Genomic DNA, 57,288 nt, shown 5'->3' with positions numbered 1-57,288 from the left:
CACCACGGCCGGCCCACCGACCGGTCACGAAGTTCGAGCGGCGGGCCACCCGGGTCGACCGGCCCGCCTTCGACCTGATCTTCCGCCGCCGCTGACCGTCCGGGCCGCCACTGACCGTCCGCGCCGACGCCCCGGGAGTGGGACGATGCCAGACGGGGCGGAAGAATTCGGGACGGGGGCGGATTGGCGTTGGCAGAGTCGGCCAGGCACCATGGACCGGCCATGACGCTCACTGACCAGCTGCCGGGCAGCGCCGAACCCGACACCCTCTTCGACGCGTTCGCCGGTTGGGCACAGGAGCGCGGACTCGCCCTCTATCCCCACCAGGAAGAGGCGCTGATCGAGATCGTCTCGGGCGCCAACCTGATCCTGAGCACCCCGACCGGGTCCGGTAAGAGCCTGGTCGCCACCGGGGCCCACTTCGCCGCCCTCGCCGACGACCGGGTGAGCTTCTACACCGCGCCGATCAAGGCGCTGGTGTCGGAGAAGTTCTTCGCGCTCTGCGAGATCTTCGGCGCGAACAACGTCGGCATGCTGACCGGGGACGCCAGCGTCAACGAGGACGCCCCGATCATCTGCTGCACCGCCGAGATCCTGGCCAACATCGCGCTGCGGGACGGCGCCCGGGCCGACGTCGGCCTGGTGATCATGGATGAGTTCCACTTCTACTCCGAGCCGGACCGCGGCTGGGCCTGGCAGGTGCCGCTGATCGAGCTGCCCCAGGCGCAGTTCCTGCTGATGTCCGCCACGCTGGGCGACGTGACCCGGTTCGTCGACGACCTGACCCGACGGACCGGGCGGCCGACCGCGGTGGTGAAGAACGCGGAACGACCGGTGCCGCTGATGTTCTCGTACGCCATGACGCCGTTGCACGAGACGCTGGAGGAGCTGCTCGGCACCAAGCAGGCGCCGATCTACGTGGTGCACTTCACCCAGGCCGCCGCGCTGGAACGGGCCCAGGCGCTGATGAGCGTCAACGTCGCGACCCGGGCCGAGAAGGACATGATCGCCGAGGCGATCGGCAACTTCCGGTTCACCTCCGGGTTCGGCAAGACACTGTCCCGGCTGGTCCGGCACGGCATCGGGGTGCACCACGCCGGGATGCTGCCGAAGTACCGGCGACTCGTCGAGACCCTCGCCCAGGCCGGACTGCTCAAGGTCATCTGCGGCACCGACACCCTCGGCGTCGGGATCAACGTACCGATCCGGACCGTGCTCTTCACCGGACTGTCCAAGTACGACGGGGTGAAGACCCGGCTGCTCAAGGCACGGGAGTTCCACCAGATCGCCGGCCGGGCCGGCCGCGCCGGCTTCGACACCCTCGGCCGGGTGGTGGTGCAGGCGCCGGAGCACGTGATCGAGAACGAGAAGGCCCTGGCGAAGGCGGGCGACGACCCGAAGAAGCGCCGCAAGGTGGTCCGGAAGAAGCCGCCGGAGGGGTCGATCGGCTGGGGCCAGCCCACCTTCGACCGCCTCGTCGAGGCCGAGCCGGAGCCGCTCACCTCCAGTTTCCACGTCAGCCACGCGATGCTGCTCAACGTCATCGCCCGGCCCGGTGACGCGTTCGCCGCGATGCGGCACCTGCTCACCGACAACCACGAGGATCCGGCGGCGCAGCGCCGGCACATCCGACGGGCCATCGCGATCTACCGGGCGCTGCTGGCCGGCGGGGTGGTCGAGCAACTGCCGGAGCCGGACGAGACCGGCCGACGCGTACGCCTCACCGTCGACCTGCAGCTCGACTTCGCGCTCAACCAGCCGCTGTCGCCGTTCGCGCTGGCCGCGATCGAACTGCTGGACGTGGAGTCACCCACCTACGCCCTGGACGTCCTGTCGGTGATCGAGTCCACCCTGGACGATCCCCGGCAGATCCTGTCGGCGCAGCAGTTCAAGGCCCGGGGCGAGGCCGTCGCCGCGATGAAGGCCGAGGGGATCGAGTACGAGGCCCGACTCGAACTGCTCGACGAGGTCACCCACCCGAAGCCGCTGGCCGAGCTGCTGGACGCCGCGTACGAGATGTACCGGCGGGGCCACCCGTGGGTCGCCGACTACGAACTCCGGCCGAAGGCCGTGGTCCGGGACATGTACGAGCGGGCGATGACCTTCACCGAGTACGTCAGCTTCTACGGGCTGTCCCGCTCGGAAGGGCTGGTGCTGCGCTACCTCGCCGACGCGTACCGGACGCTGCGGCAGACCGTCCCCGAGAACGCCAAGACCGAGGAACTCGTCGACCTGATCGAGTGGCTCGGTGAACTGGTCCGCCAGGTCGACTCCAGCCTGATCGACGAGTGGGAGCGGTTGCGCAACCCCACCGAGGGGGCGGCCGAGAAGGTCCTCGACGAGCGTCCCCCGGCGGTCACCGGCAACGTGCGGGCGTTCCGGGTGCTGGTCCGCAACGCACTGTTCCGCCGGGTCGAGTTGGCGGCGCTGCGCCGCTTCGACGAACTCGGCGAACTCGACGGTGCCGACGGTTGGGACGCCGACGCGTGGGCGGACGCGCTGGAGCCGTACTTCGAGGCGTACGACGAGATCGGCACCGGGCCGGCGGCCCGGGGACCGGCGCTGCTGATGATCGACCAGGGCCGGGAACGTTGGACGGTCCGGCAGATCTTCGACGACCCGGACGACGACCACGACTGGGGCATCAGCGCCGAGATCGACCTGGCGGCCTCCGACGCGGCCGGTGCGGCGGTCGTCCGGATCACCGACGTCGGACAGCTCTGACCTCCGGGTCCGGCCCAGGCTGCACCGGGGCGGCGTGACCCGGCGGGCAGGGAACACGGTCGGGCGGACTACGTCGTGTGCCCTCGGGCCGTCGCCTCCGCCGGGATCTACCTGATCGCGGGGCCGGGTAGGCCCGGTGGAAGTCAGTCAGCACACGACACCGGCCGCGGCACCCCCGCGGGCCACCGCGTGCGGTCATCGGTCTTGGCACACCTCAGGTTCGCGTCGGTCAGGTCGGCGCCGCTCAGGTTCGCGCCGCTCAGGTTCGCGCCGGTCAACGTCGCGACCGCATTCGCGACCGCATCCGCGGTTCTCGCGTCGACCCGGCCTTCCAGCTTCGTGCCGTTCAGAAATGCTTGGGTCAGGTTCGCGCCGTTCAGGTTCGCGTAAGCCAGGTTTGCGCGGACCAGATTGATGTCGGAGAGGTCGAGACGGCGGATAGGCAGTGTCTCGTTTCCGATGGTGCCGTCGCGGGTGATATCGCGGCGGCCCAGCACGGTGACGACGGCTTGGATATCGACCGGTGGGTGAGGAGCTGAAGAAGGCGGAGTTGTGCTCCGCTTGGTTGCGGGGGCGTGAACCCGGATGAACGCGGCGAGGATGTCGATGACGGCAGGCTGGTCCACGGCGGAGTCGCGCATGATGCGCTCCAGGGCGTAGATCGCGCCCAGACGCACGTCCACCTTTTCCGCGCCGGGCTGACCGAGCTGCTCCACCGCCTTGGCGAACCGATCGGTGATCTGCCCCTGAGCGGTGAGGCGATGCTGCTCGCGGTTGGCCGCGCTGGTCTCACGGTTGGCCTCATTGGTGATGTACAGGCCGATGGCCACGATCAACACCGACAGGATGCTGCCGATGGCCACCAAACGCTGCCACGGGTCAGGCTTGACGTCGATCGGCCCCACCTCCAGCCGAGCCGCCGCCGGTCGCGAGGAACGAGGCATCCGCAGCCCGTCCGGGTATTGGTCCGCAGCTCTCAAACGCCGCCTCGAAGCGGACACACGTTGGCGGTTTCCAGTACCCGGCTGACCACGAAACGGCATACGTCCATTGAAACCGACCACGACCAATAAAAGAGCCCGCAGTCAGACTCAGGTCCGCCGGTCGTTGGCCCTGCCGGAAACCACGGTGAGGCCTACCCGAGGCGCAGGATGCCGGCGAGCCAGGGTAGCTCTGGCAGGGGATGTCGCGCGAAGAGGATCCCCGCCGAGCGCGCTCTCCGACGGACCGTGCCTCAGGCCAGCCCCATGCCCCGACCGGGACCCCGGCCGCCGCGCGCCGGGATCGGTCCGGGCGATTCGCGGCTACCCCGGACGGTCGCCGGGCGTGCTCGCCACGACGATCCCCCGGGCGTCCCGGGCGCGCTTCTCGTCGTACGGCCGGCCCAGCTCACCCGCCACCTCGATGACCCGGTCGAGCAGCGCCAGCGCCTCGTCGTAGCGACCCGCCAGACGGGCCGTCTCGGCGTGGGCGTGCCGACAGTCGATCTCCAGCTGCACCTCGGTCAACGGCTCCAGCAACTCCAGGGCGCGCCGATGGTGTTCGAGCGCCTCGTCGAGTGATCCGATGACCCGCAGCGCGACACCCAGATGGAGGTGGCACCACGCCTGGTTGTGCGGGAGACGGTTCTCCTCAGCCAGCCGCAACGCCTCGTGCAGCGTCCGCAACGACGTCGCCGGATCCTCCGCCGCCAGGGCGAGACCGAGGATCCCCAGTCCGGTGATCTGCCCGGGTCCGTCGGCCAGGGCGGCGGAGGCCCGGGCGAGTTCGACGGCTTCGTCGCGCCGCCCGAGGTGCAGGGTCACCCATCCGTCGAAGGCCAGCGCCTGGGCCTGTCCGGCCCGGCTCCCGATCTTCTCGAACAGCTCGCGTGCCCGCCGGAAGTGCAGCTGCGCCGCTTCGAGTTCGCCGCGGTCCCGACGTACGAAGCCGATGCGCAACGCCAGCCCGGCCGCGACGTCGTCGTCCGGGTTGGACTGCTCGGCCAGTTGGTAGGCGGCGAGCGCCTCGGTGAGGCGTCCGGCGGCGGCCCGGGCGAAGCCGAGGTCGGCGAGCAGCATGGCCCGCTGCCGGTCGCGGCCGAGACGCCCTGCGGCGGCCGCGGCGGCGTCGAGCAGCCGCGCCTGGTCGTCGGTCCCCCGGTGCCGGAAGAACCACACCCGCATGGCCTGCGGCAGTTCGGCCACCACCTCGTCCACACCGAGCCGCACCGCGGCGTCGAGACAGGCGACCAGGTTGACGTACTCGAGGTCGAACCAGGCCATGGCCTGCGCCGGATCGCCCGGTGCCGGTTCCCGGCGGTACGGCGAGGGCAGCGTCCGCTCGTGGGCGACCGCCTGCGCCAAGTAGTGGTTCAGGACCCGGCGCAGGGCGGCCTCGCCCTGCGGCTCCTCGGCGGCGGCGAGGTCCGCCGCGTACCGCCGGATCAGGTCGTGCATCCGGTACCGCCCGGGCGAGGGCTCCTGGACCAGGTGGACGTCGACAAGTTCCTCCAGCACCGCGGCGACCCGCTCGGGCGGCAGGTCGGCGACCGCGCCCGCCACCGCCGGGTCGAAATCCGCGCCCGGCAGCACGCCGAGCAGCCGGAACACCCGACGCTGACCCGGGTCCAGCTGGTGCAGCGACATGCCGAACACGGAGTCGAATCGGCTGGGGCTGGTGCGCAGCCGGTCGGCCAGCACCGCCACGGTCCAGCCTGGACGGTGGCGGAGCCGCGCCCCCGCCATCCGCAGCGCCAGCGGAAGCCCGCCACACTCGCGCAGCACCTGGTCGACCGCCTCCTCCCCACTGAGCGCGACGCCGGCCGCCTGACCGAACAGGCGGGCCGCGTCGGCTTCGGCGAGTGGCTCCAGGGACACCGGCGGCACCGTGTCCAGGTCGACCAACCGGTGGCGGCTGGTGACCAGGACCGCGGACTTCCCCGCGCCGGGAAGCAGCGGGCGCACCTGTTCCGCGTCGACGGCGTTGTCGAGCACCACAAGCACCCGTCGCCGGGACAGCTCGGACCGCCAGAGCGCACCGCGTTCGGCGGTGCCGGCCGGCGGGTGTGTGACGCCCAACGCGTCCAGCAGCCGCCCCAACCCGACATGCGGCTCCACCGGCTCGTGGCCCGGGGTGAAGCCGTGCAGATCGAGGTAGAGCCCGCCGTCCGGGTAGCTCGGGGCGAGCCGGTGCGCCACGTGCACAGCCAGGCTGGTCTTGCCGACGCCCGCCATGCCGTCGATCGCCACCGCGCCGGCGGTGCCCAGCAGTTCCTCGACCAGACCGGCTTCCGCCGCCCGGCCGGTGAAGTCGAACAGGTCGGCCGGCAGGTCGTTGCGGCGCGGCGCGGGGACCGGGCCGGCCTTGGCCGCCTCGCCCCACACCGCGCGCAGCGGTCGAGGGTCACGGCCCACGGCACGGCACAACGCCACGACCGCCTCCCACGGTGGTACGAGTTGACCGGTCAGATACCGGGAGAGCGAAGAACTGCTCAGGCCCGCCTCACGGGCAAGGGCACGCAGGCTGAGCCCGCTCAGCTCCTTCAGCCGGGCGAGCTGAGCCACCAGTTGCTCCTGGGGGCTGGACACCCGCACCACCGTACCCGTCCCGTCCCGTACCACCGAACCGGATCAGCCGCGCGTTTGCGCTGGTCAGCCCGATTCACCGTGTCCCACGGTGTCCCACGGACCGCGCGGGTGCCACCGCTTCGATGATCCGATGTTCTCCGTCAGCGACGCACACGACAGAGGAGAAACGATGCGGACCGAGCGCATGCCGAACCCGGCGATGCTGGTGCCCGAGGCGATGCCGGCCCTGATGGCACTCAACAGCGCCATCACGGCCACCGGGGTGGACGGCAGGGTGCTGGCGCTGAGCCACCTGCGCGCCAGCCAGATCAACGGCTGCGGCCCGTGCGTGGCCGGCGGCGCCCAGCAGGCGCGTCGGCACGGCGCGACCGACGACCAGGTGCACGCCGTCGCCGCGTGGCGGGACACGCCCTGGTTCAGCGACGAGGAACGCGCGGCGCTGGCCCTGACCGAGGCCGTCACCCGCCTCGCCGACCAGGCGGACCCGGTGCCGGACCAGGTGTGGGACGTGGCCGCCACGTACTTCGACCAGAAGGAGCTGGCCGCGCTGCTGCTCAACATCGCGATGACCAACGCCTTCAACCGGCTCAACGCGCCGACCCGCCAGCAGGCGGGCAACTGGTGACCTGGTTCTGACAAGCGTCGAGGAAACCGGACAACCCGCCAGCGACAAACGGGATCCGTCCAGGACGAAACAACCGGCAATCCCCACGAACAAGCCCTGACCGAGAGGAACACTGCCATGTCGACCACGACGAAGACGACCACCACCGCCAAGACCGGCAAGCACGACGGTTTCACCGACGAGGAGCGCGCCGCGATGAAGGAGCGCGCCAAGGAACTGAAGACCAGGCCCCGGCGGGGCGCCACGGCCGACACGGAGCAGGAGGTGCTCGCGAAGATCGCCGAGATGTCCGACTCCGACCGTCTGCTCGCCGAGCGGCTGCACGCCGTGATCAAGGCCAACGCGCCGGCGCTCAAGCCGAAGCTGTGGTACGGGATGCCGGCCTACGCCCGGGACGGCAAGGTGGTCTGCTTCTTCCAGGGCGCGGCGAAGTTCAAGACACGGTACGCGACGCTCGGTTTCAGCGACGTGGCACACCTCGACGAGGGTGCGATGTGGCCGGCCTCGTACGCCCTGACCGAACTGACCGCCGACGACGAGGCGAGGATCGGCGCGCTCGTCAGGCGGGCGGTGAACTGAGCCACGGGCGGTGAACTGAACCCTGGGCGGTGAACTGAGCCGCAGGCGCTGCGCCAGCGGGATGTCAGACAGGGCCACGTCGACATCCCGCTGGCGCAGCCGCGTGGTTGACGGTCCGACGGTGGGGTGACGTCGGCGGTCGGGGTCACCGGTCCAGGATGATCCAGTAGCGCCGTACCCGGCCGTTCGGGGTGTCGCGGATGCCGTCGAGGACGCCGCCGTTACGTTCGATGGTGCGGGCGGAGGCGACGTTGTCCGCGAGGCAGGGGACGAGGACGCGGTCCAGCCCGAGGGCGGCGCGGGCCTCCTTGAGCATCTCGCCCAGCGCCCAGCTCGCCAGGCCCCGGTGGCGCGCGGACGGGCGTACGCCGTAACCGATCTGACCGATGTTGTCGTCGTACCAGTGCCGCAGGGCGATGCCCCCGAGTACCTGGCCGTCCTCGACGATCCAGCGGGGTGAGGCGTGTCTTTCGGCCGGGCAGGGGGTTCCGGCCGGATGGGTCAGTCGGAGCCGCTGCCGCACCCAGGTGGCGAAGCCTTCGGGCGAGTCCACGTCGTCGTCGGTCCCGAGGCCGAAGCCGTCCTCGTGGAGCCCGGGCCCCCAGTCGTCCCGGCACTCCAGAAAGGCGGCATGCAGGTGGGTGGTCGGCAGGATCAGTTCAGGCATGCGGCCACGGTATTGCGGGGCCGACCACCGGACGAGTCACCGCTTCCTCACGTCGACCAGGCTCAGATGCCGATCCGGCGCCACGGGGCCGCATCCGTTCAGGAGAGTACCCGGGCGGTCCGTGAGGCGCGCTCTGTCGACGTCAGCACCCCACGAGGGATGGTCCAGGGGTGGGAGAGCCGGACTGACGGCTGGCAATACCTGTGATTCGGGTCACGTGCCGCCCCAAAGCCGCCGTCGGCGCGCAATGGCCGGGGTCCGGCGGCCGGGCGGCGTAGCCGATCGACTCGTCATCGAGGCCCGGGGCCGCTTACGCGGCGCCCGGCACGGCGCGGGTTATCCGGTTGCCCGCCCCGCCGGCGCCGCATACGGTCCCGGCCATGCTCCTCCGGAACGAAGGCGTCCACGACCACCAGACGGTGCGCGCGATCCACCGACGCGCCTTCGGCGGCGAACACGGCGAGTCTGTGGCGGATCTGGTGGATGCCCTACGTCGCGACGATCCGACCGTCGCATCGTTCGTGGCGGAGGACGCCGACAGGGTCGTGGGGCACGTCATGTTCAGCCGATGCCTGCTCGACGCGCCCCGACAACTTGTCGAGGTCGCGTCTCTGAGTCCGCTCGCCGTCGCCCCGGAGTGGCAGCACCGGGGGGTCGGTTCCGCACTGGTCCGCCATGGGTTGCAGGCACTCGACGATCGCGGGGTGCCGCTGGTGTTCCTGGAGGGAGACCCGCGGTACTACTCCCGCCTTGGCTTCGCTCCCGCAGGCGAACGCGGCTTCCGTAAGCCTTCGCTGCGCGTCCCCGACGAGGCCTTCCAGGTGGTCACGCTGACCGCGTACGAGCCGTGGATGACGGGGACTTTTGTCTATTCGGACGCCTTCTGGAGGCACGACTGCGTCGGTCTCCGTGACGAGAACGCCCGCTGACCTTGACGTTGGCGCCGGGCGCCACCGGGGCCGCTTCGAGATCATCGAGGTCGCGTCGTAGGCCGGTTTCACGCGTCTGCGCGGGAAGCCCGTCGAGGGCGTTCGGGATCAGGGCGGTGCGCCGGCCGTCGGCGGACCGTGGCATGCCGGCCGCCTTGCCCAAATCATCTTAGTCATTAAGATATTCACATGGGCATATCGACTGACTTCTCCGTGGCAATCGCCGGTGCCGGCCTCTCCGGCCTCTGCCTCGCCCAGTACCTGATGCGCGCCGGCGTCGACGTGCACGTCTACGAGCGGGACCCGGGCCCCTTCGTCCGGCGGCAGGGCTACCGGATCATTCTCGACCGGTACGGGCTGAAGGCGCTGCGCGAGAGCCTGCCCCGCTCGCTGTACCACCTGGCGCTGACCACCGGCGACGAGCCCGGCGGGCGCCTGCGCTTCACCGACAGCCGGCTCCGGGACGCATTCACCATCACCTTCAAGGACGAGCCGCACGCGACCCGTCAGGTCGACCGGCTGACCCTGCGGTCGATCCTGCAGTACGGGCTGGACGGGCGCATCCACTACGGCAAGAACGCCGTCGCGGTGGACAGCGGCGGCCCGGCCGGGCTGCGGCTGCGGTTCTCCGACGGCGGGGCCGCCGCGGCAACCGTCGTCGTGGGCGCGGACGGCGTCGGCTCGGCGCTACGCGCGCAGCTCATGCCGGACGCGGAACCGGCGAACACCCCGATGGCGGGCGTCTACGGCCGGTCGCCCCTGCGGCCGGGCGGCGCGAGCGTCATCCCGGACGCGCTGCGTACCAGCGGGGTCCTGGCCATCGCCAACCAGCCGGGCCGCGCCTTCTTCTTCACCTCCATGCGGTTCGGCGAAAGCCCGCGGGAGGCGTTCGCACGCCTGGCCCCGGGCAGCTATGCGCCCACCGGCGACGACTACGTCATGTGGGGACTGCTGCTCCGACAGGAGGAGGTGCCCACCGGCGTCCGCGGGGACCTGTTGGCGCTGCGGAACCTGGCCGTCCGGATGAGTGCGGACTTCCATCCGCTCATCCGGCGGCTGGTCGACACGGCCGAGCTGGACGCCACGGTCCTCAACCTCTTCGCCACCGGCCGGCGCCCGCGCCGGTGGGCGGTACCCCGGGCGACGATGATGGGCGACGCCGTGCACGTCATGCCGCCGTTCGGCGCTCACGGCGGCAACACCGCGCTCCGCGACGCCGCCCTGCTCGGCAACAGGCTCGTCGAGGCCCGGGCGAACGGCACGCCGGTGGAGGAGGCGATCGCCAGCTACCAGGACGAGATGGTGCCCTACGCCTTCGGTGCCGTCGACACCGCCGCCGGACTGATGCGCCGCCTCACCGGGGGCGCGGCCGCACCACACTGGGTGCTGACCCGCGTGTTACCTCGGCTGCACCGGGTCACCGTACCGGAGGCATGATTGCGGCATGTCCCACGAGCCGGCCCGTACGTCCGCGATCGCCGACCTGATGCGCGCCGGGCGGGAGATGTCACGGCTGTCCATGGTGTTCCGGTACGCCATCGCGGAGCGGCTGGGCCTCACGGTGAGCGACCTGGAGTGCCTGGACTACCTGGCGGACGTCGAATCCGCCACCGCGGGGCAGGTCGCCGAGCGGACCAACCTCACCACCGGGGCGGTGACCAGCATGCTCCGCCGACTCCAGCAGGCCGGCTACGTGACGGCCGAGCGCGATCCGGCGGACCGGCGGCGGGTGATCGTCACCCTGCGGCCGGAGCGGGTCGCCGAGTTGGAGCGACCGTACGAGCGGTTCGCCGAGCGGACGGGACGGCTCATCGAGGGCTACAGCGTCGAGGAGATCATGCTGCTGGCCCGCCACTATGACCGCATGCAGGCGATGTACCTCGCCGAGCTGGACCGCCTCCGCAGCGGCGACACCGCGCAGCTGTCCGCCTGAGGTGCCGTCGCGCGACTGACCGCGCTCCCGGTGCCCACCGGATGCCGCCAGGTTCGCCGTCGGTGGGGGTGAATGCGGCTGCCGCGTCGCGGCACCCAGGCCAGGAATGCGGGGTCCTTCTCGGCCAACGACGAGAAGTTTCGCCGGCCAGGACGTGATCACGATTGACGGTGACGTGCCGACGTGGGCCGGGCCGGCACCCACCCTCGTCATCCCGGTCGACCTTAAGCCTGAGCGCCCGGAACAACCTTGGAAACGGCGCCGCGGCCCGGCCCACCGGTCCGCGGTGTCGCGTCCGTTCCAAGGTTGCGGATGATCAAGACGCTGACCAGCGGCTCGCAAGGTAGGTCCGGACGGTGCGAGATGCGATCGTCCGGAACTATCTTGCGGTTTCCTGGCTCAGCTGGCTCAGGGCCGATGGTCCCCACCCGGTCGGGTCGTCGCCGGGCGGCACCATCGCCAGGGCCTGCCAGAGCAGGACGATGTTCAACCAGCCCGCCTCGGCTGGGGTCAGCGGTCGCTCGGACTGGTAGCCGGTAAGGAACTCTGTGCGAACTTCGGCCGACACCGGCCCCCAGTTGTGGTAGCGGGTGCCGAGCAGGACCGCCGCGCGGGCCAGCTCGACGATTCGGTGATCATGCTGGGCCTCCTCGAAGTCGAGGATCGCGGCGACCCCGCCGCAAGCCCACAAGATGTTGGCGGACCGGATATCGAAATGGACGAGCTGGCGGGGAAGTCGGTCGGGCGGCGCGCTGGCGACCAGCCCGCGCAGCGTGTCACGAGCAGCCATCGGCAGATGGTCGGCGCGGGAGTCGAGCCAGTCGGTGACCCGGACCGTCAACGGCTTGGACGAGACGGCGGGGGCGAGAAACTGATCGGCGTCCGGGTATGCGGCCAGCGCGTCCTGCAATTGGGCGAATATGACTCCGGCCGCCCGCACCTGGTTGAGATCGGCGGTGTCGAGGAGGTCGCCCACGATCTCGCGCTGCAGACCCATCGAGACACGGTCGACCTCGACCTGAAGGCGGCCGTCTCGTGCGGGGACCGGCACTGAGACCGGCAGCCCTCGGCCGTGGAGCCAGCTCGTGAGACGCGCCGTCTCCATCAGACGCGGAAAACGGTCGAGGACTACCGACCATTTCGCGAGCAGTCGGCCGGACGGCGTGCCGACCCAAGCTAGCGCGTTGCCGCCGCTCATGACGATCCGCTCGCAGGAGTCGATGCGAACGCCCCAGTGCTTGTCCAGCATCGCGGCAACCCAGCGGCTGGCCGACTCTGAATCGCTGAAGCCGAACCGTTCGTCGAGCGCGTGGCGAGGGTCGTGCGGCTCCCACAGCATCTCCAACATCGGCGCCTGCGATTCGATCACGCGTCGTATCCCATCACAGGACCGCCGGACGCCGCTCGCCCCGGATCCGCGCCCGACGCTGCTCACCTCACCGGCAACGGGCCGCAGCGTCGACTCAGCCTTGCCCGGCCCCTGCCTCGATCGGGGACGGCCTGCCGGCCCGCAACCCCAGCAGACCCTCAAGTTCACGAGCCACCGACTGGCAGCGGCGGTAGTCGTTGCGAGGCCACACGGTCGGGCCGTCCTGACGCACCAGTGTCGCCACCAGATGAACGTGATCATCGGCGTGGTGCACCGCTACCCACCGCGCCGACGCCCGATCACCAGCCGGCGCCAGCCCGACCCCCGTCGGCGAACGCGACGGCGATCTGCGCCCACTGCTGGTCCGGCAGCAGCGGATCGTCGCGGTGATTGTGGATCGAGCAATGCCACACAGGCTTGTCCGGCGGGTTGTTGGCAGCGAGGACCGGCTGTTCCAGGAGCGTGGCAACCCGGGCGACCAAGAGACTGCCACCGGCCGTCGGCGGCTGAAGCTCGGCAACCCCGCCGATCGCTGCGGTCTCCCACGCGGCGACCAGCCGCTGGTCGTGATGCTCGCCGTTCTCACCCGGGCCAAACAAGTAGCGCAACACCTCGCGGACACTCGCGCTGCGCGGCCGCACCCGCGGAATCACGCCGAGACCCGTCTCAGCAGGCCATGCAGCCGCTCAGCGACCCCGTCAAGGCGCTCGACTACCTCCCGCAGCGACCCGTCGGAGCCGCCTGCGATCGACCGCGCCGCGCTGACCAGCGCAGCCCGAACGGCGAACACCTCCCGCTGCACCCGTGCCAGCTCGGCCCGCGTGGCTCTGGCGGCGCCGCCCTGGGCATCCGCCCGGGCCGCCGCGACCGCTACCTCTTCCGCGTACCCGGTCGGAGTCAAACCCGCCCGGCGGGCCGCCGCAGAGACTTCACGCATCTCCTCGTCCGCCAGCCGGACGTTCAGGCAGTTCAACCGCCCGGCAGGCATCCGCGCCCGGTTCCAGGTCACCGGCACCACCGCCCGGGAGCCCGTCGGAGAATCGACGCTCATACCCACGGCATCCTGCTCTCCATTGACGCCCTGTTCCGGCGACCAACTCGGCGCGTACGGGTGACTCGCAACCTGTTCCGGACGGCTCGCAAGATCACTCGCAGACTTCCCCGGACACTCGCAGGGTTCAGACGGACGCGACAGCAGCAACCTGGGATCAGGGTGGGCGCAGCGGCGAAAATCGATTAGAATGTGTGTACTAAAACGGCTTCTGAACTGGGAGGACAGCCGTGCAGACGTCCGCCTCCACCGCTCCCACCCCCACCCCCGCGCCGCTGCCGTACGCCACCCTGCTCGCCTTCACCCGCTACGTCGACCGGACCGGGCCGGCCAAGGCGACCTTCGTCGGCGGGCTGCGCAAGCAGCGGGCGAGCAGGTCCGGCTTCAACCCGCACGGCCAGCTGGTCAAGGCCCTCAAGGCGGACATCGCCTTCCGCACCGGTGGCCGGCACCTGTCGGAGATCGCCGGCACCGTCAAGCCACGCTGGCGTCCGCTCTACGAGGCACTGGTGCCCGGCGCGGTGAGCTACCTGCACTCGCTCGGCGACCTGTCGACGGTGCAGCTCGCCCAGACCCACGACGCCCTCGGCATGATCGGCGACCTGCCGGTGAAGATCAATCCACATCTCGGCCTGCGTCACGACGACGGCCGGCGGGAGGCCGTCCGACTGCACTTCGACGAGCAGCCACCGAGCCAGGAGGCGCTGCTCGCCACCCTGCACCTGATGGGTCGCCAGATGGCGCAGGTGCTGCCCGGTGCCGAGCCGGTGCTGGTCGACGTACGTCGGGGGGTGGTGCACCGGCCCGACCCGGCGGTCCGGGGCGACCAGGTCGAGCGTTGGCTGGCCGGTGAGGCCGCGGCGTTCACCGCCATCTGGTCCACCGCCGCCTGACACGATCGCGCACGACCGCATCCCGGGGACCGCGCCACGTCGGCGCGGTCCCCGTCCAGCTGAGTGGCGGGGCCCGTCCGCCTGAGCAGCGGCGTGAGCTGGTTATCCACAGGGGTCCCCCGGACGCGTCCCGCTTCCCCCACCCTGTACGGCATGCCCCGAGCAGCCCGACGTCCGCCGCGCCTACGTGGCACGGTCTTCCGTGGTTCCCAGGCCATCGCCGACGGTTTGTTGACCAGGAATGAACTCCGCAGCTCCACCTGGCGTCCGCTCTTCCGGGACATCTACGCGGACGCGGACCTGCCCGTCTCGCACCGCACCCGATGCGCCCTCGTCGCACGTTGGTTGATCCCGGAGGGCGCGGCCATCGCCGGACGCTCGGCCGCCTGCCTCTACGGTGCCACCAACCTGGACGAGCAGGCTCCGGTCGAGGTCGTCGTGCCGGCCGGAACCCGGTTCGGCCCGGTCGCCGGGCTGCGGATCCACACCACCACGCTGACCGACCAGGATGTCCGTCGTCGCGACGGCGTTCCGCTGACGACGGCACACCGCACCTGTTGGGATCTGGCCCGGTGGCTCGATCCGGTCGAAGCGGTAACCATGATCGACCAATTCCTCGCCCGCCGGATCGTCACCGCGCCAGGGCTGCGGGACTACGCGCTCGCCCGGGCCGGTGACCGAGGCTGGCGCCTTGCGCTGCGCGCCGTCGACCTCGCCGATCCGGGCGCGGAGTCACCGCAGGAGTCCCGGCTCCGGGTCCGGCTCGTGCTGGCCGGTCTCCCCCGCCCCGAGACCCAGTACGTCGTCTCCGATCGTGGCCGCTTCGTGGCCCGACTCGACCTGGCCTGGCCCGAGGTGAAGGTGGCCGTCGAGTACGACGGCCTCTGGCACAGCGATCCCCGACAGTTCCACCTCGATCGCCGCCGACTCAACCGGCTCCTCGGCAACAACTGGATCGTGCTGCACGTGACCGCCCAGCGCCTCCGGGACGACTTCGACGGATTTGTCGCGGAACTACAGGCGCGCTCCACCGACGCGGCCAAGATCACACTACTTCCGGGAAATAGTGGTCTCGATTCGTGCCGGTAGCCACTGTTTCCCTGAAGTTGCGCGATCTCGATGAGGCTGCGCGATCTCGATGAGGCTGCGCGATTTTGCTGGCGTCGGCGGCGGGCGAACGCCGGTCCGGCGAGCCGACGGCTGGCAGGCTGGGGAGATGGCGGTCGACATCGTCTACGAGACACCCGGGGCGACCACCGACGACGAGGCCGGAATCGCCGGTGGCTGGCTGCCCGGGCAGCTCTCGGAACGCGGCCGCCAGGACGCCCGCGAGCTGGGCGAACGTCGTCGGACCGACGGGCTGAACGCGATCTTCTGCTCCGACCTGCCGCAGGTGGTGGAAACCGTGGAGATCGCTTTCCCGCTGCGCGAGCTTCCGGTGCACTTCGACACCCGGCTGCGGGAGTGCGACCACGGCCGGTTCAACGGCGCCCCGGTTGCCGAGATCGCCGAACTGCGGCTCCGACACCTCGACGAGCCGTTCCCGCACGGACAGAGCTACCGGCAGGTGGTCGAACAGTTCGCCGGTTTCCTCCGGGACATCTCCGCCGCCTGGAACGGCACCCGGGTGCTGGTCGTGGCGCACGCCAGCAACCGGTGGGCGCTGGAGCACCTGCTCAACGGCCGGGACCTCGCCGAACTGCTCACCGCCCCCGACGGGTGGCGGCCGGGCTGGTCGTACCGGCTGCCGTCCGACTGGTCACGGCGGGATTTCCAACCGGCCCGGAAGCAGCCGGGGCGTCCGGCCCGGGGTGACCGGTAACTCGCGGGCGGCGGGCACCCGGGCCTGCCTATTCTTGGCGACGACATGCAGACTCCATCGCCCGCCCCAGTCGTACCCGCCCCCGCCGACCTCGCACACCTGCGGGCCCGGCTACCGGAGCTGATCTTCCGCGACCAGCGTCGGATCCAACGCCGGATCGACGGCCTGGCCAAGGTCCGCGACCCGCAGCGCCGCCAGGCCGGGCTCACCGAGATCGCCGCCGAGCTGACCCGTGCCGAGGAGCGGCTGGCCCGCCGGCTGGCGGCGGTGCCGGTGATCACGTACCCGGCCGGCCTGCCGGTGAGCGAGAAGAAGGACGACCTGCTGGCCGCGATCCGGGACCACCAGGTGGTGATCGTGGCCGGCGAGACCGGTTCCGGGAAGACCACCCAGCTGCCCAAGATCTGTCTTGAGCTGGGCCGGGGCGTCCGCGGGCTGATCGGGCACACCCAGCCCCGACGGCTGGCGGCCCGGACCGTCGCCGACCGGATCGCCGAGGAACTCGGCACCGAGCTGGGTGGCGTGGTCGGCTACAAGGTCCGCTTCACCGACCAGGTCAGCGACGACACGCTGGTCAAGCTGATGACCGACGGCATCCTGCTCGCCGAACTGCAGCACGACCGGATGCTCCGGCAGTACGACACGCTGATCATCGACGAGGCCCACGAGCGGAGCCTCAACATCGACTTCATCCTCGGATACCTGAAACAGCTCCTTCCCCGCCGCCCCGACCTGAAGGTGATCATCACCTCGGCGACCATCGACCCGGAACGCTTCGCCCGGCACTTCGCGCAGCCGGCCGACACCCCCGGTGGTGAGCCCCGGCCGGCGCCGGTGCTGGAGGTCTCCGGTCGGACGTATCCGGTGGAGGTCCGGTACCGGCCGCTGATCGAGGTGACCGAGGCCGAGGAGGACGGTGACGAGGACGGGGAGAACGTCCGGGACCAGATCCAGGCGATCGGCGACGCGGTGCAGGAACTCGCCGCCGAGGGGCCCGGCGACGTTCTCGTCTTCCTCAGCGGCGAGCGGGAGATCCGGGACACCGCCGACGCGCTCAACCGGCTGGTGCAGAACCGGCCCGCGCTGCGGGACACCGAGATCCTGCCGCTCTACGCCCGGCTCTCCACCGCCGAACAGCACCGGGTGTTCCAGCCGCACCGGGGCCGACGGGTCGTCCTGGCCACCAACGTCGCCGAAACCTCACTGACGGTCCCCGGCATCAAGTACGTCGTCGACCCCGGCACCGCCCGGATCTCCCGGTACAGCCACCGGTTGAAGGTGCAGCGGCTGCCGATCGAGGCGATCTCCCAGGCGTCGGCGAACCAGCGCAAGGGCCGGTGCGGGCGTACCTCGGCCGGTATCTGCATCCGGCTCTACGACGAGCAGGACTTCCTCGGCCGGCCCGAGTTCACCGACCCGGAGATCCTGCGTACCAACCTCGCCTCGGTCATCCTGCAGATGACCGCGATCGGGCTCGGTGACATCGCCGCCTTCCCGTTCATCGACCCGCCGGACCGGCGCAACATCGCCGACGGGGTCAACCTGCTGCAGGAGCTGGGCGCGCTGGAGGCGGCGTCGGCGGCCGACCCGGACCGTCGACTCACCCCGCTGGGGCGGCGGCTCGCCCAGCTGCCGGTCGACCCACGCCTGGCCCGGATGGTGCTGGAGGGCGAACGCAACGGCTGCGCCGACGAGGTGGCGGTGATCGCGGGCGCGCTCTCCATCCAGGATCCCCGGGAGCGACCGGCCGACAAGCAGGCCCAGGCCGACCAGGCGCACGCCCGGTTCGTGGACAAGGAGTCGGACTTCGCGGCGCTACTCAACCTCTGGCGCTATCTGCAGGAGCAGCAGCGGGCCCTGTCGTCCAGCGCGTTCCGTCGGATGTGCAAGGCCGAGTACCTCAACTACCTGCGGGTCCGAGAGTGGCAGGACATCTACAGCCAGCTCCGTCAGGTGCTGCGGACAATGTCCGACGGCGCGACCGGCCGGCCCGGCAGTGGCCGACGCGGCGAGCGCGGGCCCCGGGGCGAGCAGGCGACGCAGACCGAGCCGGCGACGCAGACCGAGCCGGCGACGCAGACCGAGCGGGGCGGCCGGGCCACGCGCGTCGCGCAGACCGCGGGTACGGCGGACAGCCCGACGGACGACATCGACACCGAGCGGATCCACCAGTCCCTGCTGGCCGGGCTGCTCTCCCACGTCGGGCTCCGGGACAGCCAGAAGAACGACTACCTCGGCGCCCGGGGAGCCCGGTTCGCGCTCTTCCCGGGTTCGGCGCTGTTCCGCAAGCCGCCGCGCTGGGTGATGGCCGCCGAACTGGTCGAGACGTCCCGGCTCTGGGGCCGGGTCGCCGCCCGGGTCGAGCCGGAGTGGGTCGAGGCGCTCGCCCAGCACCTGGTGAAACGCAGCTACAGCGAGCCGCACTGGGAGAAGAAACAGGCGGCGGTGCTGGCGTACGAGAAGGTGACCCTGTACGGCATCCCGCTGGTCACCGGCCGGAAGGTCAACTTCGGTCGGATCGACCCGACGCTGAGCCGGGACCTGTTCATCCGGCACGCGCTGGTCGAGGGTGACTGGCAGACCCACCACCGGTTCTTCGCGGACAACCGGAAGCTGCTCGAGGAGATCGAGGAGCTGGAGCACCGGGCCCGGCGCCGGGACATCCTGGTCGACGACGAGACGGTGTACGCCTTCTACGACGCCCGGATCCCCGCCGAGGTGGTCTCCGGCCGGCACTTCGACGCCTGGTGGAAGCGGACCCGTCGGGACCAGCCGGACCTGCTCACCTTCGACCGGGAGATGCTGGTCAACGAGGGCCGGGGCGGGGTCGACCCGGCGGACTACCCGGACGAGTGGCACTCCGACGGGGTGACGCTGCCGTTGACGTACCGGTTCGAGCCGGGGACCAACACGGACGGGGTGACGGTCGACATCCCGCTGCCGGTGCTGAACCGGGTGGACGCGGAGAGCTTCGACTGGCAGGTGCCGGGGCTGCGTGAGGAGTTGGTGATCGCGCTGATCCGGTCGCTGCCGAAGGCCGTACGCCGGAACTTTGTCCCGGCGCCGGACTATGCGCGGGCGGTGCTGGCCGCGATCACGCCGGGGCGGGAGCCGCTGCTCGACGCGGTGACCCACCAGCTGCGCCGGCTGACCGGGGTGACCGTGCCCCGGGAGGCGTGGGACCTGGCGAAGCTGCCGGCCCACCTGCGGCCCACCTACCGGGTGATCGACGACGACGGCGAGCGGACGGTCGCCGAGGGCAAGGACCTGCCGGCGCTGCAACGCCAGCTCACCACCCAGGTACGTCGGATGGTGGCCGCCGCCGCGCCGGAGGTGGAACGGACCGGGCTGCGGGAGTGGAGCATCGGCACCCTGCCCCGCTCGATCGAACAGGTCCGGGGCGGCTACCTGGTGACGGCGTATCCGGCGCTGGCCGACGAGGGCGAGAGCGTGGCGGTCCGGGTCTTCGAGACCGAGGCCGAGCAGCAGGTGCAGATGTGGGCCGGCACCCGACGGCTGCTCCGGCTCGGCCTCGGCTCGCCGGCGAAGTTCCTGCAGGGCCGGCTGAGCAACGAGGCCAAACTGGCGCTGAGCCGCAACCCGCACCGCACCGTGCAGGACCTGCTGGAGGATGCCGCCGACGCCGCGGTCGACAAGCTGGTCGCCGACGCCGGCGGACCGGCCTGGGACGCCGAGGGCTTCACGGCCCTGCGGGACCGGGTACGGGCCGACCTGATCGACACCACCTTCGCGGTGGTCGACCGGGTACGTCGGGTGCTGGCCACCGCGTACGCGGTCGAGCAGCGGCTGGGCCGGACCAACAGCCTGGCCCTGGTGTCCGCACTCGCCGACATCCGGGCCCAGCTCTCCGCCCTGGTGCACCGGGGTTTTGTCACCCAGACCGGGTACGCCCGCCTCGCCGACCTGCCGCGTTACCTCACCGCCATCGAGCGCCGCCTCGACCGGTTGCCGCAGAACCCGGGGCGGGACCGGGAGCAGCAGGCCCGGATAGCCCAGGTCCAGAAGGAGTACCAGGAGATGCTGGCCGCCCTCCCCCCGGCCCGCCGGAACGAGGAGGCGGTCCGGGAGATCCGCTGGATGATCGAGGAACTGCGGGTCAACGTCTTCGCCCAGGCGCTCGGTACGCCGTACCCGATCTCGGAGCAGCGGATCTACCGGGCGATGGACCTGGCCGAGGGCCGCTGACCCGCACCACCCGCGCGGGTCCGGACGGGCGGCGCGACGCCGGAGATTGACGTATCGAAATTGGTTCCCTTAGGCTGGGCAGGTCGGCGGCGGTAAGCGCTTTCCATTTCCCCGTTCCTCCAGTCCGGGAGCGCCCGTATGAGACGCCACCGCACGACCGTCCTCGCCCTGCTCGCGATCGTGACCCTGTTGCTGGGCACGGCGCCCGTCCCCGCCTCGGCCGCACCCCGGTTCCGGGTCCTGGTCTTCTCCAAGACGACGAACTTCTACCACGACTCGATTCCGGCCGGCATCGCCGCGATCCAGCGGCTCGGCGCCGAGCACAACTTCGAGGTCGAGGCGACCACCGACGCGGCCGCCTTCACCGACGCCAACCTCGGCCGCTTCGACGCGCTGGTCTTCAACAACACCAACTCCACCCCGGAGTCCGGTGACCTGCTCGACGCGGCGCAGCGGGTCGCGTTGCAGAACTTCGTCCGGGCCGGTGGCGGCTGGGTCGGGCTGCACGCCGCCTCGGCCAGCGAACGCGACTGGGCCTGGTACGAGGGCCTGGTCGGCACCATCTTCGACTTCCATCCCGACTTCTCCGCCACCGGCGGCACGTACCCCGGTCGGATCAAGGTGCTGGACGACGCGCACCCGTCCACGAAGGACCTGCCGGAGCTGTGGGAGCGCGGCGAGGAGTGGTACAACTGGCGCACCAACCCGACCGGGAAGGTGCACACCCTCGCCCAGGTCAAGGTCCGGGACGGCATCCCCGGGCTGGACGAGGGGCACGACCACGCGTACTCGTGGTGCCAGAACTACGACGGCGGCCGGTCCTGGTTCACCGCCGGCGGGCACGCCGGCTCCGCCTTCGCCGAGCCGGCGTTCCTGACCCACCTGCGCGGCGGCATCGAGTGGGCGGCCGGCGCCGTGCCGGGCGACTGCGGCGCCACCCGGACCGGCGACTTCCAGCGGGTGCCGTTGGTTACCGAGGACCTGGCCGACCCGTTCGAGCTGGCGGTGGCACCGGACCGGCGGGTCTTCTACATCCAGCGGACCGGCGCGGTCAAGGTCATCGACCAGGAGACACTGGCCGTCCGTACGCTTGTCGACTTCGCCTACACCCCGACCCAGACCAGCCAGTCCGACGGGCTGCTCGGGCTGACCCTGGACAACAACTTCGCCACCAACAACTGGCTCTACCTGCTCTGGTCGGACAAGACCGCCAACCAGCTCAACCTGTCCCGGTTCACGGTCGCGGGCGACACGATCAGCATGGGCAGCGAGCGGCGACTGCTGACCATCCCCACCTACCGGGGCGAGGGCCGGGCCAACTCGCACATGGGCGGCTCGTTGGCCATGGACCGGCACGGCAACCTCTACGCCGGCATCGGGGACAACACCGATCCCTTCGAGTCCGGCGGCTTCACCCCGATCGACGAGCGGGCCGGCCGGCGGGCCTGGGACGCGCAGGCCACCTCCGGGAACACCAACGACCTGCGGGGCAAGATCCTGCGAATCACCCCCCGCGCCGACGGGACGTACGCGGTGCCGGCCGGTAACCTCTTCGCCCCCGGTACGGCCCGGACCCGGCCGGAGATCTACGCGATGGGGATGCGCAACCCGTTCCGGATCACCGTCGACCCGCTCACCGACGCGCTGCTGGTCGCCGACTACGGGCCGGACGCCCGGGCCGCCAACCCGAACCGGGGGCCGGAGGGGACGGTGGAGTTCAACCGGATCACCAGTGCCGGCAACTACGGCTGGCCGTACTGCACCGGCGACAACGTGCCGTTCAACGACTACAACTTCGCCACCTCGACGCCGGGGCCGAAGTTCGACTGCGGCGCCCTGGTCAACAACTCGCCGAACAACACCGGGCTGACCAACCTGCCGGCGGCCCGCCCGGCACTGGTCTGGTACGCCTACTCGGCCTCGGCCGCCTTCCCCGAGCTGGGCACCGGCGGCGGCGGGCCGATGAGCGGCCCGGTCTACGACTACGACCCGGCCAACCCCAGACCGACGAAGTTCCCGGAGTACTACGAGGGCAAGTGGATCGTCTACGAACTGACCCGGCAGTGGTGGAAGACGCTGTCGATCCACGACACGGCGCAGACCTTCGCCGACCCGCGCTTCGGTCCGACCCGGGTCGGCGACCTCCAGTCGATCAACGGGATCTTCGGTGACATGAGCTGGATCCAGCCCTTCGAGGCCGAGTTCGGCCAGGACGGCTCGCTCTACGTGATCGACTTCGGGGTCGGTAGCGGCAGTGGCCGGGGCGGCAGCAACGAGGGCGCCGGGATCTACCGGATCGACTACGTGGCGAACGGCCGGCCGCCGGTGGCGAAGGTGGGCGTGGACCGCGACAGCGGCCCGGGACCGCTGACGGTGCGGTTCTCCAGTACCGGCTCCGCCTCCGCCGACGGCACGCCGATCACGTACGCCTGGGACCTCGACGGGGACGGCGACACCGACTCGACGGCGACGAACCCGACGTACACGTACTCCGAGCGGGGTCAGTTCACCGCCCGGCTGACCGTGACCAGCGCCCGTGGGCTCAGCTCGGTGGCGACCGCGCAGATCACGGTCGGCAACACCCGGCCGGCGGTGGCGTTGAGCGTGCCGAACGGCGGCTTCTTCGACTTCGGCGACCAGATCCCGTACGCGGTGACGGTCACCGACCCGGAGGAGAGCGGCATCGCCTGCGACCGGGTGGTCACCCAGACCCACCTCGGCCACGACAGCCACAGCCACCCGATGGACAACTACCTCGGCTGCTCGGGCACGGTCACCACGGAGGCGAACGGTGGGGACGGACACGGGCCCGGCCAGAACCTCTACACGGTGCTGACCGCCCAGTACACCGACGGCGGCGCGGCCGGCGGGGTGCTGGCGCTGGTCGGCTCGGTCTGGCACGAGTTGCAGCCGAAGAACAGGGAGGCGGAGCACTTCGACGCCGCCCAGGGGATCCAGGTGCTGGAGCGGACGACCGCCCGGGCCGGCCGGCGGGTCGGCGACGTCGACCACGGCGAGTGGATCAGCTTCGGTCCGGTGAACCTGACCGGGATCGGCTCGGTCACCGCCGCGGTCAGCTCGGGCAGCACCGGCGGCACCGTCGAGTTCCGGGCCGACTCGCCGACCGGGCAGCTGCTCGGCACGATGCCGGTCGGCAGCACCGGCGGCTGGGACAACGTGGTCTCGCCGACGGTCAACCTGGCCAACCCGGGCGGGACGTTCACCCTCTACCTGGTCTTCGTCAACCCGGCGCAGGCCGGCGGCACACCCGACCTGCTCTCCCTGGACTGGCTGCGCTTCAACGGCGCGGGGGTGAAACGGGAGACCGGCGGGACGGTCTCGGTCACCGCGAACCCCCGGACCGGGACGGCGCCGCTGTCGGTGGCGTTCACCGGTACGGCCACCCCGGCGGCCGGGCGGACCATCACCGACCGGGCCTGGGACTTCGGTGACAACACCCCGGTCGTGCACGGCACCTCGGCCACCCACTCGTACGCCCGGCCGGGTACCTACACGGCCCGGCTGACGGTCACCGACAGCGCCGGAGCCACGATGTCGAGTCATCTGACCATCACGGTCCGCTAGGTCTGAACGGTCCGGAGGGCACCTTCCTGCCGCCCGGGCGGTAGCCGGTGGCACGGAAGGGGCCCTCCCGGCCAGGCGGCCGGGCGAAGCGTGGCAAGGATTACAGCGCCAACCGCGCTGACCAGTTGGAACGTCGGGCCACCGGCTGCGTAGACTCTGCACCGGCCATCCAGAGCGACCGAGAGACCTGGCTCGTCGACGTCGCAGCAACCCCCCACCACGGGTGCGGGTGCTACCGCCAGGACCGATGGAGGTTCGCAGTGCCTACCACCCGGGCCGAGCGGTCGAGCCGGCTCCATGTCACCTGGCACCGGTGGCGTCGACATGTCGACCTGTGCCGGATCAGCACCATGCTCTGTCGCGGTCACGCCTGACCCCGCCCGCCGGTCGGCGGATCTCCGACCATCTGATTGATCCCCTCGAGGCGGTTGACCTCGACGCTGCGGCACGCCCACGACCGGTGCACGGTCGCGGGCCGCGCGTCCGTGTCGGCGTCGCCCGCCGGATATTTCCTGGAGTTTCCACACAATGCGCCTCAACACCCTGACCACCCGCCTGCTCTCCGGGGTCGCCGCCGTCGCGTTGCTCGGTGCGGTCGCGGCCTGCGGCGGAGGTTCCGCCGACAGCGCCGACAACCCGTACGACCTGCTGCAACCGGGCACGCTGCGGGTCGGCACGCTGACCGACGCGCCGCCGAACGTCTTCCTCAAGGACGGGAAGTTCACCGGTTTCGACAACGACCTGATGACCGCCGTGGCGCAGAGGCTGGGCCTGAAGGTCGAGTTCGTCGGCACCGAGTTCTCCGCACTGCTCGCCCAGGTCAACAACCACAAGTTCGACGCCGGCTCGTCCTCGATCACCATCACCGAGGCGCGGAAGAAGACCGTCGACTTCACCAACGGCTACGACTTCGGCTACTTCGGACTCGACGTACCGGCCGGCTCGCCGATCAGGAGCTTCGCCGAACTGAAGGGCAAGCGGGTCGTGGTGGTGCAGGGCACCGTCCAGGACGACTACGCCACCGCCGAAGGGCTCGACCCGGTCCGGGTGCCGGACTACAACGGCGCGATCAACCAACTCAAGGCCAAGACCGCCGACGCCTGGATCGCCCCGGCCGAGATCGGTGAGAAGTCCGCGCAGGACAGTGGCGGGAAGATCGTACTGGCCGAGAAGCAGCTCAGCTCGGCGCCGACCGCGTTCGCGGTGGCCAAGGGGAACGACCCGCTGCGCGAGGCCCTGAACAAGGCGCTCGACGAGGTGGTCCAGGACGGCACCTGGACCCGCCTCCAGGACCAGTACTACCCGGGTCGGCCGATCCCGGAGACCTTCAAGCCGGGCAGCGGCACCGTGACCTTCCCACCGGTGCAGGCCGGCGCTGGCAGCACGCCGAGCGGCGCCCCGACCGCGCCGGCCAGCCCGACCGGTACGCCGGCGGCCTGACCCTCCACAGGAGACGAGCGAGCAGAGACAGGTGGAGCGATGGAGACGCTGAGGACGTTGTGGGAGACGTTCTTCGACCTGGAGTCGATGCGCGAGGCGCTACCCGAGATGCTCACGGTCGGGCTGCGTAACACGCTGCTGCTGGCGCTCGTCTCCGCGATCCTGGGGACCCTGCTCGGCATGCTGCTGGCCGTCGCCGGCCTGGCCCGGACCCGATGGTTGCGCTGGCCGGCACGGATCTACACGGATGTGTTCCGGGGGCTGCCGGCCGCGGTCACCATCCTGCTGATCGGGGTCGGGTTGGCCCCCCTCGGGCTCGCCTGGTGGGGACCCAACCCGTACCCGCTCGGCATCCTGGCCCTGTCGCTGATCGCGGCGGCGTACATCGGGGAGATCTTCCGGTCCGGCATCCAGAGCGTGGAGGCCAGCCAGCTGGAGGCGACCCGGGCCCTGGGGCTGTCACACGCCGCCGCGATGCGTCTGGTCATCATCCCGCAGGGCGTACGCCGGGTCCTGCCGGCCTGGGTCAACCAGCTGATCGCCCTGATCAAGGACTCCAGCCTGGTCTACTTCCTCGGCCTGGTGGCCAGCCAGCGGGAGCTGTTCCGGATCGGCCAGGACTACGCCGCGAACACCGGAAACGAGTCGGCGCTGCTGCTCGCCGGCCTGTGCTACCTGGCCATCACGGTGCCGCTGACCCACCTCGTGAACTGGGTCGACCGGCGGTTGCGCGACGGTCGGGCCGCCGGGCCGGAGCCCGAGGATCCGCTGGCGCCGGCCGGCGAGACCCCACTGCCCACGTCGACGGAGGGAGGCCCCCATGTCCGACGGTGACCGAGCCGAGCCGTCGACGGACCGGGTCGGCGACAACCGGACCGTGGCGGTGACCGACCTGACGTCGCCGGCCGTCTCGTCCGACCCGGCCGCCGGCCGGGTCTTCGAGTCGGTGAGCGTCGCCACCCGGGACGTCCACCTGGCGTTCGGACGCAATCCGGTGCTGCGCGGCGTCGACCTGGAGGTCGGCCGCGGCGAGACCGCGTGTGTGATCGGCCCGTCCGGTTCCGGGAAGTCGACCCTGCTCCGGACCATCAACCGGTTGTTGGAGCCGGACCGTGGTGACGTGCTGCTCGACGGGCAGAGCGTGCTCTCCGGCGACCCGGACGAGTTGCGCCAGCGGATCGGCATGGTGTTCCAGCAGTTCAACCTCTTCCCGCACATGACCGTACGGCGCAACGTGACCCTGGCCCTCCGACAGCTCAAGGGCCTCTCCCGGGACGAGGCCGACGAGGTGGCACTGCGCCAGCTCGACCTGGTCGGCCTACGGCACAAGGCGGACGTACGACCGGGCCGGCTCTCCGGCGGTCAGCAGCAGCGGGTGGCGATCGCCCGGGCCCTGGCGATGTCACCCCGGGTGATGCTCTTCGACGAGGCGACGTCGGCGCTCGATCCGGAACTGGTCAAGGGGGTGCTGTCGCTGATGGCCGACCTGGCCGGACAGGGCATGACCATGGTCGTGGTGACCCACGAGATGGGGTTCGCCCGGCAGGTCGCCGACCAGGTCGTCTTCATGGACCAGGGCCGGGTGGTCGAGGCCGGCCCACCGGCCGAACTCTTCGCGGCGCCACGCAGTCCCCGGCTCCGGCAGTTCCTCTCCCAGGTGCTCTGACGGTCCTCCCCCGGGTGCGCTGACGGCGGTCTCCCGCGCGGGTACGGCGACGACGAACCGTCGGCCCTCCGGGTAGGACCGCCGCCGGTGTGGATTCCGACGATCCGGTCCTCGTCTTCCTCGCCTCCGCGACCCCGCCCCACCAGGCGGTCGCGCTGCGGATCGAGGGAGCACCACCGGCCCAGTGGCAGGCGACCGTGCTCTACGACTCCGCCGAGACCGTCACCGTCTCCCTGGCCGGGCTGAACACGGTCGACCTCCTCGCCCGACTGCGCCGGCTCCGGGTGCCGGCCGAGATGGTCTACCGGGAGATCCGCGACCTCGGGATCGACTGGGATCCCGAGCAGGAGGTACGGCAGCGTTCCGAGGCGGACATGGCCGACTGGCGGAAGCGGGATCACGAGCACCGGGAACAGCTCAAACGCGAGTTCCTGCGCCGGCAGGCCGAGGACTGACCGGAAGCCGGGACGGGGTCGCCCCCGAGCACGGCGGGCGGCCGTGGGCGGTCATGGACGTGCTCCCGACGCGTGGCGCCTCGGGAGCACGTCCGCCGGTGCCGGTCGGGTCAGCCGCCGTTGATCACAAAGGTCGATCCCGGTTCGACCACGATGTTGCCGGTGGCCGAGTTGGTGATGGTCACGTTCGTCAGGGTCGCGCTGCCCCGGGCGCCGCCCATCGCGAGGATGCCCGCGCCGTTGTTGGACCGGTCGATCCGGACGTTGCTGATCACCACCCCCGGCATGTTGCCGCCACCGGTCTTGAACTGGATGCCGTCGTACGTCGAGTCGTGGATCTCGGTGTCCCTGATGGTGACCCCGACGATGTCCCGGGTCGCCGGGAAGAGTGTGATCGCACCAAACTCCTGGTCCTCGTTCCAGAAGGCCCCGCCGGTGCGGTAGAGGGCGTTGTTCGCGATCAGTGTCTGCCCGGAGAACGGCAGCGGGCTGTGGTCGGTCGCCAACATGATGCCCGGGTAGTTCATCGTGTCGTAGATCAGGTTGTTCTCGATCGAGTTGCCGTAACCGCCGTAGATCGCGATGCCGTTCGCCCGCCACGGCAACTGGACGGTGTTGTTGACGAAGTGGTTGTCGTGGGCGATGTCGACGGACTGGTCCTTGACGTACGGGTTGGCCCAGACCGCGAGCGCGTCGTCACCGGTGGTCCGGAAGGACGAGTTGAAAACCCGCGAGTTGCGGGTGCCGTTGCTGAAGTTGATGCCGTCGGCGTACGTGTTGCGGATCCGCATGCCGGTGAACTCCAGCCCGTCACCGGGTCCCCACAGCTCGGGGATGTTGTCGAAGTCGCGACCGACCCAGGCGCCGACGTTGGCGTGCTCGATCCAGACGTTGCTGATCCTGGTGTTGCGGCCGAACCGTCCGTTGAGCCCGACGCCGCCCTCGGCACCGCCGGGTCCGCCCCGGATCCGGCCGGAGCCGAAGATCGCGATGTCCGAGATCTGGGTGTTGTCGTCGATGTCGAAGCCGAAGTTGCCCTCGTGCGGGTGGTTGATGCCACCGACCACCAGGTGCGGCTCGGTCAGCGTGTAGAGCTGGGAGTGCCACATCCCGGCGCCCCGGATGGTGACGTTGCGGATGCCGACCTGGTTGTGCTGTCCCCGGTTCAACGGGTCGTCGGTCAGGATCTTCTGTTCCTGCCGCCACTGCCCGGCCGGGATCCAGACGCAGCCGATCACCCCGTTCTGGTCGTCGGTCACCGCCCGCTGGATGGCCGCCGTGTCGTCGATGCCGTCGCCCGGCACCGCGCCGTACGCGGTGATCGAGGTGCAGCCGGCCGGTTGGTCCGCCGCCGGCGCCACCTGCTCCAGGTCGACCAGGTCGATGATGTGGAAGGCGGCCGTGTCGGACGCGTCCCGCTGCAGCCGGAACCGGGTGCCGGCCGGGTACGTCTGGGACAGCAGCGCCTGGGACTCGTCGAAGAGCCGTCGGGCGTCGCTCTGCGGGGTGTTGGTCAGTCCTTCCGGCTCATCGGTGTTGCCGTAGAGCCAGCTGTGCCGGGACGAGAACGTCAGCTTCCGGACGAAGGTGTCGTTGACGTAGAGGCTGATGGTGGCCTCGGTGCCGCCGCCGCCCGGCGCGTCGGGGATCGAGTTGCGGACCACGATGGCGTTCGCCGGGTTGGTCGAGGTGACCTCGACGAACTGTCCGGTGCCGGTGAGCCGTACCGACCTGCGGCCGGAGGACTCGGTGGCGAAGTTGGTGTGTCCGAAGGTCCGCAGCGGGTCGGCCTCCAGCAGGGTGCCCTGGTAACGCCCGTCCTCGGCCTCGTACGACACCCACGGGACGGCCGCGCCGCGACCGACGACGATCGACCGCGTACCGATGTTGTTGCCCTCGTTGGTCTCGGCGACGACGTTTGTCGCGTCGGCGGTGGCGGTGATGGTGGCGCCGCCGCTGGTCGCCGTCCAGCTGCCGCTGATCGGCACCTGGGCGGTGGCCCCGGCGGGGATCGACGGGGTGCTGGTGTTCAGGGTGGTGCCGCCGACCACGAGCCGGGTGACGGTGGTCGCGCCGGTCGCGGTGGTGCCCCGGTTGTGCACCGCCACCGTGAAGGTGACGGTCGCGCCGACGGCCGGGTTCGTCGGGTTGACGGTGATGCCGGAAACCTGCAGGTCGGGCCCGGGCGCCTGGGCGACGACCAGCGGCGAGGTGGTGGTGAGGCTGTTGTTGCCGTTGTCCTGCTCGATCACCGTGTCCGTCGGGTCGACCACCACCGCGACCGGGTAGCTGCCCTGCGGCCGGGTACCGACCTGGTGGGTGACGGTGGCCGAGGCGCCGGCCGCCAGCCCGGCGACCGGCGCGCTGCCGACAACCGTGCCGCCGAGACTGAAGTTGACCGTGGTCGCGGCGGCGGCCGCCGAGCCGGTGTTGCGGACCGTGGCCGCCAGCGTGATCGGGGTCGTCTCGGTCGGCGCCGTCGGCGTCCAGGTCGCCGCGGTGACCACCAGGTCCGGGTTGGCCGCCGGGGTGCCGCAGACCTCCAGCTCGGCCACCTGTCCGGACGGTGCGCCGGTGTTGCTGTTGAACCGCAACTGCACGGCGGCGGTGGTCGCGGTGACCGGGATCGACACCACGTTGCTGCCCTGGACGAACTGGTGGTTCGCCGCCGAGACCAGGTTGGTGAAGGTGCCCGAGGCCTGGTCACGGCCGAGGATCTGGAAGTTCTGGGTACGGGTGCCCCACGCCGGGTCCGGGTTCAGCTTGACGTTGACCCCGGTGACCGCGTGGTTCGCGCCGAGGGCGACGGTCAGGGACTGCGGGAAGCCGGCGGCTCCCTCCCAGTACGTGTCCAGTGCCCCGTCGTTGGCCTTTTCCGGGGTGTAGACGAAGGTGGAGCCGGTCGCCGTCATCGGCTTGCCCCGGGCGACGTTCTGACATCCCGGCTGTTGGCTGCCGGTACGGGTGACGGTGTTGCCGGGCGCGGAGAGGTTGCCCGCGACGTCGCGGGCCCGTACCTGGTAGGAGACCGTCGTCGAGAGCGGCGGGTTGTCCTCGAAGGTGGTCACCGCGCCGACCGTCTGCAGCAGCGCGCCGTTGCGGTGGATGTCGTACCCGGCGAGGCCGCTGCCGCCGGTGTTGTCGGTCGAGGCGCCCCAGCTCAGCCGGATCGTCGTACCCGACTGGGTGTAGGAGAGGGTGCCGGGCACGCTGGGCGGGGTGGTGTCGGTGGGGCCGCCGCTGGGCCCGTACACCTCCAGTTCGGAGAGTTGCCCGGCCGGCCATCCGCTGTTGGCGCTGATGCTGACCCGGACGTGGCGGGTGGTGGTCGCGGTGAAGCTGACCGTCACCGAGTTTCCGTCGACCGCCGGGTTGAAGGTGTACGTCCGCGAGCCGACCAGGTCGGTGAAGGACGATCCGTTGGTGCTGCCCTGCACGCTCAGGGTCTGGGTCCGGGTGCCCCAGCCGGAGGTCGGCAGCCGCAGCACGACTCGGTCGACGGTGACCGAAGAGCCGAGGTCGACCTGTAGCCAGCCCGGGAAGGCGTGGTTGACGCTCTCCCAGTAGCTGCCCTGGTCGCCGTCGACCGCCCGGGACGGGGCGTAGACGTCGGCGTGACCACTGGCCTGGGTGGGTCGTCCCTGGGCGAGGTTGCCCTCGGCGAGGATCCGGACCGGCCGGTCGGCCGGCAGGTCCGGTCGGGCGGCGGCGGGGGTGGCTGGTGCCGACAGCCCGACGGTGGCGACCACGGTGGCCGCGACGACCGTCGCCACCCCCGGGACACGTCTGGATCGTCTCATCGCTGTTCCTTCCGGAGCGGACGGTGCCCGGGGTGGTGGTCCCACGAGCGCAGGCGGATCTACCCCGATGGGATGCCATCGGGGTAGAAGTTGCGGCTGTTAGTCAGAAAAAGAGCAGAGGTTTGTTTAGTTCTTGCGGCGGGTTGTCCAGAGGTTACCGACCTGCTACCAGAGCGTCAATACGTCCAACCTGGTCGATGACCGGAGCGGTACAGTCCAGCGGTGATCTTCCACATCGCCGAGGCGGCGGACTGGACGGCGGCCCAGGCCAGCGGGGACTACCGGGTCTCGACCCGGGGCCGCACCCTCGCCGAGGAGGGCTTCGTCCACGCCGCCCGCCGGGACCAGGTCCTCGGGGTCGCCGAGGCGTTCTACGCCGACGCCGGCCCGCTACTCCTGTTGGGCATCGACCCGACCCGGCTCTCCGCACCGGTACGCGACGACGAGGTGGCGCCGGGTGTGGTCTTTCCGCACATCTACGGACCGATCAACCTGGATGCCGTGGTGGCCGTGACGCCGCTCGTCCGTGGCGCCGACGGCACCTACACCCTGCCGTCGCCCTGACCACCACTCAGGAGCACTGACCTGCGCATTCTCACCGGCCGGACGAGAACGATCGAGACATGCAGCGACGATGATGGATGAAGACGTCACCGACTGCGTACACTGCGGCACGTGGCGGGGCAGATAACAGACGGGCCACGGCGGGGACGCCGACGGGGAGAACCGACCGTGGCGAGCATCGCCGAACTGGCCGGGGTGTCGAAGCCGACCGTGTCCAAGGTGCTCAACGGCCGGTCCGGGGTGGCGTTGGAAACCCGGCGACGGGTGGAGGCGCTGCTCCGCGAGCACGGCTACCGGCGCCCGGACAAGACACCGGCCAGCGCCACCCTGGAGGTGGTCTTCTACGGCCTGGAGAGTCACCTGGCGATCCAGATCATGCGCGGGGTGGAACAGGTCGCCCGACGGCACGAGCTGGCGGTCGGGTTCATCGAGGCGAACGGCCGCACCGCGCCGGGCCGGTCCTGGGCGGAGCAGCTGCTGGCCCGCCACCCGGTCGGGGTGATCGCCGCGTTCTCCCGGTTCACACCCGAGCAGCACGCCCAGCTCGCCGCCAGCGGGATACCGCTGGTGGCCCTCGACCCCACCGGCGAACCGATGCACACCATCCCGTCGGTCGGCGCGACGAACTGGAGCGGCGGCATCGCCGCCACCCGTCACCTGCTCGACCTCGGCCACCGCCGGATCGCGGTGATCAGCGGGCCACCCGACTACGTGGCCGCCCGGGCCCGGTTGGAGGGGTGCCGGGCGGCGATGGAGATCGCCGGGCTGCGGCTCGACGAGCGGCTGGTCCGCAGCGGCCGGTTCTTCTTCGAACGCGGCCGCGACTTCGGTCTCGAACTGCTCCACCTGGCGGACCCGCCGACCGCCGTGGTCTGCGGCAACGACCTGCAGGCCCTCGGCCTGTACGCGGCGGCCGCGCAACTCGGCCTGCGGATTCCGCAGGACCTCAGCGTGGTCGGCTTCGACGACATCGACAACACCCGCTGGTGCTCGCCGCCGCTGACCACCGTCCGGCAGCCGCTCGCCGAGATGGGCGCCACCGCCGCCGAGATGGTGCTCGCGGTGGCCGCGGGTGAGCCGCTCCTCCAGCACCGGGTCGAACTCAGCACCACCCTGGTCGTACGCGAGAGCACCGCACCGCCGGCCCGCACCTGACGTCGCCCCCGCCCCGGCTCTGGTACCACCGCCCGATCCGGTCAGGCGTATCTGATGTCCAGGTGGTCGAACCGCCCGTCCCGGAACCGCTCCCCGATCCCCTTCCGGAACGGGTTGCCGCAGTTGGTGAGGCTGAGGTGGGACAGTTTCCGGCACTCCAGCAACGCCTCGACGTGGGTGATCCGCTTGCTGTTCAGGATGGTGAGTTCCACCAACTCGGGCAGTTCCCGGAAGACCCGGCAGTCGATCTCGGCCCGGAGTCCGTTCAGTCGCAGCGCGCGCAGGGTCGGGAGGGTGGCGAGGCGGGCGACCGGGAAACGGGTCCCGGTGCCGCCGATCTCCATGGCCCGCAGCGGAGCGGTGATGTGCGCGAAGACGTCCACGTTCCCGAGGTGGGCCAGTTCCAGGTGACGTAGCGTCGGCAGGTCCCGGATCTGCCGGAGCACCTCGTCATCACCGAGGGCGGTGTACAGGAACTCGAGCGGGGGCAGCGGGTCGAGGATCTGGGCGAGGGGCGGTACGGGACTGGAGTTGACGAACATGACCGCGCGGAGTCCGGGAAGGACGGCATCGGCGGCCAGCGGCGCCTCCGGGACCGGCGAGAGGTGGTCGTGGCTGATCACGAGGGTGGGCAGGCCGGCCGGCACGCCGGTCGGGGTCAGCAGGGGCACCAGCGGCGTCGGCAGGTGCAGCGCGGCGAGGTTCCCCAGGTCGGGCAGGAACGCCGGCAGCCTCGGCCTCCGCAACTGTGCCCGGGACGGGCGCAGGTGCAGGGACCGCACCCGGGCCGCCTCCTCCGGCGTCATCGTGCCACCCCAGGGGATCCGTACCCCGCCGTCGTCCGTGTAGTCGTAGCACTCGGTGACGTTGCCGACGCAGTAGCGTCCGTCCCCGACCGGCGGACGGAGGTACCGGTACCGGCTCGCGGCGAATCCGTCGGCCGGTTCGTTCCCACTCATCGCGGGTCCCCGTCCCCCATCCCGCTCTCAGTTCCCGAACTGCCGCTCGACCAGGGCCAGCAGCGCGGCGTGGGTCTCCTGGTCCGCCGCCACCAGCAGCCCGCCGGCACCGGTGTGCACCGGCTGCCCCCGCAGGCCGGTCACCACGCAGCCGGCCGCCCGGCACAGGGCGATGCCGCTGGCGAAGTGCACGCTGTCCCGCAGGTCGCCGTCGGTCACGTACGCCGCCCGCCGCCCGGCCGCGACCCAGGCGACGGCGAGGGTGGTGGAGAGCACCCGGGGAAGGAAACGCTCGGCGAAGCCCTCGTCCGCCAGCAGTCGTACGGCCCGGAAACTCGGAAACGGCGGGTCGAGGTTGACGTCCACCAGCCGGGACCCACCGGACGGGAGCAGTTTCTCGTCCACCCCGTCCCGACGGACGTACGCCTGGTCGCCGTCGGTCCAGAACACCTCGCGGGCGAAGGGGTCGGCGCTGGCCGCGGCCGTGACGTCGGTTCCGGTGCGCAACGCGACGTTGACCGCGACCAGCGGGGTCCGGGCGGCGAAGTTCAGCGTGCCGCAGAGCGGGTCGACGAGCCAGGTCCGGTCGGCATCGCCGGCGCCGCTCCGTCCACTCTCCTCACCCAGCACGGCGTCGTCCGGACGGGCGGATCGGAGCAGGTCGAGGATGGCCTGCTCCGCCTCCAGGTCGGCGGCGGTGGCGAAATCCCCCGCGGACTTCTCGACGCGCTCCAGTTCGGCGCCGTAACGGGACCGGACGATCTCGGCACCCGCCTCCGCCGCCGCGACGGCCAGCATGGGATCAGTGAGCGACATGACTGGACGATACCGACGGATCTCCGCCCCGCCCGATCCGGTGTCGCCCGCGCCGCTACCGCCAGGTAGCGGTGTCGGGGTCGATGCCATGGGCGCGCGCAGCGGCGTCGATACTCCGCCGGAACCACGTTGCCAGGCCGGCGCGGATGCCGTCGTAGTGGGCGGCGAATCCCGGATCGGCCTCGAACATCCGGCCCAGACAGACCTGCATCTGCCGGGTGAGGGGAAAGTACGAGGCGAAGATCTCGCGGTGCCGCTCGACGAGTTGGTTCGCCGCTGGACTGCCAGGGATGACCCCGGCGTCCATCGCGTCCCCGAGCACACGCTCGAGGTCGGCGACCGCATCGGCGATCGCCTGCCATTCCTCCGGACCGCGGGAGGCTGCGCGTTCGACGTACTGCTGCCACTGCGTCGTGCCTCCGTAGCGCTGCCGGGCCTGGGCGGGCCAGTCCGGGTTCCATCGGGGGCCGAAGATCGCGGCCTGCTGCTCGACGGTGAGCAGCAGGCCGCGCTCGTGGGCGTCGATCATCCGGTCCAGTCCGATGCCGAGCTGCTGGAGGCGGTCGATCCGTTCGGTCACCTGGGCGCGCTGGGCGCGCAGTGCGTCGGGCACGTCCGCAGCCGAGTCGTCCAGGATGGCCCGGATCCGGTCCAGGCCGAGGCCGAGCTCCCGGTAGACGACGATGCGGTGCAGGCGTTCCAGATCGTCGGCGGTGTAGAGCCGGTATCCGCCGGTCGTACGCAGCGACGGTCGCGCCAGACCGATGTCGTCCCAGTGGTGCAGCGCGCGGACCGTCACGCCCAGCCGCGCCGAGACCTGACCGACGGTCAGGCCGTCGGCGTCGGTGACATCAGACATGCTCCGCATTGTCGCCGCGACCGGCCGCCGGTGGGCTGATCCCGATGGCCTCAAGGTTGCGCGCCTCCTGACTGTCCGGATCGAAGGGCTTGGCCGCGGTGAAGACGATCCGTGCGTTCTCGGGGGTGATCACCTCCACGTCGCGGGTGTTCCAGGGCGTGTCCCGTGGGCCGTCGACCGAGTCCGGGCGCACCGCACGACAGTCCTCGACAAGGGAGTCGACCTGGTTGAGCACGCAGGAGAAGCTGACGCTCATCGCCGGTGCCTGCGCCGGAACCGTCGGCGCCGAGACGAGGAGCACGTCCTGGAACGCCCACCGGCGCAGGTGCACGAGGGTGCCGGGGATGCTGAACAGCTCGAAGAATCCCAGCCCTCGAACCCAGAAGTCCACCGACGTCGCCAGATCGGTCGTGGGGATCGTCACGAAGGCGGGCATGCCGTAGATGCCCCGGAACAGCTCCGGCGCCACCGCGTCCGGACCGGGAGTGGGCACCGGGCTGAGCTCGAAAGCGTTGTAGTGGTCGCTCATGTGCCCAACCCTCCAGCCTGACGTCACGTGAGGGTCAAGTCGGATCCGCGCATCCGGTCCGTCGGCTGCGGGCGGCCGACGTCATGGCCGGGGGCCGCTGCGCTCGAGCCGCAGGACGGCGTCGTCGTCCGGGGTCCGGACCGGCTCGTGATGGTCGGTGAGGTCGCGCAACCGCCTGACCGGCGAGGCGAGCAGGACCGCCGGAATGCACACCGCTGCGGCAACGAAGATCAACAGGGTGGTCCGGGCACTGAGCAGACCGGCCAGGAGCCCGGCGAGCAGACCGCCGATCGGGATCGCCCCCCAGGAGACGAACCGCACCGTCGCCATCACCCGCGGCAGCAGTTCGGGCGGGCTGGCGATCTGCCGGTAGGTACGGGTCACCACGCTGAGCACCACCACACCGATCGAGAACACCACGTTGCCGATCGCGAACGCGGCCAGCGCCGGCCAGCCGGTGCCGAGCGGCACGACAACCGCGCCGGCGACCGCGACGAATCCCGCGACGATCAGGGCGCGGGCGGTGCCGAGCCGGTTCGTGATCCGGTTGGTCAGGGTCGCACCGAGCAGGGTGCCGACCCCGTCGGCGGCCAGCAGCACCCCGACCAGACCGGGCGTCAGGTGGAGCTCCCGGATCAGGTAGAGCGTGTAGAGGGCGTGCTGGGCGCCGCAGACGGCGTTGGCCGCGGTGGCGGCCCACATGCAGGGGCCCATCACCGGGTGCCGGACCACGAAGTGCCAGCCCTCCCGGATCATGGCCCGGACCGGCGGCCACCGGTCCGGTGCCGTCGACCGACGCTCCGGCAGGGTACGCAGCAGCAGTGCCGAGACGAGGTAACTGACGGCGTCGACGAGCAGGGTCGGCACCGCGCCGATCAACTGGACGAACAGGCCACCGATGGACGGGCCGCCGAGCTGGGTGGTGGCGTGGGTTCCGGAGGTCAGGCTGTTCCGGGCCTGCAACTGCTCCTTGCTGACGATCGAGGCCAGGAACGTCGAGTTGGCCACGTCGAAGAGGACGTCCGCGAAATTGATCACGAGTGCGGTGACCACCAGCTGGGCGATCGTCAGGTGCCCGGTCCACCAGGTCAGCGGGATCGACACGACCGCCGCCGCACGGGCCAGGTCGGCGACGATCTGCACCCGGCGCATCGGCAGCCGTTGCACGATCGCCCCGGCCGGCAGGCCGATGACGATCCAGGCCAGGTAGCTGGCCGCGACGATCAGGCCCATCTCGAACGCGGAGGCGTGCAACACCGTCACCGCAGTCAGCGGCAGCGCGACCGCGCCGACCGCCGAGCCGAGCCCGCTGGTCGTGCCGGCCGTCCACCACCGCCAGAAGACCCTCGCGCCGCCCTCACCGTCCGTCATCATTCCCCCGCCACGAGTAAGTTCCAGAATGAAACGCACTATACTTGACCTCGTGAAACGGTCTGAGCTCGCGGACGCCGACTGCGGCATCGCCCAGGCGCTGGGAGTCATCGGCGACTGGTGGACGTTCCTGGTGATCCGCGACGTGGCGGGCGGGAACACCCGGTTCGACGGCCTGCAACGGGAACTCGGGGTCAGCCGTCGGGCACTCACCGAACGCCTCGCCGGGCTCGTCGCGCACGGCGTACTGGAGAAGCGGGCGTACTCCACCCGGCCACCGCGCTACGACTACGTCCTCACCCCGAAGGGCGAGGGCCTGCTGCCGACCCTCATCGCGCTGCAGGACTGGGGCACCCGGCACGTGATGGGTGACGGCGCGCTGACCGCCACCGCCGAGGACGGCTCGGCCGAGAGCCGCCGGGTGCACGAGTTGGTCGGCCGGAAACTGCCGGACGTCGTCCTGCGCCGGCACGACGACACACCGGTCCCGGTCACCGCACCGGACGGCCGCTGGACCGTGCTCTACTTCTTTCCCGGCGCCTTCGCCCCCGGCGCCCAGAGCCTGCCGCCGGGCTGGGCGGAGATCCCGGGCGCCCGGGGCTGCACCCTGGAATCCCTCACCTACGCCTCCCGGGCCGTCGACTTCGCCGCCGCCGGCGCCGAGATCCGGGGAGTCAGCACCCAGCGCCCGGACGAACTGGCCGCCTTCGCCGAGTACGCCCGGCTGCCGTACCCGTTGTTGTCCGACCAGGACAGTCGACTCGCCGCCGGGCTGCTGCTGCCGACCTTCCGGGCGGCCGGCGTCGACCGTTTCAAGCGGCTGTCGCTGCTGGTGGACCCGGACGCGGTGATCCGGGCGACCCAGTTCCCGATCACCGATCCGGCCGGCTCGGTGGACGAGATGCTCAGGCTGCTCCCCTGTCGGTAGCCGCCAACCGGGCGTCGGGCTGGCGTCGGCGGGGACGGCCCGCCCGCTCACCCGTCGGGGGTGAACAGGCCCTGGATGCCGACCACGATCGCGATCAACCCGAGGATCGCGAGCAGCAGTCCGGGCCCGCTCGCGGTGTCCCGGCGCTCCGCCTCCGGGGCCGACCGGCCGGTGAGCCGGGACCACAGCAGGGCGAGACCGACCGCGATCCCGACCACCTCGAAGTGGAACAGTCGGGGGCCGGTGGTCAGGTGGACCAGGAGGAAGTAGCCACCCGCCACCAGCGCGACGATCCCGACCACCCAACCGAACGGTCCGACCCGGGCGGCGAACCGGCCGAGGTCGTCGCCGATCCGGGGCAGGCGACGCAGCAGGGTGATCGCGAGCAGGAAGCCGCCGAGAATGTTGGCGAGATCAAGCAGCAGAGCCATGATCGCTCAATTGCCGGCCCACACCCCCAGCAAACGTGAAATTCGAGAAGAGTCGATTAATGGGTGGAGCACCGGTCCGGTACGACCGCCCGGGACCGGGCCCTACGATCGCAACATGATCGCGGAACTGCAGTGTGTGGTCCTGGACTGCCCCGACCCGGTACGCCTCGCCGAGTTCTACCGGTCCCTGCTGGGCGGCGGCGTCAACCAGCCGGATCAACGGTGGACGCTGGACGACGACTGGGCCACCCTGCACGTGCCGTCCGGCCTGGTGCTCGCCTTCCAGCGGGCGGCCGACCACCAGCCGCCACGGTGGCCCGACCCCGACCGTCCGCAGCAGTTCCACCTGGACCTCGGGGTGCCCGACCTGGACCGCGCCGACGAACAGGTACGGGAACTGGGCGCCACCGTGCTGGAGGAGGACGTCGACGGGCGCAGCTGGGCCGTCTACGCCGATCCGGCGGGTCATCCGTTCTGCCTGGTCCGGCACTGAGGGACCCGGCGGTCAGCACGCCCGGCGCCGGTCCTGCCTCCTCGACCCCGTTCCCGCGCTCCCTACACTGTCCGCCGTGACGCTGCAGGCCTACGACCGCGGTCTGCTCGCCGTGCAGCGAGGCGAGTTCGACGAGGCACGGGAACAGCTGACGACGGCCGGCGACGACCACCGGGCACTGCTGCTGTTGGGTCTGCTGGCGAGCAACGGTCACGGCGAACCCGCCGACCCGGTGAAGGCGCACCGCCTGTACGAGCGGGCGGCCGAACTGGGCAACGCCGAGGCCGCCCACAATCTCGGGGTGCTGTACGCGACCGGTCGGGGCGTCGCACCGGACCACCTCACCGCCCTGCGGTGGTACCAACGGTCCGCCGAGTCGGGCCACGCCGGAACACGCCGGACGGTCGGCCTGATGTACGCCACCGGTCAGGGCGTACCGGTGGACGAGGACGAGGCGGAGCGGCACTGGCGGGCGGCGGCGCAGGCCGGCGAGGCGCTGGCTCTGCTCGACCTGGGCACCCTCTTCGCGTACCACCGGGAGGACCTGCCGGAGGCGGCGTCCTGCTACCTGCTGGCCGCGAAGGCCGGCGTCGCTCAGGCCGAACGGGAGCTGACGCTGCTCGCGCCGAGGTTGCGGGAACCGGCTCGGCACGACCCGAAGGCGCGCACCATGCTCGGGGTGATCCTCGCCTACCACCTGGACGACCCGGTCGGCGGCGTGGAGTTGCTGACCGCCTCGACGGAGGACGGTGATCCGGTCGCCCAGCGCAGCCTCGGTTTCCTGGTCCAACACGGCATCGGCACCCCGGCGGACGAGATCCGGGCGGCGGCGCTCTACCAGGCCGCGGCCGAGGCTGGTGATGCGTTCGCCGCGTTCAACCTCGGGGTGCTCGCCGGCCGTACCGCCGACGCGGTGCCCTGGCTGCGCCAGGCCGCCGAGGCCGGGGTGGTGGAGGCGTACCCACGGCTCGGCGACCGGCTCAGTGAGCAGGACCTCGACGAAGAGGCGCTGCGGTGGTACCTGCGCGGCGCCGAGGCCGGCGACCGGGGCAGCATGTTCGCGGCCGCCTGCTGGTACCGCGACGGCTTCGGCGGCCCGGTCGACCTGGTGCAGGCACTCCGGTGGTTCCTGGCCCTGGTGGACGTCGGCAGCGGCGACGGCATCCACGAGGCACACCTGATCGTGCCGAACATGACGAAGGACGAGATCTACCGCGCGGGCCGGCTCTCCGGCCGCCTGCTGGAGGCGGATCTCCTGGTACGACGCCGCACCACGGCGGAGCCCACGTCCGACTGACCAGGCCGGGGCGGATCCTGTTCCGAGGCGTCCGGACGTTCGACCCGGGTCGGGTTGCCCCGGACGAGTTCGTCGTGGATGCGCCAGCGGGCGGTGACGGCGGCACGTTCGGCCAGCTCGTCACCACGCTCGATGCGTTCCCGCAACAGCTTCAGGGCGATCCGACGGTTGAGGCTGAACTGCCGCTCGGTGTCGACCACCACCACGAGACCCGACGGGCGGTGGGTGGCCCGGACCGCCGTACTCGCCTTGTTCCGGTGCTGACCGCCGGGACCGCCGGTCCGGCAGGCGACGATGTCGACGTCCGCCTCCACGAATCGCGTACGCGGGATGTCGAGCTGGCAGGGCCGGGCGATGACGTACCAGTTCTTCCGACCGGTGTCGGCGCGGTACGGGCTCGGCGCCTGCCAGCACAATGTCCCGGTCCACCCGGCGGCGAACGTCTCGGCGCCGACGCCGGAGATCTCGACCAGCGCGGACCGGTAGGTGTCCGGCCGGTCCCCGGGCATCGTCTCGACCCGGCGGGTCGTCAACTGCCGGCACCCGGCGTCGGCCTCCAGCCGGGACAGCAGCCGGGCCAACGCCCAGGCACACTCCTGCGGGCCACGTCCGGCCGAGATGAGCAGGTGGACGCTCACGACCGCCCCCGCCTGCGGCGCGTGTCCCGACGGTCGCCGGCGGGGTCGAGGTCGGCCGTCTTGTACGTGACCACCGGAACCGTGCTGAGCACCGGGGTGGCCAGACCGTGGTCGACGAGGTCGCCGATCACCTGCTCGATGCGCTTGTACGCGGTCGGCGCCTCCTCGAAGAGCAACTGACGGTCGCCGCAAACCACAAGCGACCCCACCGGGGTACGGCGCAACTCCTCGACGGTGTGCTTGGCCCGCCCCCGGCGCAGGGCGTCGGCGCGGGACATCTTGCGGCCCGCGCCGTGCGCCACGGAATGGTTCGCCTCCGCCCCGGCGTGCCCGGCCACCAGGTAGGACGGCGTGCCCCGGGTGCCGGCGACCAGCACGTCCCGGCCGTCACCCCGGGCCGCGCCCTTGCGGTGCAGGTAGGCGCCGTCCCGGATCTCGACCGAGTTGTGGCACTCGTCGACGATCGGTTCGGTCGGCTCGGCGCCGAGCGCGAGGGCAACCCGGGCCGCCATCAGCCGCCGGTTGAGCGAACCCCACCGTACGGCGGCATCGTGTGCGGCGAGGTAACCGGCAGGGTCCGGAGCAGGCCCGGCACCGTGCACCTCGGTGTGCGCCCGTAGGATCCGCTCGCCCAGCCCACGCGAGCCACTGTGGACGATCAGGACGAGGTCGCCGGCGGCCAGCCCGAGCCGGTCCGCGTGGTCCGGCTCGAGAACGGTGCCGACCCGGGCGAGTTCGACGAAGTGGTTGCCGCGCCCGACGGTGCCGAGGCCCTCGACGTGACCGGCGGGAATCTCCCCGTCCAGCACGGCCCAGGCCGGGTCGTCGGCGTCGCGTTCCGGGTCGAGCGCCCGGTCGAGGTCGGGGAACCGAGCGGCGAGCTTCTCGGGTACGACCCGCTTGAGCCTGATCGGGAAGACCGCGATGCCGCAGCCGATGTCGGAGCCGACCAGGAACGGGTACAGCACGCTCGACAACATGGCGGCGCCGATCGGGGCGCCCTTGCCGGGGTGCAGGTCGGGCATGCCGGCGACGTGGATCATGCCGTCGAGGGCGGCCACCTGGTGGCACTGCGCGAGCGCGTCGGACTCGATCCAGCTGGTCGGGGCGGCGAAAACGGTGACGGAGGCACCGGATTTCGGCAGGGAAGCCTGCCGGGAGGGCAACGCAGACAAAGACGCTCTCTTCTCGGGGAAGGAGGAAATGGGCGGACGGCGGCACGGCACGGTTCGGTGCCGTGGTGCCTGGGGATACCGGGAGCGGTCCGTCAGAACGTCATGGGCACCACTGTGGCTGAGCACCGCCCCGACGATCAACCGGATTTCGCACCTGCGGGCCGACACCGGCGATCCCACTCCGCGTCCAGGTCGCCCCGCGCCGGCCGGCTCGGTGGGGAACCCGCCACCGCGTTCGCTCGTTTGACCGGGTGGAGGGAGGCGGCCATGTCCATCCGTACGGCTGTTCTCGCCGCAGCCACAGTGCTGGCGGTGGCCGGTTGCACCGGGTCGGGTACGCCTACCGCCCCGGCGGCCGGTGTCGAGGTCTCCGGCTCCGCGACCCCGTCCGCCCAGCCTGGTCCCACTCCCCCCGCCCTCCGGATCGTCGAGAAGGAGCAGGCCGATCTGCACCTCTGGGTGAGCAACCAGTCGTTCGAGGACGACCCGGTGACCGTCACCGTGAGAATCGACGACACCGTGGTCGTCGACCAGCCCTTCGAGGTGGGCAGTCAGCACAACTGGATCCTTTTTCCGATCGAGGCGCCACCCGGGCCACACGTGTTGACCGCCGTCTCGGGCACCGGAGCCGAGACGCGACAGAGCTTCACCCTGCCCGGGGCGGAACGACGGTACGCGGTGGTCGACTACTGGGGTCCTGACGACCACGGCGACCGGCACCTCACCTGGTACATCCGGTCCACCCCGATCGCCTTCAGGTAGTGCGTGTGCCACAGCGTCGATCGCGGCTCTGACCGGGAACTCGCCATCCCAGGAGCGTGCGATCGCGTCGAGAATCGGCGAGGCTAGGCCCCGTGACCGAACCACTCGCTTCCGAGATCGCCGCGTACGTCCTGGCCCACTCCTCCCCCGCCGACGATCTGCTCCGCGAACTCGCCGCCGAGACCTCCGCCGCGTTCCCGGACGCCGCCGGCATGCAGATCTCCGCCGACGAGGGGCAGCTGCTGACCATGCTGGTCCGCCTCAGCGGCGCCCGGTACGCCGTCGAGGTCGGCGTCTTCACCGGTTACTCCGCCATCTGCATCGCCCGTGGACTGCCGTCGGACGGCCAGTTGATCGCCTGCGACGTCTCCGAGGAGTGGACCGCCGTCGCCCGGAAATACTGGCAGCGGGCCGGCGTCGACAAGCAGATCGACCTGCGGATCGCACCGGCGATCGAGACGCTCCGGACCCTGCCCAACGAGCCGGTCGTCGACTTCGCCTTCATCGACGCCGACAAGCCCGGCTACCCGGACTACTACGAGGCCCTGGTCCAACGACTGAGCCCCGGTGGCCTGTTGGTCCTCGACAACGTCCTGCAGGGCGGCCGGGTGCTCGACCCCGAACCGGGTGCCCCGGGCCCGCGCGTCCTGCGGCAGCTCAACCGGGCCATCGCCGCCGACGACCGGGTCGAGGCCGTCATGCTTCCGGTCCGGGACGGCGTCACCCTGGTCCGGAAACGCTGACCCGACCTTTCATCGGGCCGGCCCCGGGGTCGTCCCGATGGGCAGGCCCGGCCCGGACACCTCCGGCTGGGCGCAGGGGAGGTCGAAGCCGAGCCGGTAGACCGCCGGCATGGGCATCCCATCCCAGAAGGCCCGGCTCACCGGTACGTCGAAACCGCAGAGCGCCCGGGCCACGAACGTGCCGTGGCTGCCGACCAGCACCCGCTGGCCCGGATACGTCCCGACGAGGGTACGGACCGCGGCCACGGCACGTTCGGTGAGCTGGTCGAGGCTCTCGCCGTCCGGCCGGACCAACGACGGGTCCAGCCAACTCGCTGTGTAGTGCCGCTTCCAGTCCACTGTGAACGTGAGTCCGTCGTCCCACTCGCGCAACTCCCACCGGGTCTGTACCACCAGCCCCAGCGCCGACGCGGTGGGCTCGACGGTCTGGATCGCCCGCAGGTAGGGACTGCTCCACACCGCAACCGGCGCCGGTACCGCCAGATCCCTGACCAGCTCCTTCGCCTGCCGCAGACCGTCCGGCGTCAACGGCCGAGTGAACTGGTCCGGACCGTCGGCCGTCGGCGGTACGGACAACGCGTGCCGGACCAGCACCACCTCGGTCCGTCCGCCGAACTCCGCAGCATCGACCGGCTGCTCCATTGACACCTCCTGGTCAACCGTCCCGCTGGTCAGTTCGCACGCGGCCAGAGGTCGTACGGGTTCTCGCCCGGCCGGAAACCGTGCGCCCGCGCCATCGCCGCCGCCTCCCGGAAGCCCCGGGCGACGGCCGAGGGCTGGTGGGCGTCGCTGCCGAACGAGACCGCGTCACCGCCCTCCTCGTGCCACCACCGGATCAGGGTCGAGTGCAGCGACGGTATCCGGGTGCTGATCTCCAGGGCCCGACCCGACCGGGCGGTGGACCGCAACGCGTGCCGGAACTCCGCCTCGAAGGTTGACAGGTCGAACGGGCCGGCGTCCCGCTCCGGCCAGTACCGGACCGGGTAGTCGATGTGGGCGAGTACGGAGAACACCTCGCTCCGGGTGACGAGCTGGACGACCTCCGCGAGGTACTGCCGGACGACGTCGGCCGCTACCCGGTGCCGGTAGTGGCCCGGCGGCTCGGCGAACCGGTCCGGGTCGGCGGGCTCCGGGAGGCAGTGCACCGAGCCGAGCACCCGGTCGAACCGGCCGGCACCGAGCACCCTGCGACAGGCCGCGACGTGCCAGTGCGGCTCACCCAGCTCCAGACCGCTGAGGATCCGCAGGTCGGGAAACCGTTCGCGACATGTCTCGATCGCCGCCAGATATCCGGGTGCGTCGAACGCCGGGGGCGTCAGCACCCCGTCCGGCGTGGCCAGGCTCGCAAGATGCTCGTCCCGGTGGACGCCGTCGAGCGCGACGGTCCAGACCGTGTGGTCGAGGTGCTCGGTGAACGCGATCGCCGGCAGCCCGAACTCCACCGCCCGCGCACAGGAGAGCTCCATCGATGCCAGCGGCGCGTCCCAGGACCACTCGCTGTGTACGTGGCTGTCCGGCGGCACCGTCGCGAGTCCCATGCCCACACCTTCCTGCGACAGGTGTGAATGCGCAACGGCGGATGTGTCCCCTTCCGTCGTCCGCAGGCCGTTCGATCAACGGCCCGGCCCGGGCCCGCCGCCAGAGCGGATGACGACAGGACTTAGCCGGGACCGGCGAGCTACGGACCGCTGTTGGTGGCGGGCCAGCCGGCCGCGAACCGTCGAGCGAGCGCCCTCCTGATCATCCTGTCCGTCGGCACCCATCCCATGAACCGGGCGTGCAGGACGGCCGGGTCCGGACCGGGATTCGGGTTGAGCCGGTAGAGGTCTTCGGTCGCCTCGTAGAGGCAGATCCCGAGGTACACGAACAGGGCCAGGGGATCCAGCCTGAACTGCCTCGGCAGGAGATCCCGGGCCGGCGCGCAGGGCCAGTCACCGCCACAGGCGCGACACAGCCACATGGGGCGCTGGGGGGCGTGCTCGTGGTCCGGGCCGGCGAGCGCGGCCAGGCCTCGCATGACGATCGTGCCCACGTCAGTGCCTCGCGCTCGTACGAGATTCCTGGGCTGGAGTCAGTCGACCGGGGCGACCGGCGCGATGACCGAACCCGGTGGGACCGTTCCAGCCGGGCCCCTGGTTCACTGCTCGCCGCTGGGCCGGTGGGGGCGAGGCGTCCGGAGTGACGTGCGGCTGCGCCACGGCCGGCATCGGAGCCGTGGTTGGTGACCACACGGGAACGGCTGGCTCGGGCGTGTTCGGGTCCGGGTCGAACGGCATCGGCACGGTTGGCACCGCGTCCGGGCACTTCCAGCGAAACCCGCACCAGCAGTAGAGCCAGAGCCGGCGCCAGTACCGCCGATGTCTCCTCAGCACGACGTCACCTCACATCCGTTCGGGCAGCAGAGGGACGGGGACCGCCCAGCGCCTCGTACCAGCGCTGCCGGTTGGGCGGCCCCCGTCGCGACGGGCGCGGCCCGGGTCGCCCCTTCGGGCACCGGCTCGCACGGCCACCCGATTCGCGTCAGGCCGCTTTCGCTCCGTCGATATCCACCCTGGACCAAAGGCTCCCAAGGCGGAATATTGGAGGCGGTGAAACCGATGGGATGAGGTTGGACCCTTCTGTATACGGCGGTGATACGGCATGCAAGATCTGCGCAAGCTGGTGAAGCAACGGCGAGGCGAGCGATCTCTTACGCAAGGCCAACTCGCGAAACTGGTGAAGGTGAGTACGTCGCTTATCACCTCGATCGAGAATGGGCGGCTGGTGCCGCAGCCAGACACCGCCGAGCGGCTGGACCGGGTACTCGGCGGCGACGGGGAGGTGGTGAAGGCCGCCGACGCGGCACGAGAGGATGCGGCAGCGCCTTGGCTGCGTCCGTGGGCCGTCCACGAGGAGCAGGCCACGATGATCCGCACGTGGGAGCCCACGCTGGTCCCCGGCCTGCTCCAGACCGAGGCGTACGCCCGCGCAGTGCTGAGCGCCGGGCCGCACAGCCCCGCTCAGGTCGATGAGATGACCGGGACGAGAATGTCCCGCCAGGTGGCGACCCTGCACCGTGAAAGTCCGATTACCCTATCGGCCATCATGGGCGAGCCGGCACTCCGATACGGAGAACCAGCCCTCCTGCGCGAACAACTCGGCCACCTCGTCAAGATCGGCGAAACACCCGGAGTGAGCGTTAGGGTTATTCCGTTCAGCGCCGGGATTCACGCGGGCTTGACGGGCGCATTCGCTGTGGCGAACCTGGTGGGCAAGCGTCCGGTTGGCTACCTTGACGATCAACTTCGCGGCCGAGTCGTGGCAGACGGGGACGATGTCACCACCTTAGAGTGGACCTGGGAAGCCTTGTCCGCCCGCGCACTGCCCATAGGGCACACACGAGACCTGATTCTAAGGACTATCGATGAGTACACGTGAGCCGGCCTGGCGGAAGTCCAGCCGTAGCGGATCGAACGGCGGCAACTGCGTCGAGGTGGCCGACAACCTACCCGGCCAGGTGCTGGTCCGGGACAGCAAGGACCAGGCCGGCCCGGTGCTGTCCTTCGGTCCCCACGCCTGGCGCGGCTTCGTCAACCTGACCAAGGGCTATCGATGAGTACACGTGAGCCGGCCTGGCGGAAGTCCAGCCGCAGCAGCTCCAACGGCGGCAACTGCGTCGAGGTGGCCGACAACCTACCCGGCCAGGTGCTGGTCCGGGACAGCAAGGACCAGACCGGCCCGGTGCTGACCTTCGGTCCCCACGCCTGGCGCGGCTTCGTCAACCTGGCCAAGCGCATCTGATCCCCACTGGGACGAACAGAGGTCCCCGCCGCACGGCGGGGACCTCTCTGCTCACCTTGTGACGATCACGCGTACAGTGGCCGTCCGTCGAGAATGGCGTTGACCGCCGTGTCGAGTTCGGCAGGGGTCACCCGGGCGTCCAGGTGGGCGCGGATGCCAGAGAAGTTCATCCGGTACAGGCGGTCGACGTCGACCTCCCGCTTCCGCCAGATCTCCTCCACCGGCCAGTGCTTGTCAAGCCGGTGGGCAAGTTCACGTACCGCCAGGTCCATGTCGACCGGAGGCAGGGTGAGTTTTCCGGCCCGGGCAAGGTGTGGGGCTGGGTCGTCCGCCCAGAACTCGAACTCCCAGTCGGGCCAGCGCTGCGGCCACCAGTCCGCAAGTCCTCGGAGGATCTCGATGCTCCACAGACCCGCGCGGCGGGTACGCAGATCGAGGTGCAGACCGGCCTTGGGCATCGTGCGGCAGGCGGTCACCGGCTCCTCGGCCGGCAGCGCCGCGAGCAACGACTCTGGACCGAGTCGCCACGGTTGCTCGGACCACGCGTTGAGCGCGTACCGGCGGCAGCCGGTCTCGTCGACCACGCTGACGACGTACCTGACCGGGTCGTCCGGCTCGCCTCGACCGTACGGGTATAGCTCCGTACGGAAGGGGTCGGCCTCACGCACCACACTGCGGTCCTCGCCGAGGGCGGTGACCAGGTCGCCGGTGCCGTGGTAGGCCCACTCGATCGTCCAGCCCGGCCAGGTCCGCGAGTATCCGTCGAGCAACGCGGCCCGGGCCGCGTAGGCCCCGTCGCACCCGAACGGGTCCAATCCGGTGTGGAAGAGCAGACGGCGCCGGTCCGCGTCGAGCAGGACTGCGTCCCGGCACAGCCCGTCGTCGGCCCAGCCGTCGTCGCCGTCGTAGTCCTCGTCAAGCGCGCCCAGCCAGCGCAGCACGCCCGCCGGCCCGATCGCGAGGTAGTAGTCGACGCCCATGCTGGCGCCCCCACCCATCGCGTGCCGTGACACGACTCCGTCCTGGACGGTCACGTACCGCACGAGGCTGCTCACCGGGGCAGCATAGGAGCCGGGTACGACACGCGCCGCGCTCCCGGACCCGGTGGTCGCGGCCCGTACGGGTGCGGCGGAGGCGGCCGAATGGATCTCGGCCACCTCCGCCCCAGGTCAGGTGCCTGTGGATTGGGTCAGTCCTCGTCGGGCGGCAGTTCGTCGGCCTTCCAGTTGCCGAGGTAGACCGCCGGGCTCCCCTCGACGGGCTCGTCGGCGAGCCCGACCGCGTCGCCGAGGATCCGTTCCATCACCGGGATCGGCAGGTGCGGGTTGGCTGAGGCGTATTCGGTGGTCAGGGGATCGTCGAACAGGTCGCACACCCGGCCAGGTGAGAGCCGTCGATCGGCCGCCACAGAACACCGGACAGCCGGGTGCGGGTCATGGCTGAGCCGCTCGATAAGCGGTGCCGGCGCCTCGGGATCGAGCACGACGAGGCAGCGTGCCCCGGGGTCGGCAGAGTCGGCGAGACGGGCCAACCCGATCCGTTCGAAGGCCGGGTGGTTCAGCAACCGGCCCCGGCTCAGCGTCCTGGCCTGCAGATAGGTGGTGAGCACGGTCTCGGCGGGGACGTTGGCATGGTTCTCGCACAGCAGCAGCCGTACCGCGAAATCGTCGTCGGTGGCGAGTACCGCGACGAGGTCCGGTAGCAGCGACGGGTTGCACGCGACGCTGCGCCGCAGGCCGATGTGCGCGGAGTGGACGCACCGCCGTTGCACCGCCGGGTCGCGGGTGACCTGCGGCCAGCGCGGCGGGTGGATGCGGTCGTCTGGACCGACGTGGTAATCGATCGCCGACCGCTCCTCCTCGCTGAGTTCGGGACGCATCGACACCGCCAGCCGGACCTGGGGCGACGGATCGGTCGTCAACCTGTGGACGAGGTCGACCGGCAACCTGGGATCGACGGCGGCACAGGTCCTGGTCCACTCGTTGTCGTTGCCCACCAGCAGTTCGGCTTCCCGGCGATCGAGCGGAGCCTCGTCCACCGGCGGGGCGGGTGCAGTGGCCGGTCTGGGCGGCGACAACCGGTCGCGTACCTCCTGCGGTATCCGCCAATTCTCCAGGATGTACACGAGCAGGCGGGGATCCCGTTCGACCAGCCGGTCGTACGCCCAGTCGGGCAGCACCGGATCACGCTTCGCGATACGCAGCTCGAAAATATCCGGCCCTTCGGCCAGCGCCCCCAACACCCGGCGGTCGGGATCCTCGACCAGCCTCGCCCGTTGCTCGGGCGTCAGGTACCGGGCCTGGGCCAGTTCGACGCGTACCTCGGGGTCGGGGTGGTCGAGCAGGGCCTCGACCTGCTCGTCGGACCATTCCCGGCGGATGGCGAGGGGGTAGCGCACCTCCTTGGGCTGTTCGGTCACGAGTCGTCGCAGCAGATTGCCAGGGATGGCCGGGTTGCGGGCCAACCCGCGCAGCCGGGCGCGAAGGGGCTTGTCGTAGTACGCGTGGTATGCCTTGTTGGCGTACAGCGAGGGCCTCCAGAACTGGGTGGCGGCGGGAAGACTGTGGCGCGCAAGCGAGCGTAGGCGGGAAAACCCCTGGTCAACACGGTCGATCGACCGAGTGGCACGCGCCGGCTCCGCCGATAGGATGGTGATGGTTGTAACCTCAGCGCGCTCGGCACCATTACGGCGCGACGACGCACCGGTACTCCGATCGCGGGTCAGTACGGGGTGACACCGGGCGGCAGCGTGGAGTTCTCGGCGGCGGTGTGGATGTAGTCGAGCAGGATCCGGCGGAAGGCCCGGGCGGCGTGGGTCGGTTCCACCTCCCGTCGCCGGGCCAACGCGATGGTCCGCTGCACCCCGGGCGAGGCCAGTCGGGTGACCCAGAGTCGGGGGCGCCGGGCGACCACGATGCCGGGGACCAGGGCGGCGCCGAGCCCGGCCTCGACAAAGCTGAGCACGGCGTCCATCTCTCCACCGTCGACCGCCAGCGTGGGCTCGAAGCCCGCCTCCCGGCAGGCCCGTAGGGTCACGTCGCGCAGGTCGTAGCCGCGTCGGAACATCACCAGCGGCTGGTCGCGCAGGTCGGCCAGGCGCAGGGGGCCGGTCGGGTCGACGATCGGCAGTGGGTTGACCGAGGCGACCACCAGGCTGTCCCGCAGCACCGGCTCGGTACGCAGTGCCGGGTCGGGGCCCTGCCCGGGCAGGATGATCAGGGCCAGGTCGAGTTCGCCCCGGAGCAGGTCCCGGACCAGGTCCTGGGACCCGCTCTCCTCGACGCGTACCTCGACGTTCGGGTGGGCGTCGCGGAACCGGCGCAGCACCGCCGGGGCGAGCGAGGTGACCAGGCTGGGGGTGGCGCCGAGCCGGATCCGGCCCCGACGTACCCCGACGAGTTCCTGGACCTCGCGGCGGGCGGTGTCGACGTCGGCGAGGATCCGTTCGGCGAGCGGCAGCAGCACCTCGCCGGCGGCGGTCAGGGCGATGTTGCCGCGTACCCGTTCGAAGAGCGGGGCGCCGAGTTCCGCCTCCAACGAGTGAATCTGCTTACTGAGCGACGGCTGGGTGACTCCGACATTGTCGGCGGCATGAGTGAAATGTCGGGTTTCGGCCACCGCTACGAAGTACCTCAACTGCTGCAACTGCACCCGCATAGCCTACGGCTATCAAGACTGAGCGTTCGATGCATTGGACGACTAATCCGAGGTTACCTAGCGTTTGGCTGGTGACAGCTGTATCGACGCGGGCGCCGATCCGGTCCAGCATCGGCCTGAAGGTCGTCATGGCGGTGACGGGCATCCTGCTGGTGCTCTTCCTCATCGCCCACATGCTGGGCAACCTGAAGATCTTCGTCGGGCCGACGGACTTCGACCACTACGCCCACTGGCTGCGCACGATCGGCTCGCCGGTGCTGCCAGACACCTGGTACCTCTGGGCCCAACGGGTGCTGCTCGGCGTCGCCCTGGTCGCGCACATCTGGGCCGCCACCGTCCTGGCCCGCCGGGCCCGGGCGGCCCGCCCGGTCCGGTACGCGCACCGCCCCAAGGTGCACGTCAGCTACGCGGCCCGGACCATGCGCTGGGGCGGGGTGATCATCGCCGCGTTTGTGGTCTACCACCTGCTCGACCTGACCACCGGCGACCTGAACCCGGTCGGTGACCCGCGTCGGCCGTACGCGAACGTCGTCGCCGACTTCGCACCCGAGCGCTGGTACGTGACCCTGTTCTACGTCATCGCCATCGTCACCCTCGGCTTCCACCTGCGGCACGGCATGTTCAGCGCGCTGCGCAGCCTCGGCCAGCAAACCCCGCGCGGCGAGCGCCGGGCCCGGGGCGCCGCCCTCGCCTTCGCCGTGCTGCTCTGCGCCGGCTACCTGGTGGTGCCCTTCTCCGTTCTCGCCGGCCTGGTGAGGTGACCCGCGATGACCCCACGAGCTGACGAACCGACAAACCCCGTGGTCGGCGAACGGATGGACCCCCGGGCCGCCGTGCCGACCAGCGCCAACGCCGACGTCCGGCCGGGGGCCGACGACGACGGGTCGACGGGCCGGCGCGGCGCCGAGCCGGCCGGACGGCTCCGCGCCGCGGTGCACAACCTGCTGGGCCGGCGCCCCCGAGTCACCGAAACAGGACAGGCATCGATGGAATACACCCGCCAGGAGAACATCGGCACCGAACTCGCGGGCGCACCGGCCAGCCCGGACGGCGACCTCTTCAGCTACGGCGAGCCGATCGCCGACCAGGCCGCGCCGGACGGGCCGATCGAGACCCGTTGGCAGCGCCGCCGGTTCGGCGCCAAACTCGTCAACCCGGCCAACCGCCGCAAGCTGACGGTGATCGTGGTCGGCACCGGGCTGGCCGGCGGTTCGGCCGCGGCCACCCTCGGCGAGCTGGGCTACCGGGTCAAGTCGTACTGCTACCAGGACAGCCCGCGCCGGGCGCACTCGATCGCCGCGCAGGGCGGGATCAACGCCGCGAAGAACTACCGCAACGACGGCGACTCGATCCAGCGGCTCTTCTACGACACCGTCAAGGGCGGCGACTTCCGGTCCCGGGAGTCGAACGTCCGCCGGCTCGCCGAGGTCTCGGTCGAGATCATCGACCAGGCGGTGGCCCAGGGTGTCCCGTTCGCCCGGGAGTACGGCGGGCTGCTCGACACCCGTTCGTTCGGCGGCGCCCAGGTGCAGCGCACCTTCTACGCCCGGGGTCAGACGGGCCAGCAACTGCTGCTCGGGGCGTACCAGGCGTTGGAGCGGCAGATCGGGCTGGGCCGGGTGGAGATGCACTCCCGGCACGAGATGCTCGAACTGATCGTGGTCGACGGCCGGGCCCGGGGCATCGTGGTCCGCGACCTGGTCACCGGCGAGATCAGCACCGAGTACGCGGACGCGGTGGTGCTGGCCAGCGGTGGTTACGGCAACGTCTTCTTCCTCTCCACGAACGCCAAGGGCTGCAACGTCACCGCCACCTGGCGGGCGCACCGCAAGGGGGCGCTGTTCGCCAACCCCTGCTACACGCAGATCCACCCGACCTGCATCCCGGTCTCCGGCGACCACCAGTCGAAGCTGACCCTGATGAGCGAGTCGCTGCGTAACGACGGCCGGGTCTGGGTGCCGAAGGCGGTCGGCGACAACCGTCCGCCCCGCCAGATCCCGGAGGACGAGCGGGACTACTACCTGGAGCGGATGTACCCGGCGTTCGGCAACCTGGTCCCCCGGGACATCGCCTCCCGGGCGGCGAAGAACGTCTGCGACTCCGGCCGGGGGGTCGGGCCGGGCGGGCTCGGCGTCTACCTCGACTTCGCGGACGCGATCGACCGGCTCGGCCGGTCCACCATCGCCGACCGGTACGGCAACCTCTTCGACATGTACCAGCGGATCACCGGCGAGGATCCGTACGAGATGCCGATGCGGATCTACCCGGCGGTGCACTACACGATGGGCGGGCTCTGGGTCGACTACGACCTCCAGTCGACGATCCCGGGGCTCTTCGTGATCGGCGAGGCGAACTTCTCCGACCACGGCGCCAACCGGCTCGGTGCCTCGGCACTGATGCAGGGCCTCGCCGACGGCTACTTCGTGCTGCCCAGCACGATCGCCGACTACCTGGCCGCAGGGCCGTTCGAGACGTTGACCGACGACCACCCGGAGGTGGTCGCCGCCCGCGACGACGTCGCCGACCGGCTGAACCGGCTGCTCGCGGTGAACGGTGACCGGACCGTCGACTCGTTCCACCGCGAGTTGGGCCAGATCATGTGGGACCACTGCGGGATGGAGCGCACCGACGCCGGGCTGCGCAAGGCGTTGGCCGAGATCCGCGCCCTGCGGGAGCAGTTCTGGCAGCGGGTGAAGGTGCCCGGTGACGGTGAGGGGCTCAACCAGGCGCTGGAGAAGGCCGGCCGGGTCGCCGACTTCTTCGAACTCGCCGAGCTGATGTGCATCGACGCGCTGCACCGTACCGAGTCGGCGGGCGGGCACTTCCGGGCCGAGAGCCAGACCCCGGACGGTGAGGCGCAGCGCGACGACGACCACTTCGCGTACGTCGCCGCCTGGGAGTTCACCGGCGCCGACCGTCCGCCGGTGCTGCACAAGGAAGACCTGAACTTCGAGTACGTCCACCCCACCCAGCGGAGCTACAAGTGAACCTGACCCTGCGGATCTGGCGCCAGAAAGGTCCGGACGATCCCGGCCGCATGGTGACCTACCCGGTCACCGACATCTCCCCCGACATGTCGTTCCTGGAGATGCTCGACGTACTCAACGAGCAGCTGACCCTGGAGGGCGGGGACCCGGTCGCGTTCGACCACGACTGCCGGGAGGGCATCTGCGGCGCCTGCGGCATGGTGGTCAACGGCATGGCGCACGGCCCGGAGAAGGCGACCACGGTCTGCCAGCTCCACATGCGACACTTCTCCGACGGCGACACCATCGACATCGAGCCGTGGCGGGCCAGGGCATTCCCGGTGGTCAAGGACCTGGTGGTGAACCGGGGCAACCTCGACAAGATCATCGCTGCGGGCGGCTACGTCACGGCGCCGACCGGCAGCGCGCCGGAGGCGCACTCCCAGCTGGTCCGCAAGGCGGACGCGGACGCGGCCTTCGAGTCCGCCGCCTGCATCGGCTGCGGCGCCTGCGTCGCGGCCTGCCCGAACGGTTCGGCCACCCTGTTCCTGGCGGCGAAGGTGACCCACCTGAGCCTGCTGCCGCAGGGTCAGCCGGAGCGGTTGACCCGGGTGGTCGGCATGGTCGACGCGCACGACGAGGCGGGCTTCGGCGGCTGCACCAACATCGGCGAGTGTTCGGCGGTCTGTCCGAAGGAGATCCCGCTCTCCAGCATCGGCCGGCTGAACCGGGACTACCTGCGGGCCACCCGGGAACGTAACGGCACGCCGGGCACCTGACGCCACCCCGGATGCCGGTGTCCGCGCGGGTGGGTGCCCACACGGGAGCGCGGATTCGCCTATGGTGGCCGGACGGGACGACACGGAGATCGATCCCGTCCGGTCGTCCGCCGCCCGGCGGTGGCCGCCGGCACACCGACACACGGGAGGCCAGCACGTGGCGAGCAGGGTGAACCGTAGGACCGCGTTGGGGATCGGTACGGCGGCGACCGCCGGTACCGTACTCGGGCTGGCCGGACCGGCGACGGCCGCACCGGGCGCCGCCGGCACGGACGAGGCGGGCGGCGGCGGTTCCCCCGCCGGGCGGGTCGCCTGGGCGTACCAGGGGGCGAAGGCGCGGGCCGGCGGGAACTGGTACGCCCAGGTCAGCGTCGCCGGTCCGGACGGTACGCCGCAGATCGCGGTGCAGGAGAACGCGGAGACGGTGGTCGAGGCGTACAGCGTCAACAAGATCGCGGTGGCCACCGCCGTGCTCGACAAGGTCGACCGGGGGCTGCTCACCCTCGACCAGCGGGTGGAGGTCACCGCCGCGATCGTGGTGCCGGGCGGCGACGGCATCTTCAGCCTGGACAACGCCTATCCCAGTTCGGTGACCCTGGGCCACGTGCTGGCCGCGCTGCTGACCGTCTCGGACGACACCGCCGTCCGGCTCTGCGGCCTGGTCGCCCCGGCCGCCGAGATCAACCAGATCCTGGTCGGCAAGGGGTTCCCGAACACCCAGGTCGAGCCGGTCGCCAACCCGAACCGCTTCTTCCTCGGCACCAGCACCGCCCGGGAGACCCACGACCTGCTGCAGGCGCTGGTCGGCGGCACCCTGCTCTCGCCCGCCTCGACCACCTTCCTGCTCAACCTGCTCCGCTCGCCGATCGCCTTCAACGACGGGATCCGCCGCACCATGTCCTCGGACGAACGGGCCCGGGTCGCCACCAAGGCCGGCTGGTTCGCCAACGCCCGACATGAGGCCGGGGTCATCTTCAGCCCGGCCGGTGCCCCGGTGTTGACGTACGTGCTGTTCGCGGACGGCCAGGCCGACCCGGACAACTTCGGCGCCACCCATCCCGCCGTGCAGGCCCGGGCGGTGCTGGGACCGAAGTTCCTGGCCGCCGTGGACGGGCTCAACAACCCGCACGCGCCGAGTCGGCGGGCCCGCCGCTACCAGCCGAGCAACGGCGGCTGACCTCGTCGCCCGTCCCGTGCTGACCTGGCCGGACTCCCCGGATCCGGGGCCCGGCCGGGCGTACCCTACGTCCGGGGGCGAGAGGTGACGGACGGATGCGGGCCGGATCGGCGCGGCGTGACACGGAGCTGACCGCTGCCCGGGCCCGCCGTCGGCGGTGGACCCGGGCAGCGGTCGCCCTGACCGCGTTCGCGGCCGCCGCCTGGGCGGTCCGGGACGTGCCGGTCGCGCTCGGCCGGCAGCCGCGCGGCGCCCGCGCCGACCGGGTACGCCGCTCCCCCCAGTTCCACGCGGGCGCGTTCCGGAACCCGGTCACCACCCGGACGCTGCTGCCCGGCAGTGGCCGGGACGCGCTGTGGGAACTCTTCTTCGGCCGACAGCCCCGCCGCCCCACCGGCACCATCCCGGTGCTCGCCCCGGACGCCGCGCCGCCGGTCGGGCGGGAAACCGCCCCGGCGGCCGGCCGGGCGGCCGGCGGCCCGGGCGCCGGCCCACCACCGGTCGCCCCGGCGCCCGGCCCCGCCAGCCAGCTCGACGTCATCTGGTACGGCCACGCCTCCGCGCTGCTCGAGATCGAGGGCCGGCGGATCCTCGTCGACCCGGTCTGGAGCGAACGCTGTTCACCGTCGGCCCGGATCGGTCCCCGGCGGCTGCACCCGGTCCCGGTGCCGCTCGACCGGCTCCCCCGGCTGGACGCCGTACTGATCTCGCACGACCACTACGACCACCTCGACACGGCGACCGTCCGCGCGCTGCGCCGCACCCAGTCCGCGCCGTTCGTGGTGCCGCTCGGCGTCGGCGCCCACCTCGAACGCTGGGGCGTGCCACCGGAACGGATCGTCGAACTCGACTGGGCGGAACGCGTCAGCGTCGCCGGCCTGGAGATCGTCGCCACC

At 71.0% G+C, this 57,288-nt stretch carries 52 protein-coding genes and 1 riboswitch (2 of these 53 running past the window's edge); of the genes, 31 read left to right on the top strand and 21 right to left on the bottom strand.

What is annotated here, in order from left to right; translation table 11 throughout:
* Positions 1 to 95, top strand: partial view of a tRNA (guanosine(46)-N7)-methyltransferase TrmB gene (trmB, locus tag ABGB05_RS14115; protein ID WP_347653754.1) — the 3' end only. It extends 622 nt beyond the left edge of the window; only the last 95 of its 717 coding nucleotides appear in the window; its start codon lies beyond the left edge, outside the window; its stop codon occupies positions 93 to 95.
* Positions 96 to 222: 127 nt separating this feature from the next.
* Positions 223 to 2,724, top strand: coding sequence for a DUF3516 domain-containing protein (locus ABGB05_RS14110; RefSeq protein ID WP_347653724.1), 2,502 nt, complete (start codon positions 223 to 225; stop codon positions 2,722 to 2,724).
* Positions 2,725 to 2,867: 143 nt separating this feature from the next.
* Here the strand turns inward: ABGB05_RS14110 and ABGB05_RS14105 are convergent, their stop codons facing one another.
* Together ABGB05_RS14105 and ABGB05_RS14100 are read right to left on the bottom strand one after the other, a co-directional pair.
* Positions 2,868 to 3,629 (bottom strand): pentapeptide repeat-containing protein, encoded by a 762-nt coding sequence (locus ABGB05_RS14105; protein WP_347653723.1) that lies wholly within the window; start codon positions 3,627 to 3,629, stop codon positions 2,868 to 2,870.
* A gap of 399 nt (positions 3,630 to 4,028) precedes the next feature.
* Positions 4,029 to 6,293, bottom strand: coding sequence for a helix-turn-helix domain-containing protein (locus ABGB05_RS14100; protein ID WP_347653722.1), 2,265 nt, complete (start codon positions 6,291 to 6,293; stop codon positions 4,029 to 4,031).
* 169 nt (positions 6,294 to 6,462) lie between these two features.
* On the opposite strand from ABGB05_RS14100, the gene ABGB05_RS14095 reads away from it, so the two are divergent.
* Both ABGB05_RS14095 and ABGB05_RS14090 read left to right on the top strand, forming a co-directional pair.
* The gene (locus tag ABGB05_RS14095; protein WP_347653721.1) at positions 6,463 to 6,918 is read left to right on the top strand and encodes a carboxymuconolactone decarboxylase family protein; all 456 of its coding nucleotides are present in this window, start codon (positions 6,463 to 6,465) and stop codon (positions 6,916 to 6,918) included.
* Between the two features lie 117 nt (positions 6,919 to 7,035).
* Entirely contained in the window at positions 7,036 to 7,497 is a 462-nt protein-coding gene (locus tag ABGB05_RS14090) for a DUF1801 domain-containing protein (protein ID WP_347653720.1), read from the top strand.
* A gap of 145 nt (positions 7,498 to 7,642) precedes the next feature.
* On the opposite strand, the gene ABGB05_RS14085 is transcribed toward ABGB05_RS14090, so the two are convergent.
* Positions 7,643 to 8,164 carry a GNAT family N-acetyltransferase gene (locus ABGB05_RS14085; protein WP_347653719.1) on the bottom strand — a complete coding sequence of 174 codons (522 nt, stop codon included), beginning with the start codon at positions 8,162 to 8,164 and terminating at the stop codon, positions 7,643 to 7,645.
* Between the two features lie 380 nt (positions 8,165 to 8,544).
* On the opposite strand from ABGB05_RS14085, the gene ABGB05_RS14080 reads away from it, so the two are divergent.
* The 3 genes from ABGB05_RS14080 to ABGB05_RS14070 all read left to right on the top strand — a co-directional run bounded on the left by ABGB05_RS14080 (position 8,545) and on the right by ABGB05_RS14070 (position 11,026).
* Positions 8,545 to 9,093: an N-acetyltransferase gene (locus ABGB05_RS14080; RefSeq protein WP_347653718.1), complete on the top strand. Its 549-nt coding sequence runs from the start codon at positions 8,545 to 8,547 to the stop codon at positions 9,091 to 9,093.
* A gap of 189 nt (positions 9,094 to 9,282) precedes the next feature.
* Complete coding sequence (locus ABGB05_RS14075) at positions 9,283 to 10,530, top strand: FAD-dependent monooxygenase (protein ID WP_347653717.1); 1,248 nt, start codon at positions 9,283 to 9,285, stop codon at positions 10,528 to 10,530.
* A gap of 7 nt (positions 10,531 to 10,537) precedes the next feature.
* Positions 10,538 to 11,026 (top strand): MarR family transcriptional regulator, encoded by a 489-nt coding sequence (locus ABGB05_RS14070; protein WP_347653716.1) that lies wholly within the window; start codon positions 10,538 to 10,540, stop codon positions 11,024 to 11,026.
* 379 nt (positions 11,027 to 11,405) lie between these two features.
* On the opposite strand, the gene ABGB05_RS14065 is transcribed toward ABGB05_RS14070, so the two are convergent.
* The 3 genes from ABGB05_RS14065 to ABGB05_RS14055 all read right to left on the bottom strand — a co-directional run bounded on the left by ABGB05_RS14065 (position 11,406) and on the right by ABGB05_RS14055 (position 13,446).
* A complete protein-coding gene (locus ABGB05_RS14065) occupies positions 11,406 to 12,395 on the bottom strand; it encodes a phosphotransferase (protein ID WP_347653715.1) in 990 nt (329 codons plus the stop codon).
* Between the two features lie 299 nt (positions 12,396 to 12,694).
* On the bottom strand, positions 12,695 to 13,006 hold the full coding sequence (locus ABGB05_RS14060) for a hypothetical protein (protein ID WP_347653714.1): 312 nt from the start codon (positions 13,004 to 13,006) through the stop codon (positions 12,695 to 12,697).
* Positions 13,007 to 13,044: 38 nt separating this feature from the next.
* Entirely contained in the window at positions 13,045 to 13,446 is a 402-nt protein-coding gene (locus tag ABGB05_RS14055) for a hypothetical protein (protein ID WP_347653753.1), read from the bottom strand.
* Between the two features lie 230 nt (positions 13,447 to 13,676).
* Here ABGB05_RS14055 and ABGB05_RS14050 point away from each other — a divergent pair, with 230 nt between their 5' ends.
* From ABGB05_RS14050 to ABGB05_RS14010, 9 genes are all read left to right on the top strand, one after another.
* Entirely contained in the window at positions 13,677 to 14,339 is a 663-nt protein-coding gene (locus ABGB05_RS14050; protein ID WP_347653713.1) for a hypothetical protein, read from the top strand.
* Between the two features lie 153 nt (positions 14,340 to 14,492).
* Positions 14,493 to 15,428 (top strand): hypothetical protein, encoded by a 936-nt coding sequence (locus ABGB05_RS14045; RefSeq protein ID WP_347653712.1) that lies wholly within the window; start codon positions 14,493 to 14,495, stop codon positions 15,426 to 15,428.
* Between the two features lie 127 nt (positions 15,429 to 15,555).
* Positions 15,556 to 16,161 carry a histidine phosphatase family protein gene (locus ABGB05_RS14040; protein ID WP_347653711.1) on the top strand — a complete coding sequence of 202 codons (606 nt, stop codon included), beginning with the start codon at positions 15,556 to 15,558 and terminating at the stop codon, positions 16,159 to 16,161.
* Between the two features lie 45 nt (positions 16,162 to 16,206).
* Positions 16,207 to 20,367, top strand: a complete 4,161-nt coding sequence (gene hrpA / locus ABGB05_RS14035) for an ATP-dependent RNA helicase HrpA (protein ID WP_347653710.1) — start codon at positions 16,207 to 16,209, stop codon at positions 20,365 to 20,367.
* A 138-nt stretch (positions 20,368 to 20,505) separates the two neighbouring features.
* Positions 20,506 to 23,952 carry a ThuA domain-containing protein gene (locus ABGB05_RS14030; RefSeq protein WP_347653709.1) on the top strand — a complete coding sequence of 1,149 codons (3,447 nt, stop codon included), beginning with the start codon at positions 20,506 to 20,508 and terminating at the stop codon, positions 23,950 to 23,952.
* Between the two features lie 162 nt (positions 23,953 to 24,114).
* Positions 24,115 to 24,206: riboswitch (SAM riboswitch) on the top strand.
* A 274-nt stretch (positions 24,207 to 24,480) separates the two neighbouring features.
* The gene (locus tag ABGB05_RS14025; protein ID WP_347653708.1) at positions 24,481 to 25,392 is read left to right on the top strand and encodes an ABC transporter substrate-binding protein; all 912 of its coding nucleotides are present in this window, start codon (positions 24,481 to 24,483) and stop codon (positions 25,390 to 25,392) included.
* Positions 25,393 to 25,431: 39 nt separating this feature from the next.
* Complete coding sequence (locus ABGB05_RS14020) at positions 25,432 to 26,226, top strand: amino acid ABC transporter permease (RefSeq protein ID WP_347653707.1); 795 nt, start codon at positions 25,432 to 25,434, stop codon at positions 26,224 to 26,226.
* Entirely contained in the window at positions 26,213 to 27,058 is an 846-nt protein-coding gene (locus ABGB05_RS14015) for an amino acid ABC transporter ATP-binding protein (protein ID WP_347653706.1), read from the top strand. The genes ABGB05_RS14020 and ABGB05_RS14015 overlap by 14 nt, the downstream gene beginning before the upstream one ends.
* Before the next feature lie 89 nt (positions 27,059 to 27,147).
* Positions 27,148 to 27,513 carry a hypothetical protein gene (locus ABGB05_RS14010; protein ID WP_347653705.1) on the top strand — a complete coding sequence of 122 codons (366 nt, stop codon included), beginning with the start codon at positions 27,148 to 27,150 and terminating at the stop codon, positions 27,511 to 27,513.
* A 110-nt stretch (positions 27,514 to 27,623) separates the two neighbouring features.
* Here the strand turns inward: ABGB05_RS14010 and ABGB05_RS14005 are convergent, their stop codons facing one another.
* Positions 27,624 to 31,313 carry a CARDB domain-containing protein gene (locus ABGB05_RS14005; protein WP_347653704.1) on the bottom strand — a complete coding sequence of 1,230 codons (3,690 nt, stop codon included), beginning with the start codon at positions 31,311 to 31,313 and terminating at the stop codon, positions 27,624 to 27,626.
* A gap of 222 nt (positions 31,314 to 31,535) precedes the next feature.
* Here ABGB05_RS14005 and ABGB05_RS14000 point away from each other — a divergent pair, with 222 nt between their 5' ends.
* Complete coding sequence (locus ABGB05_RS14000) at positions 31,536 to 31,877, top strand: DUF952 domain-containing protein (RefSeq protein WP_347653703.1); 342 nt, start codon at positions 31,536 to 31,538, stop codon at positions 31,875 to 31,877.
* Positions 31,878 to 32,045: 168 nt separating this feature from the next.
* Complete coding sequence (locus tag ABGB05_RS13995) at positions 32,046 to 33,032, top strand: LacI family DNA-binding transcriptional regulator (RefSeq protein WP_347653702.1); 987 nt, start codon at positions 32,046 to 32,048, stop codon at positions 33,030 to 33,032.
* Positions 33,033 to 33,073: 41 nt separating this feature from the next.
* On the opposite strand, the gene ABGB05_RS13990 is transcribed toward ABGB05_RS13995, so the two are convergent.
* The 5 genes from ABGB05_RS13990 to ABGB05_RS13970 form a co-directional block, all read right to left on the bottom strand.
* A complete protein-coding gene (locus ABGB05_RS13990) occupies positions 33,074 to 33,991 on the bottom strand; it encodes a hypothetical protein (RefSeq protein WP_347653701.1) in 918 nt (305 codons plus the stop codon).
* A 27-nt stretch (positions 33,992 to 34,018) separates the two neighbouring features.
* On the bottom strand, positions 34,019 to 34,807 hold the full coding sequence (locus tag ABGB05_RS13985) for an inositol monophosphatase family protein (RefSeq protein WP_347653700.1): 789 nt from the start codon (positions 34,805 to 34,807) through the stop codon (positions 34,019 to 34,021).
* Between the two features lie 55 nt (positions 34,808 to 34,862).
* On the bottom strand, positions 34,863 to 35,666 hold the full coding sequence (locus tag ABGB05_RS13980; protein ID WP_347653699.1) for a MerR family transcriptional regulator: 804 nt from the start codon (positions 35,664 to 35,666) through the stop codon (positions 34,863 to 34,865).
* A complete protein-coding gene (locus tag ABGB05_RS13975) occupies positions 35,659 to 36,195 on the bottom strand; it encodes a hypothetical protein (RefSeq protein WP_347653698.1) in 537 nt (178 codons plus the stop codon). Before ABGB05_RS13975 ends, ABGB05_RS13980 begins: the two co-directional genes overlap by 8 nt.
* Before the next feature lie 81 nt (positions 36,196 to 36,276).
* Positions 36,277 to 37,566, bottom strand: a complete 1,290-nt coding sequence (locus ABGB05_RS13970; RefSeq protein ID WP_347653697.1) for an MFS transporter — start codon at positions 37,564 to 37,566, stop codon at positions 36,277 to 36,279.
* Between the two features lie 52 nt (positions 37,567 to 37,618).
* Here ABGB05_RS13970 and ABGB05_RS13965 point away from each other — a divergent pair, with 52 nt between their 5' ends.
* On the top strand, positions 37,619 to 38,494 hold the full coding sequence (locus tag ABGB05_RS13965) for a winged helix-turn-helix transcriptional regulator (protein ID WP_347653696.1): 876 nt from the start codon (positions 37,619 to 37,621) through the stop codon (positions 38,492 to 38,494).
* Between the two features lie 47 nt (positions 38,495 to 38,541).
* Here the strand turns inward: ABGB05_RS13965 and ABGB05_RS13960 are convergent, their stop codons facing one another.
* Complete coding sequence (locus tag ABGB05_RS13960; protein WP_347653695.1) at positions 38,542 to 38,925, bottom strand: hypothetical protein; 384 nt, start codon at positions 38,923 to 38,925, stop codon at positions 38,542 to 38,544.
* Positions 38,926 to 39,040: 115 nt separating this feature from the next.
* On the opposite strand from ABGB05_RS13960, the gene ABGB05_RS13955 reads away from it, so the two are divergent.
* Both ABGB05_RS13955 and ABGB05_RS13950 read left to right on the top strand, forming a co-directional pair.
* Positions 39,041 to 39,418 (top strand): VOC family protein, encoded by a 378-nt coding sequence (locus ABGB05_RS13955; protein ID WP_347653694.1) that lies wholly within the window; start codon positions 39,041 to 39,043, stop codon positions 39,416 to 39,418.
* A 76-nt stretch (positions 39,419 to 39,494) separates the two neighbouring features.
* On the top strand, positions 39,495 to 40,715 hold the full coding sequence (locus tag ABGB05_RS13950; RefSeq protein WP_347653693.1) for a tetratricopeptide repeat protein: 1,221 nt from the start codon (positions 39,495 to 39,497) through the stop codon (positions 40,713 to 40,715).
* Here the strand turns inward: ABGB05_RS13950 and prfH are convergent.
* Positions 40,628 to 41,353, bottom strand: coding sequence for a peptide chain release factor H (prfH, locus tag ABGB05_RS13945; protein ID WP_347653692.1), 726 nt, complete (start codon positions 41,351 to 41,353; stop codon positions 40,628 to 40,630). The genes ABGB05_RS13950 and prfH overlap by 88 nt on opposite strands.
* Entirely contained in the window at positions 41,350 to 42,528 is a 1,179-nt protein-coding gene (locus ABGB05_RS13940) for an RNA ligase RtcB family protein (protein WP_347653691.1), read from the bottom strand. The genes prfH and ABGB05_RS13940 overlap by 4 nt, the downstream gene beginning before the upstream one ends.
* 267 nt (positions 42,529 to 42,795) lie before the next feature.
* On the opposite strand from ABGB05_RS13940, the gene ABGB05_RS13935 reads away from it, so the two are divergent.
* Positions 42,796 to 43,290: a hypothetical protein gene (locus ABGB05_RS13935; protein ID WP_347653690.1), complete on the top strand. Its 495-nt coding sequence runs from the start codon at positions 42,796 to 42,798 to the stop codon at positions 43,288 to 43,290.
* A gap of 92 nt (positions 43,291 to 43,382) precedes the next feature.
* Positions 43,383 to 44,033 carry a class I SAM-dependent methyltransferase gene (locus ABGB05_RS13930; protein WP_347653689.1) on the top strand — a complete coding sequence of 217 codons (651 nt, stop codon included), beginning with the start codon at positions 43,383 to 43,385 and terminating at the stop codon, positions 44,031 to 44,033.
* Between the two features lie 9 nt (positions 44,034 to 44,042).
* On the opposite strand, the gene ABGB05_RS13925 is transcribed toward ABGB05_RS13930, so the two are convergent.
* The 3 genes from ABGB05_RS13925 to ABGB05_RS13915 form a co-directional block, all read right to left on the bottom strand.
* Positions 44,043 to 44,675 carry a histidine phosphatase family protein gene (locus ABGB05_RS13925; protein ID WP_347653688.1) on the bottom strand — a complete coding sequence of 211 codons (633 nt, stop codon included), beginning with the start codon at positions 44,673 to 44,675 and terminating at the stop codon, positions 44,043 to 44,045.
* 29 nt (positions 44,676 to 44,704) lie between these two features.
* Complete coding sequence (locus ABGB05_RS13920) at positions 44,705 to 45,571, bottom strand: PHP domain-containing protein (RefSeq protein ID WP_347653687.1); 867 nt, start codon at positions 45,569 to 45,571, stop codon at positions 44,705 to 44,707.
* Positions 45,572 to 45,711: 140 nt separating this feature from the next.
* A complete protein-coding gene (locus ABGB05_RS13915) occupies positions 45,712 to 46,065 on the bottom strand; it encodes a hypothetical protein (RefSeq protein WP_347653686.1) in 354 nt (117 codons plus the stop codon).
* A 608-nt stretch (positions 46,066 to 46,673) separates the two neighbouring features.
* Here ABGB05_RS13915 and ABGB05_RS13910 point away from each other — a divergent pair.
* From ABGB05_RS13910 to ABGB05_RS13900, 3 genes are read left to right on the top strand one after another with little or no spacing between them, the layout of a single operon-like run.
* Complete coding sequence (locus tag ABGB05_RS13910) at positions 46,674 to 47,450, top strand: helix-turn-helix transcriptional regulator (RefSeq protein WP_347653685.1); 777 nt, start codon at positions 46,674 to 46,676, stop codon at positions 47,448 to 47,450.
* Positions 47,437 to 47,628, top strand: a complete 192-nt coding sequence (locus tag ABGB05_RS13905) for a DUF397 domain-containing protein (RefSeq protein ID WP_347653684.1) — start codon at positions 47,437 to 47,439, stop codon at positions 47,626 to 47,628. The genes ABGB05_RS13910 and ABGB05_RS13905 overlap by 14 nt, the downstream gene beginning before the upstream one ends.
* Entirely contained in the window at positions 47,625 to 47,813 is a 189-nt protein-coding gene (locus ABGB05_RS13900) for a DUF397 domain-containing protein (RefSeq protein WP_347653683.1), read from the top strand. The genes ABGB05_RS13905 and ABGB05_RS13900 overlap by 4 nt, the downstream gene beginning before the upstream one ends.
* Before the next feature lie 65 nt (positions 47,814 to 47,878).
* Here the strand turns inward: ABGB05_RS13900 and ABGB05_RS13895 are convergent, their stop codons facing one another.
* The 3 genes from ABGB05_RS13895 to ABGB05_RS13885 all read right to left on the bottom strand — a co-directional run bounded on the left by ABGB05_RS13895 (position 47,879) and on the right by ABGB05_RS13885 (position 51,470).
* Entirely contained in the window at positions 47,879 to 48,868 is a 990-nt protein-coding gene (locus tag ABGB05_RS13895; protein WP_347653682.1) for a hypothetical protein, read from the bottom strand.
* Between the two features lie 134 nt (positions 48,869 to 49,002).
* Entirely contained in the window at positions 49,003 to 50,232 is a 1,230-nt protein-coding gene (locus tag ABGB05_RS13890) for a hypothetical protein (protein WP_347653681.1), read from the bottom strand.
* A gap of 302 nt (positions 50,233 to 50,534) precedes the next feature.
* Positions 50,535 to 51,470 (bottom strand): LysR substrate-binding domain-containing protein, encoded by a 936-nt coding sequence (locus ABGB05_RS13885; RefSeq protein WP_347653680.1) that lies wholly within the window; start codon positions 51,468 to 51,470, stop codon positions 50,535 to 50,537.
* Positions 51,471 to 51,538: 68 nt separating this feature from the next.
* Here ABGB05_RS13885 and ABGB05_RS13880 point away from each other — a divergent pair, with 68 nt between their 5' ends.
* From ABGB05_RS13880 to ABGB05_RS13860, 5 genes are all read left to right on the top strand, one after another.
* A complete protein-coding gene (locus ABGB05_RS13880) occupies positions 51,539 to 52,231 on the top strand; it encodes a succinate dehydrogenase cytochrome b subunit (protein WP_347653752.1) in 693 nt (230 codons plus the stop codon).
* 6 nt (positions 52,232 to 52,237) lie between these two features.
* The gene (locus ABGB05_RS13875) at positions 52,238 to 54,457 is read left to right on the top strand and encodes a fumarate reductase/succinate dehydrogenase flavoprotein subunit (RefSeq protein WP_347653679.1); all 2,220 of its coding nucleotides are present in this window, start codon (positions 52,238 to 52,240) and stop codon (positions 54,455 to 54,457) included.
* Complete coding sequence (locus tag ABGB05_RS13870; protein ID WP_347653678.1) at positions 54,454 to 55,215, top strand: succinate dehydrogenase/fumarate reductase iron-sulfur subunit; 762 nt, start codon at positions 54,454 to 54,456, stop codon at positions 55,213 to 55,215. Before ABGB05_RS13875 ends, ABGB05_RS13870 begins: the two co-directional genes overlap by 4 nt.
* A 169-nt stretch (positions 55,216 to 55,384) precedes the next feature.
* Positions 55,385 to 56,392 carry a serine hydrolase gene (locus ABGB05_RS13865; protein WP_347653677.1) on the top strand — a complete coding sequence of 336 codons (1,008 nt, stop codon included), beginning with the start codon at positions 55,385 to 55,387 and terminating at the stop codon, positions 56,390 to 56,392.
* A gap of 95 nt (positions 56,393 to 56,487) precedes the next feature.
* Positions 56,488 to 57,288, top strand: partial view of an MBL fold metallo-hydrolase gene (locus ABGB05_RS13860; protein WP_347653676.1) — the 5' portion only. The gene runs 438 nt beyond the window's last position; only the first 801 of its 1,239 coding nucleotides appear in the window; the start codon lies at positions 56,488 to 56,490; the stop codon falls past the right edge of the window.

It is taken from the genome of Plantactinospora sp. B5E13 (assembly GCF_039871775.1).
Classification (GTDB): domain Bacteria; phylum Actinomycetota; class Actinomycetes; order Mycobacteriales; family Micromonosporaceae; genus Plantactinospora.
Note: the sequence above shows the minus strand (reverse complement) of the source record. Positions and strands in the feature narration are given on the sequence as shown.

Coding starts and splice junctions, on each gene's coding strand:
- ABGB05_RS14110 (WP_347653724.1), top strand. CDS start 223: ATGACGCTCACTGACCAGCTGCCGGGCAGCGCCGAACCCGACACCCTC.
- ABGB05_RS14095 (WP_347653721.1), top strand. CDS start 6,463: ATGCGGACCGAGCGCATGCCGAACCCGGCGATGCTGGTGCCCGAGGCG.
- ABGB05_RS14090 (WP_347653720.1), top strand. CDS start 7,036: ATGTCGACCACGACGAAGACGACCACCACCGCCAAGACCGGCAAGCAC.
- ABGB05_RS14085 (WP_347653719.1), bottom strand. CDS start 8,164: ATGCCTGAACTGATCCTGCCGACCACCCACCTGCATGCCGCCTTTCTG.
- ABGB05_RS14080 (WP_347653718.1), top strand. CDS start 8,545: ATGCTCCTCCGGAACGAAGGCGTCCACGACCACCAGACGGTGCGCGCG.
- ABGB05_RS14075 (WP_347653717.1), top strand. CDS start 9,283: ATGGGCATATCGACTGACTTCTCCGTGGCAATCGCCGGTGCCGGCCTC.
- ABGB05_RS14070 (WP_347653716.1), top strand. CDS start 10,538: ATGTCCCACGAGCCGGCCCGTACGTCCGCGATCGCCGACCTGATGCGC.
- ABGB05_RS14055 (WP_347653753.1), bottom strand. CDS start 13,446: ATGAGCGTCGATTCTCCGACGGGCTCCCGGGCGGTGGTGCCGGTGACC.
- ABGB05_RS14045 (WP_347653712.1), top strand. CDS start 14,493: ATGCCCCGAGCAGCCCGACGTCCGCCGCGCCTACGTGGCACGGTCTTC.
- ABGB05_RS14040 (WP_347653711.1), top strand. CDS start 15,556: ATGGCGGTCGACATCGTCTACGAGACACCCGGGGCGACCACCGACGAC.
- hrpA (WP_347653710.1), top strand. CDS start 16,207: ATGCAGACTCCATCGCCCGCCCCAGTCGTACCCGCCCCCGCCGACCTC.
- ABGB05_RS14030 (WP_347653709.1), top strand. CDS start 20,506: ATGAGACGCCACCGCACGACCGTCCTCGCCCTGCTCGCGATCGTGACC.
- ABGB05_RS14025 (WP_347653708.1), top strand. CDS start 24,481: ATGCGCCTCAACACCCTGACCACCCGCCTGCTCTCCGGGGTCGCCGCC.
- ABGB05_RS14020 (WP_347653707.1), top strand. CDS start 25,432: ATGGAGACGCTGAGGACGTTGTGGGAGACGTTCTTCGACCTGGAGTCG.
- ABGB05_RS14015 (WP_347653706.1), top strand. CDS start 26,213: ATGTCCGACGGTGACCGAGCCGAGCCGTCGACGGACCGGGTCGGCGAC.
- ABGB05_RS14005 (WP_347653704.1), bottom strand. CDS start 31,313: ATGAGACGATCCAGACGTGTCCCGGGGGTGGCGACGGTCGTCGCGGCC.
- ABGB05_RS13990 (WP_347653701.1), bottom strand. CDS start 33,991: ATGAGTGGGAACGAACCGGCCGACGGATTCGCCGCGAGCCGGTACCGG.
- ABGB05_RS13985 (WP_347653700.1), bottom strand. CDS start 34,807: ATGTCGCTCACTGATCCCATGCTGGCCGTCGCGGCGGCGGAGGCGGGT.
- ABGB05_RS13980 (WP_347653699.1), bottom strand. CDS start 35,666: ATGTCTGATGTCACCGACGCCGACGGCCTGACCGTCGGTCAGGTCTCG.
- ABGB05_RS13975 (WP_347653698.1), bottom strand. CDS start 36,195: ATGAGCGACCACTACAACGCTTTCGAGCTCAGCCCGGTGCCCACTCCC.
- ABGB05_RS13970 (WP_347653697.1), bottom strand. CDS start 37,566: ATGACGGACGGTGAGGGCGGCGCGAGGGTCTTCTGGCGGTGGTGGACG.
- ABGB05_RS13960 (WP_347653695.1), bottom strand. CDS start 38,925: ATGGCTCTGCTGCTTGATCTCGCCAACATTCTCGGCGGCTTCCTGCTC.
- ABGB05_RS13955 (WP_347653694.1), top strand. CDS start 39,041: ATGATCGCGGAACTGCAGTGTGTGGTCCTGGACTGCCCCGACCCGGTA.
- ABGB05_RS13935 (WP_347653690.1), top strand. CDS start 42,796: ATGTCCATCCGTACGGCTGTTCTCGCCGCAGCCACAGTGCTGGCGGTG.
- ABGB05_RS13925 (WP_347653688.1), bottom strand. CDS start 44,675: ATGGAGCAGCCGGTCGATGCTGCGGAGTTCGGCGGACGGACCGAGGTG.
- ABGB05_RS13920 (WP_347653687.1), bottom strand. CDS start 45,571: ATGGGACTCGCGACGGTGCCGCCGGACAGCCACGTACACAGCGAGTGG.
- ABGB05_RS13910 (WP_347653685.1), top strand. CDS start 46,674: ATGCAAGATCTGCGCAAGCTGGTGAAGCAACGGCGAGGCGAGCGATCT.
- ABGB05_RS13905 (WP_347653684.1), top strand. CDS start 47,437: ATGAGTACACGTGAGCCGGCCTGGCGGAAGTCCAGCCGTAGCGGATCG.
- ABGB05_RS13900 (WP_347653683.1), top strand. CDS start 47,625: ATGAGTACACGTGAGCCGGCCTGGCGGAAGTCCAGCCGCAGCAGCTCC.
- ABGB05_RS13885 (WP_347653680.1), bottom strand. CDS start 51,470: ATGCGGGTGCAGTTGCAGCAGTTGAGGTACTTCGTAGCGGTGGCCGAA.
- ABGB05_RS13875 (WP_347653679.1), top strand. CDS start 52,238: ATGACCCCACGAGCTGACGAACCGACAAACCCCGTGGTCGGCGAACGG.